Raw genomic sequence first — 56,175 nt, 5'->3', positions numbered from 1 at the left:
GACCGGGCCGCGTCCACCCGGTAGAAACGTTCGAACACCCGCTCCTGGTCCTCGGGTGACAGGCCTTCGCCCTGGTCCGTGACGGAGACGGAAACCAGCCCTTCCCTGGACCGCGCGCCGATGCCCACCCGGGTGTTCTCCGGCGAGTACCGGATCGCGTTGTCGATGAGGTTGCGCAGCGCGGTGACCAGCAGGTCCTGGTCACCGTAGACCTTCGCCTCCGCACGGCCGCCAATGACGATCTGGATGTTCTTGCTCTCTGCGGGCAGCTGCGACCGGTCCACGGCTTCGGAGATGACGTCGTTGATGTCCACAGGGTGCCCCTGCTGCGCCACGTTCGCGCCCTGCAGCCGTGACAGCTCAATGATGTCCTGCACCAGCGCGGCGAGGCGGGCCGACTCTTTGTGCATGCGTTTGGCGAAGCGGCGGACGGCGTCCTCATCGTCCGCCGACGATTCCAGCGCTTCGGCCAGCAGCGAGATGGCGCCGACCGGCGTCTTCAGTTCGTGGGACACGTTGGCCACGAAGTCGTTGCGGATCTCCTCCGTCCGGGTAATCTCAGTGCGGTCATCGGCCAGCAGGACAATGTATTCCTCACCCAGCATTGCTGCCCGGACCTGCACGATGATGGTTCCCTTGCCGAGCGGTCCCCGGGGCAGTTCAAGTTGCCTCTCCAGGATCACGCCGTCCCGCCGGACGTTCGCCGTCATGTCCAGCAGCTCGCGGTGCACCACCGTGTGGCCGCGCACCAGCCCGTAGGCGTAGGCCGCCGGGCTTGCCCGGACGACGCCGTCGATCGCGTCCACCACCACGAACGCCTGCCCGACGACGGCGAGGACTTCTGCGGACCCCTGGGGCAGCGCCGGTTCGTCGTACTCAATGTCCACGAGCTCGCGCTGCTTCTCGCTGGCACGGAAGGCAAGCACGCCAAAGACGCCGAACGACAGGCCCAGCAGGCCGGCGATGACACCTAAGAGCATTGGATCCACGCCTCCAGCTTATGCTTCCGGGAACCCCCGATATCCGATAAACGGCCCACGCGGTGCGGATTCAGCTAACGTTCATCTTGAGGTGTGTATCAGTTCACCGAACACTGGAAGAGTGTGCGGTTGGACTGCCGGAACGGTGACACGAAATTCTGACCGCCGCGGCGGGGCGGAGTTTCCAAGGAAAGGACGCCTACGTGCGCAAGGTTTTTCAGGAGGAGCTGGCCCATGTGGGCGAGGACCTCATCGAGATTTCAAAGCTGGTCAGTGAAGCGATCGGCAAGGCAACGACGTCGTTCGAGAGCGCCGACGTCGATCTGGCACAGGACGTCATCGCTGCGGACGCCAGGATCGACTTCCTGCAGAACAGCCTCGACGAGCGCGCCATCGACATCCTCGCCCTGCAGGGCCCCGTGGCCAGCGACCTGCGCATGATCGTCGGGTCGCTGCGGATGAGCGCATCCCTGGAGCGCATGGGTGACCTTGCCCGCCACATTGCCCAGCTGGCCCGGCTGCGCTTCCCCGCCATGGTGATCCCGGAGTCCCTGACCGGGACGTTCAAGAGCTTCGCCGAGCAGGACATCGAGATCGCGAACAAGCTCACCCAGCTGCTGGAGACCCGCGACCTCGAGGTTGCCCGCGACATCCTCAAGGCCAACTCCGCGGTGAACGACCTCCACCTCAGTGTCTTCAAGGCGATCGCACGCCCCGAGTGGCAGGAATCCCCGGCCACCACCGTGGACGTTGCACTGGCCAGCCGCTACTTCGAGCGGTTCGCGGATCACGGCGTGTCCGTGGCGCAGAAGGTCACCTACCTTGTGACCGGCGCCTGGCACCCGAACAGCATCGAGCACGGCTAACAATAAACTCCACTGGATTAAAACGGACGACGCCGGCTGGTCACCTGAGGTGACCGGCCGGCGTCGTCCGTTTGCTGGGAAACTTTACTTCTTGCCCTGGTTGGCAACGGCCAGGATGGCCTGCTCCGCTGCCTCGGGATCAAGGTAGGTTCCGCCGGGAGTGATCGGCTGGAAGTTCTCGTCCAGGTCGTAGACCAGCGGGATGCCCGTGGGAATGTTCAGGCTGGCGATGGCGTCGTCGCTGATGCCGTCCAGGTGCTTGACCAGGGCGCGCAGGGAGTTGCCGTGGGCGGTGACCAGGACGGTCTTGCCCGCCTTCAGGTCTTCCTTAATGTCCGATTCCCAGTACGGGAGCAGGCGGACGAGGACATCCTTGAGGCACTCTGTGCGGGGCATTTCGTCGCGGAGGTCCGCGTAGCGGGGATCGCGGGACTGGGAGAACTCGCTGCTGTCGTCCAGTACGGGCGGCGGGGTGTCGTAGGAGCGGCGCCACAGCATGAACTGGTCCTCGCCGAATTCGGCCAGGGTCTGGGCCTTGTCCTTGCCCTGCAGGGCACCGTAGTGGCGCTCGTTGAGGCGCCAGTCGCGCTTGACGGGGATCCAGCCACGGTCGGCCTTGTCCAGGGAGATGTTGGCCGTGTTGATGGCCCGCTTCAGGAGCGAGGTGTAGAGGATGTCCGGGAGAATGTTGTTCTCAACCAGCAGCTCCCCACCGCGTGCTGCTTCCTCGCGGCCCTGATCGTTCAGGTCTACGTCCACCCAGCCGGTGAACAGGTTCTTGGCGTTCCATTCGCTGTGGCCGTGGCGCAGCAGAATCAGCTTGTAAGTCATGATTTTCATCCTAGCCGAGCGCGGCCCGCCGCTGCCGAGAGTTACATCACGCGGCAGGACCGCCCGCATCCCGTAGGCAGGGCCCCCCGTTAAGCTGGTGCCGTGGTGCAGAAAGCAGAGCGGGTGGTGACCAACCGGAGCAGCCGGGGCAAGCCGGTGGGGAACGTGACCCGCGGCACCACCAACCCGAACCGCATGCGCCGGCTGGACAGGTGGCTGGCCGGGCCGCAGGCCTGGCGGCTCCGGAGGGCAGCCGACCCGCTCGTGGTGGACCTCGGCTACGGCGCTTCGCCGGCCACCGCCGTCGAACTCTTTGAACGGCTCCGGGCGGTACGGCCGGATGTGCGCGTCTGCGGGATCGAGATAGAACCGGAACGGGTGCGTGCAGCGAAGGCCCTGGAGCGCCCGGGCCTGAGTTTCCACAACGGCGGATTCGAACTTCCGGTGCCCGGGAACCCGGTGTTTGTGCGCGCGTTCAACGTGTTGCGTCAGTACGAGGAAGCGGACGTCCGCGGCATCTGGGAACTGGTGCAAGGCCGGCTGGCTCCGGATGGCCTGTTCATCGACGGGACGTGCGACGAGATAGGCCGCCGCTCCGTCTGGATCGCCCTTGCTGCTGAGCGGCCGCTCAGCCTCACCATGTCAGTGCGGTTCGGGAGTTTCGGGCTGCCGTCAGAGATCGCGGAACGCCTGCCCAAGGCCCTCATCCACCGCAATGTTCCCGGCGAACGCATCCACACGCTGCTGCAGGCGATGGACCGGGCATGGCTCGAGGCGGCGCCCTTGGCGCCCTTTGGAAACCGTCAACGGTGGACGGCGATGTGCCGGGCGCTGCTCGACGGCGGGTGGCCGGTACAGGATGGCCCCTCGCGCTGGCGGCTCGGGGAACTTACCGTCGGCTGGGAAGCTGTGGCGCCAGACTGACGCCTGGGCCCACGCCGGCAGGGTTCCCTGGGCGAGCTTCCGAGCTCAGGGTGCCGGCGGGGATCACCAACGCTTTGAGTGCGGTCACCAGGGGCCGTAGGGGCCCATGTTTCGGCTGCCGCCGCGGCCGGCGTCCTTCAAGGCCGGCCGGACGTCGGCCAGGTAGACGGAGGCCGCCACCACTGCCCCCAGGCCAAATAGGCCAAGCGGGCCGAGGAGGCCGCCCGATCCGCCGCCAAGCACGGAGAGCGCACCGACGGCCAGGCTGCCGCCGGTCAATGCCAGCCAGAACGTTTTGGTGCGCTTGCCAACAGCTTCAAAGGCGTTTGGCCGGTGCCGGACGCAGTCAAAGAAGGCCCACACCTCGAGGGCCAGTGCTATCAGCCCCAAAATGTAATAGACCGTGCTCTCAACGTAGAAAATCAGTAGTCGTCCGTCCACCAGCCCAGCCTATCGGTCCAGCGCGTCCAGCGCCTGCTTCAAATCGGCCCAGAGGTCCTCGACGTTTTCGATGCCGACGCTCAGGCGCACCAGGTTCTCGGGGACGCTGACCGGTTCCGCAGCGTGCCGGCGCCGCCGCTCGATGAGCGACTCAACGCCGCCCAGGGAGGTGGCCGGCAGCCACAGGTTCAGGGCACGCACCAGTTTGTCCGCAGTTTCGGAAGCGCTGAGACCGCCGGCAGCGGCTACCTGGACGCAGAGAATGGAACCAAAGCTTGTCATCTGGGACTTGGCCAAATCGTGGCCAGGATCCGACACCAGGCCCGGGTAGCGCACATTCTCCAGGGCCGGGTGTCCGCTGAGGCGCTCGGCCAGCACCGCTGCCGACGCCTGCGAACGCTCAATCCGCAGGGCCAGCGTGCGCAGGCCGCGCAAGGCCAGCCACGCTTCAAAGGGACCAGCGATGCCACCATGGATGATGCGGTGGTGAAGAAGGGCCTCGCGCAGTTCCGCGTCAGAGGTCACCAGGGCGCCCAGCACCACGTCGGAGTGGCCGGCCAGGTACTTGGTCACCGAGTGAAGCACGACGTCCGACCCCAGGCTGAGCGGCTGCTGCACCAGGGGGGTGGAGAAGGTGTTGTCCGTGACGACGACGGCGCCGGCGCCGTGGGCTGCCTGGGTGAGCGCCCGGAGGTCCGCGATGCCGAGCATCGGGTTGGTGGGGCTTTCCAGCCACAGCATGTCCGCCGCCTTGCCGTCCTGCGGCGCTATCTGGGCCCGGACCGCTTCGGTGTCCGCGATGTCCACGGTGCGGAGTTCGAGGAGCCCCTTTTCTGCCAGCTCGGCAGCCATGACCAGCGAACCGGAATAGCTGTGGGACGGCATCACCAGGACGCCCCCGTTGGGGATCAGGGAGAGCGCGGAGCTGACCGCGGCCAGTCCCGAGGAGTACAGCAGGCCCGGCAGTGAGGCGCCCTCGAGCTGGCCGAGGGCCTCTTCGAACGGGTCCCACGTGGGGTTCGAGTAGCGGCCGTAGCCCCGGTCGCCGTCGTCGAGCGCGCCGGTGCCGAAATAGGTGGAGGAGAGCACGATGGGCGGGTTGACGGGCGCATCGTGTTCACGGGGCGGACGGCCGGCGGCCACAACCACCGTTTCGGCAGACAGGGATGCGGCATGCTGATCGGAAAGACTCATGGTCAAAGGGTACGTTGGGTGCCTGCCCACTAGGAAAGCGGCTGCTTCTGGCTGGATGCGGAAGCGGGCGCGGGGCATTTTCGTCGGTGGAAATCGGTAGGCTGGATAAGTGAATACGCAGAGCTCCGGACTTTTCATCGCCTTCGAGGGCGGTGACGGTGCCGGCAAGTCAACCCAGGCGGCCCGGCTGGCCGGCTCGCTGGAATCGCGCGGCCTCACCGTGCTGCGCACCCGGGAACCCGGCGGGACGCCCGTCGGCGAGAAGCTCCGTTCCCTGGTGCTGGACCACGGCCACGGCCACATTGATGCCCACACCGAAGCCCTGATCTTCGCCGCCTCCCGGGCCGCGCACGCCAGCCAGATCATCAGGCCGGCCCTGGCCCGCGGTGAGGTGGTGCTCACGGACCGCTACATCGACTCCTCGGTGGCATACCAGGGCGCCGGCCGCGGCCTTGGCACGGACGCCGTGCGGAGTGTCAATGAGTGGGCCACGTCCGGTCTGCAGCCGGACCTGACGGTACTCCTGGATGTCCACCCGGCCGAGGGCCGCAGCCGCCGCACCGCCGGGGATGCTGCCGAGGACCGGCTGGAATCGGAAGCCGACGAGTTCCACGCCCGGATCCGCCAGGCGTTCCTGGACCTCGCCGAGGCGAGGCCGGACAACTACCTAGTGCTGGAGGCAGGACGGCCTGTCGAGGACATCGCGGGACTGATCCTGGCGCGCGTCGAGCAGCTCCTCGCACGAACCGGCACCGACCGGCCGGGACGGCCATGACCGTTTGGGATGACCTGCAGGGGCAACCGGCCGTCGTCGCCCAGCTGCGGCAGGCGGCCATGGGTGAGGGGCTCACGCACGCCTGGCTGTTCACCGGGCCCCCCGGTTCCGGCCGCTCCAATGCCGCCAAGGCATTCGCCGCGGCACTGAACTGCGACCAGGACGACGTCACCATGCGCGGCTGCGGCACCTGCCCGGCGTGCCTGACCATCCTGGGCGAAACCCACGCAGACGTCTCCTTTGTGCGCACCGAAAAGGTGACCATCACCATCGACGAGGCCCGTGAACTCGTGGCCACCGCGGGCAACCGGCCGTCCTCGGCCCGTTGGCGGATCATCGTGGTGGAGGACGCCGACCGCATGGCAGAGCGCACCACCAACGTGCTGCTCAAGGCCATCGAGGAGCCCACCCCACGCACCATCTGGATGCTGTGCGCCCCCTCCCCCGCGGACGTCCTGGTGACCATCCGCTCGAGGTGCCGGGCAGTGGCGCTGCGGCTTCCGCCCGCCGCGGACGTGGCGGCCCTGCTGGTGAAGCGCGACGGTGTGGACCCGGCCGTTGCTGAGCGGGCGGCGCGGGCCGCCCAAAGCCACGTGGGCATCGCCCGCCGTTTAGCCCGGGATGGCGAGGCCCGGGACAGGCGCCTGGAGACCGTCCGGTTCCCGCTGGGCCTGCGGGGCATTACGGCCGCCGTGATGATGGCTGATAAACTCGTGAAGATCGCCACCGAGGAGGCCACCAGCTCCAATGAGGAGCGCGACGCCGCCGAGAAGGCCGCCCTGCTGGCAACGCTGGGTGCCCCCGAGACCGGGACCCTGCCGCCGGCCATGCGCAGCCAGGTGAAGCAGCTTGAAGACGATCAAAAGCGGCGGGCAAAGCGTTCCGTCACCGATTCACTCGACCGGACGCTGACTGACCTTCTCTCGTTCTACCGGGACGTCCTGATCATCCAGCTGGGGAACGCCGTCGAACTCGTGAACGTTGAACTCAGGAGCGAACTGGAGGAGTTCGCCCAACGGTCAGGGCCCGAAGTGACACTCGCCCGGATGGACGCCATCAACAACGCCCGCAAGCGCATCACCACCACCAACGTCGCACCCCTGTTGGCCGTAGAGTCAATGGCCGCGAGCCTGATCTAAGCCACACACCGCCACCCATCTGACTGACCAAGCTGACGCCGCCTACAAGGAGAAAACCGCATGATGTCTGCACCGCCCCTGTCCTCGCGACCCCGGACCCTCGCGGGCGGGATGCGGGCGGCCGGCGCCATGGCGCTTGCCTTGCTGCTGGCATCGTGCAGTGCCCTTGGCCTCTCCAAGGACGAGTCCTCCCAGGGCGGTTCCACCGGGCAGGCCGACCCCTCGATAGCGGCGGCCGCGCCCGAAGGGCTGAAGGACTTCTACTCCCAGAAGATTGTCTGGGAGCCCTGCGAGGACAATCTGCAGTGTGCCAAGGTCAAGGTGCCGGTGGACTACGCGAAGCCGGACGGCGACACGATAGAACTCGCCGCCGTGAAGATCGCCAGCACCGGGGACAAGAAGCAGGGCAGCCTGCTGGTCAACCCCGGCGGACCTGGCGCATCCGGCTACGACTTCGTCAGGGATGCCGGCAACAGTAATTTCTCCGAGGCGGTGCGCGCCAACTACGACCTCGTCGGTTTCGATCCCCGCGGCGTCAAGCGCTCGGCACCCGTCACCTGCCTCACCGACAGGGAACGGGATGAGGCAAGGGCAAAGGTCTACACGCCGGAAACCGACGCCGGGCTGGCAGTGCTCCGCGCCGATAACAAGGCCATCGCCGCCAAGTGCGCTGAGCAAACGGGCGCGGTGCTTGGCCACATTGACACTGTAAGCGCGGCCAAGGACCTGGACGTCCTGCGCGCCGTGCTTAACGACTCCAAGCTCAACTACATGGGTTTTTCGTACGGCACTTTCCTGGGCTCCACCTACGCGTCGCTCTTCCCGAACAATGTGGGGCGCATGGTCCTCGATGGCGCCATCGATCCGTCCCTCAGTGCTGAGGAGCTAACGTTGGGCCAGGCCCGGGCCTTCGAGAAGGCGCTGCGTGCCTACGTGGAACATTGCCTCGGAGAGGAGGGGTGCCCCCTGAGCGGAACGGCCGACGACGGCCTCCAGCAGATCCGCGACCTCATTAACTCCGTGATCCAGACTCCGCGTACGGCCAAGGACGGCCGGCTAGTGGGCGGCAATGTCTTCGTCAGCGGCATCGTCGTTCCGCTCTACGCCAACGAAAGCTGGCCGGCTCTGACGCAGGCACTGGACGCGGCCATGAAGGGCGACGTCAGCCCCATGCTTCGCCTCGCCGACCTGGGCGCGAACCGGTCCCCCAACGGCAAATACACGTCCAACACGGCTCTTGCCTTCAGCGCCATCAACTGCCTGGACTACCCCACGAGCAGCGACCCCGCGGCCATGCGTGCCGAGGAGCAGCGGCTTCGTGAGGCCTCCCCCACGCTGGGCTACTTCTTCGCCTACGGCGGGGCGAACTGCGCGGACTGGCCGTACAAGAACATCCGGACCCCCTCCGCCGTCAAATACAGCGGCTCCGCGGCGATCGTCGTCGTTGGTACCACCGGCGACCCGGCAACGCCGGTGGAGTGGGCGAGCGAACTGCGGAAGCAGCTGGGCAACGCGTCTCTGCTCACCTTCAAGGGTGAGGGCCACACCGCCTACGGCCGGTCCAACACCTGCATCACCAGCGCCGTGGACAAGTACCTCGTGGACGGCAAGGAGCCGGCCGACAACACCGTCTGCTGACCGCACGGCCGTGGCGGCCGGTGCAGCAGTAGCGGCCGCACCCCGGCCGCCGTCCGGTGCGTCAGGTCGCTGAAGCCTCAGAGCCGGGAAGCGCGCCGCTCCAGGAGTGCCGGGAAGTCCTTAATGGAGGGCAGGACGTCGGTGGCACCGGCGCCGCGAAGCGCCGCCTCGGAGTGCGACCCCGTCAACACCCCGGCAGCCACGGAAGCCCCGGCGCGCAGGCCGGAATGGATGTCCGCGGCGGAGTCCCCCACCACGGCCACCTTCCGGACGTCGTCAATGTCGAGGGCCAGGACCGCTGTCAGCACCATGTCCGGGAACGGCCTGCCCCTGCCGGCGTCCGCGGGGCACAGGCTGAGGTCCGCCAGGCCCATCCAGCCCAGCGATTCCAGCACCATGTTCTGCGTGTGGCGCCCGAAGCCGGTAGCCAGGCAGACCTTGACGCCTGCGTCCCGGAGCCAGCCGATGGTGTCCTCGGCCCCCGGAACGGCCCGGACTCCGCCGTCGGCGAGGAGTTCATCGCAGTTCAACTCGAACCTCTTGTTGGCGCTTGTAGCCGCCTGGGGGTCGTCGAACAGTTCGGCGAAAACCGTCATCCGGGAGATGCCGGAGCGCTCCCGCGCGTAGCGCAGCATGCCTTCAAAACGGGCCGCGCCGGCCGGCACTCCCTGCTCCACCAGCGTGCGGGACATCGCGCGGTCCATGAGGCCGCCGTCGTATACGGTTGTTCCCACCATGGCCAGCACCGCCAGCCGGACGGGCTGGCCCTGCTCCGCCGCCTCCGCATCCGCCGAGAGGGCAGTGCGCACTGCGCTGCCGGTTGAGATTGCGCTGTTGGGTGTCATGCTCGAGCTCCTTTGCCGCTGATGCGCAGGCATGCTGCGCCACACTGTCGGATCCAGCATTCCCGCCGTTGCTGTGGGTGGCCTGAACCGGATCCAACGACGGAATGAACGTCCTGCCAACGTCAATCGCAGCCAGCGGGGCGCTCATTTTGACCCGGACACGGGGACTCTATTACAGTTGTCTCTTGCATGAACCGGCCGGTTTCACCGGCTGATTGGTGCGGTGCTTCCTTAGCTCAGTCGGTAGAGCGTTTCACTCGTAATGAAAAGGTCATCAGTTCGATTCTGATAGGAAGCTCGGGATAAACCCCCTAGAAACTACGGTTTTTAGGGGGTTTTTCGCTGGTTTCGCCCGAAGACGCCACTGGGCCTGGGGGCACATCTTTGGCGCCCTTCGGCGAGCAAACATTCGATTCACCCGCATCCACGCACGTTGTCGGAGACTTAAGCCAATCTGGCATCGCTCGCAGTGGGGCGGGTTTTTCTTGAGCCAGTCTTGATCGGCACCCGATGGGACCTTGAGTCAACGACGGCAGAGTGTTCGTTACCGGCACGGAAGACCGGCCGTACGAAGTCCGCAGGTCGGGCTCCTTCATGAAGGGGACGTTCGCCACAATGGACTGCAACCCGAACTCCGCCACCGGCAAGGCCGTCGCCTCGTTGGTGTTCACCGGCACCCAGCCCTCCCGCGCCAACCAATAACCCCCACACGTCCCCTCCGTCGTCTGGCCCCAGAACCGCGGCGGAGGGGACCCATCCGTAAGGCAGCAAGGCCATGACAGCAGCGGCAACGCCGGCGGGCAAGGTGCCGGGCACGACGGTCCCCGCCAAAGGCCAGCTGCTGCTGAAGGCCGGCCGCCTGCTGGTCTGCACGGCTGCTGCGGCGCGGGACATCGACCTTCACCTGCCGGAGCTGCCGGAAGCCCTCGCGGGCCGCCGGCGCCTCGACGTCTAGGCGGGGGCGCACGCCGCCGTCACAAAGTCATAAATCTGCCCACGCAGTGCTGTGCCGGCCGGGATCTTCAACTGCCCCTCGCGTTCTCCCACACCCACATGCAGGGGCAGCAGCGTGCCCACTTTGTCCTCGGCGATGGCATGCGGATCGCAGCGGGCAGGACGGATCCGCAAACGCAGTTCAGAGCGGGGGGCGCCCTGCACGATGCGGACGTTCCGCGGCCACGGCTCGTCCGCCGGCGCGGCAATCAGGGTGGTTCCGTCGATGCTCGCGATGGTCATCGAGCTTATGTCCGTGCCGGCGCCGTCCGCTTCCTTAGGGATGATGACCAGCCGGACGACGGCGGTGCGGGAGTCCGGCGCAACTTCAAGTCTGCGGTCCAGGACGATGTCCGCCACGGCGGCGGCCTCCGCCGCTAGGCACAGCTCCGTGTTGTTCCGCTCCAGGACACGGAAGGGGTCGACGGCGACCGGCGCCACCTCCCGCAGGCCGGCCCGCCCGAGCTCCGAATACCTCACGGTGGCGACTGGCTGCTGTGTGACTGACTGCTGCGCGGTCGCTTGCTGCGCGGTTGATTGGTCCCGGCCGCAGACCGGGGCCGGCAGCCGGGCTGGAAGGCTCTTAGGCTGGCCGGGAGGCAGTTCGAGGCTTCCGCCGGTTGGCTCCCACAGGATGTCCCCTTGAAACAGTGGCGACGCGAGTTGCGCCGCAGCCACCGTCAGGGGTCCGCCGGAAACGTTGGTAAGCAGGAGCTGGATGGCCTGTTTTCCGTACTGGTCGCGCGACTGGTTCACCTCCACCGTTATCGGCAGTGGTCCAGCAGACTCTTGTGACTCCGGCACGGTGCAGGCCGCGAGCGCAGGGATCGCCGTCGCCATGGCAACCGCCGCCAGAACAGTCAGCCAGCGGCGGGCGATCGTACAGGACCCGCCCACAGGTGACTTATGCGCAGTAGACCCCTGCGCATAAGGGCACGGGCCGTGGACCTGTTGTTCATGCAACAGGTCCACAGCCCGGGGTTTTTCTAGAACTGCCCGGTGGGGCCACTGTCCTCGACTTCGCCGCGCCAGCCACCGGTTTCCGTGCCGCGTGACTCGATGAAGTCCTTGAATTTCCGCATGTCGGCCTTGACCTGCATTTCGTCAATCTTCAGAGCCGCGCCTGCTTTCTCCGTGACGGTTTCCGGCGCCCATTCGAAGTGGACCTTCACCTTGGTGTGATTGGCATCCAGGGGCGTGAACCTGATGATGCCGGCATGGGACTTGCCGTCGGTGCTGCGCCAGGCGATCCGATCATCAGGCTCCTGGTCAACTATTTCGGTATCAAATTCCCGCTTCACACCGCCGACCTTCGTAACCCAGTGATTGGTGGTGTTGCTCAGCTGGGTTACGGATTCCACGCCGGACATGAACTGCGGAAATGATTCGAACTGCGTCCACTGGTTGTAGGCCGTATGGACCGGAACTGCGACATCAACGGTCTCTTCAACGGTTTCCATCTGTTTCCTCCTGTCATAACGGGTGGCCCGAAAGCGGGCCCTCGGCAGTCGCCGCTCCCTCCAACAGCAACCGCCACCTGAACGGTAGGTCCGGTGCCTTCTTGTGTCCAGACCCTGCACGTAACCGGGGTCAGGGACTGCCGGCTGTGCTGCCTGCCGTGACCAGGAGGTCCCCGACCTGGCACTCCAGGGCATCACAGATAGCGCAAGGTGGAGAACCTGATCGCCTTTGCCCGGTCGTTTTTCAGCACCGACAGGTTCACCAGGCTGACGCCGACCCAGGCCCTCGGTGTCCTTCTGCAGGCGGCGGCCAAACTCGAAAACCCCGGCGACGAGAAGCAGGGCGTGCTCAGCACCAGAGGACCGACGTTGAAGTCCAAAGAGAAGAGGTAGCGCTCCCCCGGCACGCGCCCGTTCGCTCCGATCAGGTCCGCCAGCCGGCTCCGCCCGATGGAATCGAGAATCTGCCCGACCGTCCCGGCCAGTGCGAGGACAAATCCGCCGGCACCAACGAGCCACGCAGAACCATGTGTGAAAAGAAATTCACTCCGGAGCCGGTAGGCCAGCAGGAAGATCACTAATGCCCTCCAGGCCGGCCTGCTGCCCTTCACAGGGCAAAAAGGAGCCCGCCGGGACGGCCGGGTGATCCGTCGGCGGCGGGCTCCCTACGGCCATGCCCCGTGCTCAGCCCGCCGGGGTGTCGAACCGCTGCCCTTCGGGCTTTGACGGCAGGATCGTCAGGACCAGCAGTGCTAGGGCTCCAAGGAACGGTACGAGAACCAGCAGCACAAGCCACCCGCTCAGGTTCACATCGTGCAGGCGCCGTGCGGTCAAGGCCAGCGAAGGCACGATGGTTCCCAATGCCCAAATGCCGAGCAGAACGTAGCCAACCACGGCGCCCGGACCTGGCACTGCAGTACCGTTGGCGGCTACGGTTGCTCCCGTCGCGCCCCCGACGGCCGTGATGATGTTGATGATGATGTCGATCACGAGCGCGGCGAGCGCCCACCACCAGTACTCACTCCGGCTGGCACGGCCCGAGAACGTGGCGTACTTCTTGAAGAACCGGCGGACTGCTACCGGAAAGGGTGCACCATAGTACGGTGCCCAAAGCGGCGGTTCGCCGGCTCCCGTCTGGTAGGCCTGCTGCTGCTGTGGATATTGCTGATAGCTCATGGATTTCCCCCCACGGGTTCTGAGTTATGAGACGAGCCCATCGTAGGGGCCAAACTGACGGATCGGCCTTTCGATGGAGAAAATTTACTGCGATTTTCACTGCGTGAATTGATAAGTGCGGAAGTTTTTGAAATTTCCGGATCCGCGTACGCCGCGAGCCTGGACGCCGGCAAATAAATGATCATCGACATGGTCCTCGCGCGGGCTTAACCCTTTCCTCGCTGGGATCCGACAACGAAATGGGAACCCAGGAAGATGCCGATTTGGTGCGGCGGGGCTACGAAGCGTTCGGTGCAGGTGACATGGACACTCTTCGAAGCCTGTTCGAGGAGGACGCCGTTTGGCATCTGGGAGGCAGCGGCGGGCTGTCCGGTGACAAGCAGGGCCGGGACGCCGTACTCGCCTACTTCGGCGAACTGTTCACACGATCCGACGGCACAATCAGAGTCGATTTGGACAATCTGATCGGCGGGGAAAAATCACACCGTTGGCTTCCAGACGTTTTGACAGCATTCTCAGTGGCCGTCCGCAGTGCGCGGGTCTTTTGCCGGCGGCAACATAGAGTGATGCCATGGCAGATGCGATGAAGTCCCTCACTGAAACCTTCAAGAATGTGGGCGTGTCCAGGGCCTACGGGGAGCCGATCCGGCTCGACGGGAAAGAACTCGTTCCCGTTGCGCTGGTTTCCTTCGGCTTTGGCGGCGGCACCGAAGGCGGCGATCCGGACGCAGCGGGCTCCGGCGGCGGAGGAGGCGGATTCGTCTTCCCCCTAGGGGTTTACACCCAGGACGACGGCGGCCGGCTGACTTTCCGGGCAAATCCCCTGTCGCTGACCGCTTGCCTGGTACCGCTCGTATGTGCCGTCGGGTTTGCCCTGCGCGGCGCACCCCCGGGCGCGGCGGTAGCCCCATTTTCGACCGAAAGTCATTCTCGGCTGGAAGTCGCTACGCGACGTCGTCGGCGATGTTCCGGTCCGACAGGTGGGCCAGCAGTGCCTTTTCCGGATTGCCCGGGTGCTCTTCGAGGTGGCGCAACAGGCTGACGCGCACGTCGGGGCCTGTGGCAACCGCCGAAAGAACATCGATAATGACGTCCATGACCTGACGGCGCATCGTCAAATCCTCCGAAGCGTACGTCATGTGCACCTCCCATCCGGCCGCGAGCCCATCCCCCGACTGTTCTTTCGATCGATCCTGCACGCTCGAGCGATATCGTCGCTTCCGGCGTCCCCGCTTGGCCGCGGGGACGCCGGAACCTGTGGGGCCGGCCCTCGCTTGGGCCCACCCCACTTGCAGATCTTGGTGCTATGAAATCAGGTCAGACCCGGCTTCTGCGTGTGACGGCGCCGTAGATCAGCAACACAACGACGGCCCCGAGGATGGACAACAGCCAGGTCCGGAGGTCGAAGAAGTCACCCAAGCCACCACCGAAGATCAGCGAACCGATCCAGCCGCCGAGGATAGCCCCGACAACGCCCAAGACGAGGGTGACTATCCAACCGCCGCCCTGCCTCCCGGGAAGAATGGCTTTTGCAATGGCCCCCGCAATCAGACCGAGCAGGAGAAATCCAAGAATTCCCATGACGCACTTTCCTTTCCACCAGACAGGTACCGCGGGTGTGGCACCAGCTATAGAGATGAGTTAATCAGCATGCTTAGTAGCTGGCAAGCACTCGTTGCCCGTGCCCCCAAAAAATTCTCTTGTCAGGGCTTTGGGGGCGGTGCTATAAAAATCGGTATCAGCCAGCATCGGAAACTGAGGTCAAGGAGGGGGTCCCCGGCAGCAGTCAACGCCTCATGGACCGGGACGGGATACCGGTACACGCAAAAGCTGCTTATTGGGCGGTGAGCTAACAGAGAACGCCACAGCGCAAAGTGTGCAGATGCAGCATCTTCAGCGTGCGGATCCTATTCCCGCTAGGTGGTCCCCGGCTGCAGGAGCAGCCGGGGACCACCTCACCCTAGCTGCAGAGGGGAACTCAGCATCCGGAGTTACTGAGCTGGTTGTGGTGGGATTTCAGTGGACCAGGCGACAATCGTCAGCTACGCCCTCGGCTATATCGCCGTTGCTATAGCCGTTTTTCTTATATTCCTGCCGGCGCTCGCTGTTTTCGGCCTGCTTCTGCTCGGGGTCGGTGCCGTGCAAGTGATCGTTCTATTCATCAATGTAATGGCCGTTGGCCTCTATAAAGCTGCCCTCAGGTTGTTTCACTACCTGCTGGACAGGTGGCAGAGGGGCCATCGCGGCAGACTGGCCGCCCACTAGAGCGGGACCGCGCCCGGCCGACATGCGTCCCGCCGGAACCCCCTGCGTGAGCGCATGCTGAAACCTACGCGCCGAAACATATGATGCTGTCATGGAGGAGGAACTGGAGCGCGCCGCGGGGGCCTTGTACGCGCTTCCCTTCGACGAGTTCGTCGCCGCCCGCGCTGCCGCCGCCAAGGAAGCCGCATCCAACAAGCCCCTTGCCCAGGCGATCCGGACCCTGCCGAAACCTTCCGTGGCCGCATGGACTGTCAACATGCTGGCGCATCACCGTCCCGACGCCGTTCAGCAACTCAGGACTCTGGGACAGACCATGCAGGAGGCCCAGGCTTCCCTCGATGCGGCAGCCCTGAGGGAACTCGCCAAGCAACGGCGGAAGCTCCTCGGCGCCGCTGTCGGTGAAGCACGGCTCGCCGCTGAGGAACAGGGCCGGAAGATCAGCGGACCTGTGGCCACCGAAGTGGAAGAGACACTGCGCGCCGCCACGGCGGATCTGGCGGCTGCCGCCGCCGTCGAAAGCGGGCTGTTGCTCCGCGGGCTGTCCGCTGACGGCGTGGACCAGGTTGATCTCAGTGACGCCGTGGCGGTTCCGTCGGCCCTTGGCAAGCTGCCGCCGCGGCCGCGCCCGCCGCAGCGGCCCGGCGCAGCGCAGCGCCCGGGGGGCGGGGGGCCGAAAGTTCGTCGGGAGGAATCCTCCGCCACAGCGGCTCCGGCCAGCCGGCGCACACGAACACAGCCGCCGAAGGCCGCGGACAAGGCTGACGCCGAAGAGCACGAAAAGCCGCGGCTCCGGGCCGTCCGCAGCGCTCCCCGCCCCGTTCCGCCGTCCCTGCTGGAGAAGGCGGAGGCAGCACTGGCGGAAGCGGAGGAGGCGGCTGCCGATGCCGCCAGCGAGGCCGCACGCCGGGCCCAGACCCAGGAGGACGCCGCGGCAGCCTTCGTCCAGCTCACAGCGGACGTCAACGAGGCACGGCAGCGGCTCCGGGCCCTGGAACTCTCACTGGACGCCGCGCGAAAGCAACGCGAGACCGCTGCCGCTGAGGCGAAGCAGTACGCCCGGGCGGCGGAGAAAAGCGAGCGATCAGCCGTTCTGGCCAAGGAACGTGTGCTCCGGCTCCGCAACACGCCGGACTGAACTGCCAAAAATGTCAGACCCCGGTTGCACCATGGAGCCATGGAAATTAATCAGGAGTTCCACGTAACTTACTTCGACGCCGACTGCGGCCGGATCCGCACCGAGGTCTTCGACACCGTGACGGCGGCAGAGCTTTTCGCCAGCCGCAGCATCACGGGCGAGGACGGCTGGGCCATCGTCGACGCCGTCGCGGTCCAGCAGGAACAGCTCGCCGCCTGAGCCGGTAAACCCTCGCCAGCAAGAACGCCGCCAGCCGAGTCCGATCAACACGGAGACGCCCCGCCCTGTCCGCGTAAGCGAACGTGGCGGGGCCTCACCGTGGGCAGCCTGGGAATTAGGCGAAGTCAGAGACAGCCGGGTCCGGGCCGATCCTGCCGCTTCCTTCCGCGGTGCGGTCCAGCCCGTTGATGGCTGCAACCTCCTCGGCGTCCAGCGTGACGTTCAGCGCGTCGAAGTTCTCACGGATCCTGGATTCGGTGACGGACTTGGGGATGACGACGTTTCCGATGGCGAGGTGCCATGCGATGACCACCTGCGCCGGGGTGGCGTTGTGCTTCTGTGCGATGCCCGCAATGACCGGGTCCTCCAGGAGTTCACCGCCCTGGCCCAGCGGCGACCAGGCCTGGGTCACGATGCCCTGGGAGGCATTGAATTCCCGCAGTTCCGACTGGCTGAAGTACGGGTGCAGTTCCACCTGGTTGATGGCCGGCACCACGCCGGTCTCGTCGATGATCCGCTGCAGACCTTCGACGGTGAAGTTGGAGACGCCGATGGACTTGACCTTGCCGCGCTTCTGAAGTTCGATCAGCGCCTTCCAGGTGTCCACATACTTATCCTGTTTGGGCTGGAGCCAGTGGATCAGGTACAGATCCAGTGTTTCAAGGCCCAGCCGCTCCAGGGACTCCTCGAACGCGGCCAGCGTTGATTCATAGCCCTGGTCAGCGTTCCAGAGCTTGGTGGTGATGAAGATTTCCTCCGGCGACAGCCCGAAGCTGGCGATCGCCCGGCCGACGCCGGATTCGTTGCCGTAGATCTTGGCGGTGTCGATGTGGCGGAACCCGGCCTGGAACGCCTGGAAGACAACCTTCTCGGCGACGTCGTCTTCAACCTGCCACACCCCGTAGCCCAGCTGGGGAATGGGGTTGCCGTCATTGAATGTCAGTGTGGGTGAAGAAGTCATTTGTCCATCCTGCCAACAATCCGCTCGGCAGCGCACGGGATAAGACGAAGCTATGCTAGCCGCGTAACACCGGCTGCCGGGGAATATTTCGGCGGCAGGCGAATACCGCCGTCAGGACTCCGACAGGAGCCGCTCGGCGTCGGCCACCTGCTCAATAACAGTCTCGGCCCGGCGCCAGACGGAGGCCGCGCCAACCGGCACGGGTCCCACGGCAAGCCGCAGCATCGCGGCCGCCTCGGCGGTGGCCGCCAGCGAGTTGCCTGCCTTGGACAGTGAGCGGTGAACACCGGACAGGGCATGCGGAATATCCAGGCCGTCGCTGGGCGACCGCCGTTGTGCCTCGACACAGATCTCCCGGACGCGGCCGGAGAGCCCTGCCAACTGGTTGGCGACCTCCACCAGCTCTCCGTAGAGCTGGTCGTCCTCCACGCCCTCGAGCACTTGGTGGTAGCGGTCCAGCCCCCGGTGGAACCGGTCGTGGGCGCGGCGCCACAAGCCTTTGCCAAGCTCTGCGTCATCTTTCCGCCCTTGCAGGGCGGCCGTGAAAAATCCCAAAGAGGCCTACAAGTACTGGCCGGGGCCGTGGTCGGGGTCTTCCTTCCGGCCCGGGTGCAGCGGGTCGCTGCCGGGCTGGGGCGCCTTGGAACGCTGCGGCTCGCCGTTTTCACCGATGACGACGCCGGGCGCAATGACGGTCCCCGGCGGAAGCTGCCGGAGCTGCATTTGGGCCATGGCGTGTTCCCGGGCCGCGTGCTGGGCGGCGATCGCCGTCTGGATCCCGTGGAAAAGCCCCTCCAGCCAGCCCACCAGCTGGGCCTGGGCGATCCGCAGTTCGGCGTCCGACGGCGTGGCGTTGTCCGGGAAGGGCAGGCTGATCCGTTCCAGCTCCTGCACCAGTTCCGGCGCCAGACCGTCCTCGAGTTCCTTGATGGAACGCTCGTGGATCTCGGCAAGGCGGCCGCGCGCGGCGTCGTCCAACGGCGCGGACTTCACCTCATCAAGCAGCTGCCGGATCATGGTACCGATCCGCATTACCTTGGCCGGCTCATCCACGAGGTCCTGCAGGTTGCTGGGCCTGGGCTTTTCCGCCTCGGCGGGGCGATCGGCGGCCCCCGCATCGAGTGTGGTCCCCTCCACCGGCTCCTCGTCCTCGGACGGCACAGTAGACGGCACAGTAGCCGCGGACTCAGGCTGGGCAGCGGGCCGAACGCCCGGCTGGCCGGGCTGGACGGCGGCCTGCGGACCCGCCGCCTGGGTGGGTTGAGTGTCTTCGGGATCGCTCATGCGTTCATACTCTCACGGGCCCGGAATGCGGAGTCCAGTCAACGAAGCTCCTTGACCAGGATTTCGCCTTCGTCCTTAGCGAAACCGCAGTTGCGGTAGAAACCGACGGCATACGTGTTGGCCGGAACCCACACTTCCGCCACCCCGTTGCCCCTCATCCAGGCCTCCATCTCCGCTATAAGCGCCCGGCCAATGCCCCGGCGGCGCCACTCGGCATGAGTTCCCATCTCCATCAGCAACAGCTCCGCCCAGGGGCCGGGCGTCCGGCGCCGCTGGATGCAGCAGTGCAGGAAACCAACAGTCTGTCCCCCGGCCTCCGCCAGCCAGAAGAGAACCGAGGGGTCCGCGAGGAAGTCCCGGGCGCCGTCGGGGGTTAGTTCCCCCGACGGTGCGGTCCCCGGATCCTCGTCAAAGAGGTTGTCCGTGGCGGCCAGCCCGATGAGCGCAGCGGCATCCGTCGGCCCGATCCTGCGGACGGCGAATCCGGCCGGCGGACCTGGCATGGTCAGCAGCACCTGCCCTGCGGATTGCTGTCCTGGCGGTCAGTCCGGTCCCGCCAGAACGCCCGCTCGTCCATGGGCGGCGTGCCGTGGCCGGCCGCCGCATGGTGCTCCAGGTACTTCCGGTACGCGTCGGCGCCCATGACACCCTGCACGTACCGCGCGAAGCCGCGGAAGGCCCCCGCTACCGGATGAAGCAGGCCGGCCGGTCCGGGCGCAGCACTCATCAGTGGTGCCCCGCCCGCTCGACACGCAGGTCCGCGGGCAGCTTGTTCCATTCCGCCATTAGCTCGCGTTCGGCGGGGGTGGGGATCAGCCCGGCGGGCGCGTAGACGCGTGAGGGATGTGGCCGGTCCTCGTTGTTGACGTTGGGGACGCCGGCCGCGGTGTTCCGGAAGGCCTTCACCGTGGCAAGCACCGCGGTAACGATCACGATGATGCTCAGCACCACGAAGATGATGGACAGCCAGCCCTGGATCATGGTGTTGCGGACCACCGCCTCCATGGCCGCCGTGGTCTTGGCCGTGCCGAAGGAGGTCTTCCCGTCCGCCAGCGCCTTGCTGAAGGCGGCGTTGTTGGCGAAGTACCCCACCGCCGGGACGGAGGAGAAGATCTTGTGGATGCTTGCCGTGATGGTGACGACGGCGGTGAAGGCCAATGGCACGGCAACGATCCACAGGTACTTGAAGGAGCCGCGCTTCGCCGCGATGGCCATGCACACCGCCAGGGCGATCGCGGCCAGCAACTGGTTGGCGATGCCGAACAGCGGGAACAGGGTGTTGATGCCGCCCAGCGGGTCGGTGACACCCATCAGCAGCACGGCGCCCCACGCGCCGACCATGATCGCCGTACAGAGCCAGGCGCCGGGCCGCCAGGACGCTTCCTTGAACTTCGGGGCAAAGTTCCCGATTGAATCCTGCAGCATGAACCGCGCAACGCGCGTTCCGGCGTCGACCGCGGTGAGGATGAACAGGGCTTCGAACATGATGGCGAAGTGGTACCAGAAGGCCATCATGCCGGTTCCGCCGATGAACTGCTGCATGATGTGGGCAAGGCCCACCGCCAGCGTGGGTGCGCCGCCGGAGCGCGAGACGATGCTTTCCTCGCCCACGTTCGAGGCGGTCTGGGCCAGGACGTCGGGAGTGATGTTGACCCCGGCCAGGCCAAGTCCGTTGACCCACTGGGCCGCCGTCTCCACCGTTCCTCCGGTCAGCGCCACGGGAGCGTTCATGGCGAAGTAAATCCCGCGGTCGATGGAAACGGCGGCAACCAGCGCCATGATGGCGACGAAGGATTCCATCAGCATGCCGCCGTAGCCAATGAAGCGGGTCTGGCGCTCCTTCTCGATGAGCTTCGGCGTGGTGCCGGAGGAAATCAGGGCGTGGAAGCCGGACAGCGCGCCGCACGCAATGGTGACGAAGAGGAACGGGAACAGGGCGCCGGAGAAGACCGGTCCGTTCTCGCGGCCCGCAAACTCGCTGAAGGCGGGGACGGTGATTTCGGGGCGCACGACGATGATGGCCACGGCCAGCATCGCGATCACGCCGATCTTCATGAACGTCGAGAGGTAATCGCGCGGTGCGAGCAGCAGCCACACCGGCAGGATGGCCGCGATGAAGCCGTAGACGATGAGGCCCCACGCGATGGTGACCTTGTCCAGATGGAAGAACGCCGCGCCCCATTCGGTGCCGGCCACGGCTCCGCCGCCGATGATGGCGGCCATGAGCAGCACGAAGCCGATAATGGAAACCTCCATGACCTTGCCCGGACGCAGGTACCTCAGGTACACGCCCATGAAGAGCGCGATGGGGATGGTCATGCCCACGGAGAAGACGCCCCAGGGACTCTCGCCCAGGGCATTGACGACGACGAGCGCCAGGATCGCGACGATGATCACCATGATGAGCAGGGTGGCCACGAGGGCGGCGGTGCCGCCGATGACTCCGAGCTCCTCACGCGCCATCTGGCCGAGGGAACGGCCGCCGCGGCGCATGGAGAAGAACATGACCAGGTAGTCCTGGACGGCGCCCGCGAGCACGACGCCGAGGATGATCCAGATGGTGCCGGGGAGGTACCCCATCTGGGCGGCGATGACCGGCCCCACGAGCGGGCCTGCCCCGGCGATCGCGGCGAAGTGGTGCCCGAAGAGGACATTGCGGTCCGTGCGGACAAAGTCCTTGCCGTCAGCCTTGTACTCGGCCGGCGTGGCGCGGCGGTCGTCCGGCTTGAGCAGATACCGCTCGATGACCTTCGAGTAGAAGCGGTACCCGATCAGGTAGGTGCACACCGAGGCGAACACGAACCAGATGGCGTTGACCGTCTCACCCCTGACCAGTGCCAGCATGAACCAGGCCACGCCGCCCAGGAGTGCGATGGCCACCCAGGTGGCGATCTTCGCGGGGGTCCATCTGCGCTCCTCAGCGTCGCGGACCGCGTCATCAACGGACGTCGGCGGCAGCGATTCGTCGGCGGCGGGATTGCGTTCCCCGTCCGCCGTTCGGGTCCCGTCCTCAGGCATGGTGCCCATGTCTCCTCCTTGAGATTCCCAGCTGGCACGGAATGTGCCACCGGCACCCTACCAACGGGTATGGCTGCAACCGCGGCCATTTTCGGAGCCCTGCCGGAGGAATCGCCGAGCGGTCGCGACGCCGCGATGAACGGACGGCCCCCGCCTGTACCGCCGTCGTCCGCTCCGGGGGTCCAGTGCGGCTGTCAGGAGCGGTTGTCAGGTGCCGGCGCTTCGCCGGGACACGGGCAGGCGGGCACGCGCGAAGACCCAGGCCAGTGCGCTGCCGGTTAGCGGCACGGCGACGAGCAGGGCCAGCAGCGGCAGCCAGGGAACCACGGACACCGCGAACATCCGGGTGGCCCCGATGAGCAGGACTGCGGGTACCACCCCGGCGCCCACTCCCAGAGAGGTGCCAAGGGACGCGGTCATGAGCGACTGCGCACCTGCCAGAGCTTTCCGCAGCCGCGGCGGCGCCCCGACTCCTGCGAGCGTTATGTGGTCTGCCCGGGCATCGGCGAGCGCCAGGCCCGTGGTGATGCCGGCGGCGCTGAGCGTGATGAGGGCACTGATGCCGACGATCAGCCACAGCAGTTCGGACCCGGTACGGTCCGCGCCCGGCTCAACGTAGAAACCCATGGCCTGGATCCGGTAGATCTGGGCCAGTGCCGCTGACGCCCTGTCCTGCTCGGCGGCTTCCGGGTAGGCGGACAGCTGGGCGAGCAGTACGGAGTTGTCGAAGTGGATGCCCAGCCTGGAAGCGGTGCCCGGGGGGATGACGCCGTAGAACGGGACCGGCACGTCCGGGGCGTCCACGACGGCGGGCAGCGCTGTGTTGCTCAGGGGCTTGTAAACCACGGCTGAACCGGGGCCGGGAAGGGATTGGCGCACGTCATAGGACTGAAGGGTGGTTACCCCGTCCTTTTCGAAGACCGGGTTGCTGACCACCATTCCGCCGCTGTTCAGTGCGGCCACAGCGGCTGGGCTTGGTTCCCGGCCCAGCAGGGACCGCAGCTCGCCGACGCCGCCAACCACCAGCTGCGGAAGCTGGCCTGAGACGCCGGCAGGGAACATCGATCCGTTGCACCGCCAGTCCTGCCCGTCCAGGACTCGGCCTTGCGGGGTGGCAGGGCATTCCTGGCCCGCCGGCACGGCGAGCTTGTATTGCCGGCAGTCCACACCCCCACCACTGGCAGGAAGGGATCCGTCGGCCGACACCCGCATGTCGCACTTGCTCGTCACCGGCCCCCTAAGGACCCGCGTCCACTGCACGGTGCTCAGCTCACGCCGCAGCGCCGCGGCCACCGCAGCCGGGTCGATGGCCTGGTCGGGGCCCGTTCCTGTGGCGTGGACCGGTGCGGTTTCCAGCGGCAGGGAGACCTGGTTTTCCTGCGCGGCCCACATGTGCGTGCGTCTTGCCTCCTCCATCTGGCTGGCGGAGAGGGACCATTGCGGCACTGGCCAGCGTTGCGGCGGCGAGAACCGCGGCCACGGCGGGCACCGTGCGGCTCCGGTTCCTGGCAGAGTCACGGGCAGCCATCCGCAGCGGGAGCGGCATCCAGGCCGTCCGTGCAGTCAGGACTTTCACGAATGTCCCGGTGAGCAAAACGAGGGCCGCCACCGCCAGGACGGCACCGCCGGTGAGCAAGGCTGCAACCAGCGGGATCCGTGCGGCGCGGGCATCCAGGTCCCCGCTGAGACCCAGCGTGTGCCCCGCCGCCAGGAACGTGATGGCCAAAACCAGCAGTCCACCGCCCACCCGCGCCGGCCACGGCCCCCGCACAGCCGGTGCGCGGCCGGACTTCAATGCGCCGAGAACCGCCTGCCTTGCAACCTGCCGGGCGGGAACCACCGCGGCCAGGAAACATGCCAGCAGGCCCATGGCCATGGCCGCCACAGTGGGCAGAATGTCCAGGTGGAAGCCTGGAAACCGGACTGAGCCCAGGTGCCTGGTTACGCCCACCACTGCGGCAGCCCCGCCGGCCCCCAGCACGGCACCGGCCATCACAGCGATAGTCCCAAGCCACAGCCCGGCGGCAGTCACCACCGCGCGGACGGTGGGTGCCTCCGCTCCGCTGGCGGCAAGCAGGGCGAGTTCGCGGACCTGGCGCTTGGCGCCCACCGCAAACGCTGCCCCGGCAAGGAGACCCACTTCGAGCAAGGCAAGTGCGGCGATCAGCACCCCGGCAACGTAGCCGGCGGCGGGCATGGTCCCGGGGCCCTCGGCGGCGCCCGATGCGACCGGCGGGTCAAGTGCCACGGCACGGGAAAGCACAGCGATGCCGGACCTGTTCAGGTCACGGATCTGGTCCCACCGAACGGGTTCTGAACCAACGAGGTAATACATCGTTTCCCCGAGCGGACTCCCCTGCGCGGCCGGGCTGTCCATTGCCGCCTGGCCAGGCTTGAGGAACAGGATGGGGTTGCCGTCCGAGTAGGTGGCATCCCGGAGGGTGCCGACGACGGCGAAGGTGCCGTCCGCCGTCGTCAGCCTGTCCCCGAGGCGGATCCCGAAGCGTTCCAGCGCTCCGGGCGAGACGAGGATTTCGTCACGGGCGGCGGCGGGCCGCCCCTCCAGAAGTGTGTATTTTCCGGTGAAGGCGGGGTTCAGGGCGTCGACGGCCTTGGCCATCACCGGGACATCGGACCCGCTGACGTCGGACGCGCCGGTCCTGATCGTGAGCGTCAGTTGCGATTCGGTCAGGACTTCGTAGCCGGCGGGGATGGCATCGCGCGGATCCCGCGGTTTGAAGTCCGGATCGTTGGTGAAGTTCCGCGTCATGGTTGCCGTCTCCAGCACGGGATCCTGCACCGTCTCGGCGTTGGAGGCGGGCATGCTGCGGAACCTCGCCTGCGTACTGCCCAGCTGGTACTGCACCCGTTCCGCCGGTGTTTCCTGCATGCTTTGCGCCAGGGCGGCGGCGCCGGTCATGCCGGCCACGGGCAGCAGGATCAGGAGGATGATCAGCAGGGAGCGGCCGCGGTGCCTGCTGATGTCCCGGCGTGCCATCCGGAGGGCAAGACGGAAACTGTGCCACCGGCCGTGGGGCACGGGCGCTACGTCCAGGGCCATCTCAGCCGGCCGGCGCCAGGAGAACTGCGGGATTGTGCATGGCCGTTGCCTCATCCACAATCCGGCCGTCCCGGATAAACACCACGCGGTCCGCCCACGCGGCGTGGCGTGCCTCGTGCGTGACCAGCATGACGGCGGCGCCGGCGTCAGCCCGGGAGCGGAGCACCTCCATCACGCCGTGGCCGGTGGTGGAGTCGAGAGCGCCGGTGGGTTCGTCGGCGAGGATCAGCCGGCGGCTCCCCACGATGGCGCGTGCGATGGCCACGCGCTGCTGCTGCCCGCCGGACATTTCATCCATGAACCGCTGCGCCTGCTCCGGGATCCCCACCTGCCGCAGGGCATCCACTGCCTGCCGGTGCGCTTTCCTGGCCGGCACGCCGTCGAGCTCGAGCGGCAGGGCAACATTTTCCGCGGCCGACAGCGTCGGAACCAGGTTGAAATCCTGGAAGACATAGCCCACCGCACGCCGGCGGAGGCGGGCCAGGGCGTTAAGTCCCAGCCCCGCCAAGGGCGTTGACTCCACAAAGACACTGCCCGACGTCGGCCGGTCCAGTCCGCCGGCCAGCGCCAGCAGTGATGATTTTCCGGAGCCGGACGGCCCCATCACCGCAACGAATTCCCCGGCATTGACGGTGAGGTCGACATCCCGCAGGGCGGCAACCGCCGTCGTGCCCTGCCCGAACGTCCTGCTGACTTTGGCGAGTTCAAGGACCTGCTGCGGCCCCTGAACGCTCACCGGCGGTTCTCCGCTGTGAGCGGGGCAGCCTCTTCAGCTGTGACCCCGTTGGACGGTTTACGTGGGTGGCTGCGCGTCCCGGAGGCCTGCGCTAGCTGCACCATCCGGGCCTCGCACAGATCCAGCCAGCGGATCTCGGCCTCGGTCTGGAAGATCAGCGAATCCAACACCAGCAGCCAGGCCGTGTCCGCCGCCCGCTGGTTGGCCGCGGTGTCCCGCCGCGACTTCGTATAGTCCTGCAGGGCACGCATGGAAGCGGTGCGCTGGGCCTGGATGATGGCGGCGACGTCCACCCCGGGCAGGGTGACGGCCAGCGCCAGCTTGATGGCGAGCTCGTTCCGCGGCGGGTTGCTGCGTTCCACCGGTGTCGCAAACCAGCCCTGGACCTCCGCCCTGCCCGCTTCGGTGATGCTGTACACGACGTGGCCTTCGCCGTCGCCGCCGTCGTTGCTGACCAGGCCGTCACGTTCCAGCCGGTCGAGGGTGGTGTAGACCTGCCCGATGTTCAGCGGCCAGGTGGCACCCGTGCGGTCTTCGAATTCGACCCTGAGCTGGTAGCCGTAACGCGGCTGGTCCTGTAAGAGGGCGAGGAGGCTGTGGCGGATGGACATCTGGCTCCTTGGGTGTAAGTCGGCAGTATGCACGCGCCCCCAAGACGCGTGCATACCGCGTATGCCTCGAGCCTAGCGTTAGTTTTTCTGCGTGGCAATACTGAGTATCTACCGCAGCGGGCGTGGCGCTACATCACCAGCAGGACCTTGCCCACGTGCTCGCCGGAGTCGAAGTATTTGTGGGCTGCCCTGGCCTGGTCCAGCGGGAAGGTCTTCGCCACCAGCGGATGGATCCGCCCGTCAGCGACGAGGGGCCACACGGAGTCCCTGACCGCCGTCATGATGATGCCTTTCTCGGCTGTCGGGCGGGAGCGGAGCGCGGTGGCTACGACGGCCGCACGCTTGCGCAGCAGCTGCCCGAGGTCCAGTTCCCCCTTGGCGCCTCCCTGCAGCCCGATGACGACGAGCCGGCCGTAATCGGCCAGGGCGTCAACGTTTTTTTGCAAGTACTTGGCGCCCACGACGTCCAGGATGACATCGGCACCTTTGCCCCCGTTTTGGGCACGCAGGCTCTCGGCGAAGTCTTCCTCCGCATAGTTGATGGCGATGTCGGCGCCGAGGAACGCCTTGGCTGTGCTGACTTTCTCGTCGGTGCCCGCGGTGGCTGCCACCGTGGCCCCCAACGCCTTGGCCAGCTGGATGGCCATGGTGCCGATGCCTCCCGTGGCGCCGTGGATCAGGACCGTCTCCCCCGGCTGCAGCTGCGCGGTCATGACCAGGTTTGAGTACACGGTTGCCGCCACCTCAGGCAGGGCGGCAGCGGTAACCAAATCCACGCCGTCGGGAATCCTCAGCACCTGTTCCGAGGGCACCGCGACCTGCTGCGCATAGCCGCCGCCGGACAGCAGCGCCACCACCTTGTCCCCGACGGAAAACGGCTTGGTGACGCCGGGGCCGAAACCCGCGATCCTTCCGGATACCTCCAGCCCGGGAATCTCCGAAGCACCCGGCGGGGGCGGGTAGTAGCCCCTCCGCTGCTGGACGTCGGCGCGGTTCAGGCCGGCGGCCACAACATCGATAAGGACCTCGCCGTGGCCCGGCTCGGGAGCCGGCACCTCGCGGATTTCCAGCACTTCCGGCCCGCCGGGCTCCGAGATAAAGACGGCTTTCATGGCGAACTCCCGATTTCTAACTAATTCCTGCCCCAAAAATACTGTGCAGCGGCGACAACTGCCACGCGGCGGTTTTTGTTGCAGCCAACTGCCTATGAAACACTACTAGTTAGGGAAGGTTGTCCGAGCGGCCGAAGGAGCTGGTCTTGAAAACCAGTGTGCGGTAACCCCGTACCAAGAGTTCGAATCTCTTACCTTCCGCGCAGGGGCCGGCGCGTTGCGAAAGCACCGCAATGACGGCCATTTTGAGGGCCGGCCGGGCCAATCGAAAGGTTGGCTTGGCCGGCCTTTTGCGTAGGCAAGTAGTGGCTCTTTCCACCAGCAGGTAGGGGTGCGGACGGGGTGCCCGAAAATCAGGTAATCCGAGTACCGGCCCGGCAGAATTCGAGTACGCGCCACTCATGCGCGCCCTTGCCGAAAGGCGTTCACTTGTATCAGCACCGCTCCATTCCGCGACCGCGGGAGGGAGATTCCGCATCCACCGTTGCATGTGGGGGGTCGAGGTCATGGGCAAGGCTGAAAAACAGAGCCTGCGCTACTCGGATTACTACTGGTGCATGTCACTGAAGGACTTCATCGAGTGGATTGAGGCCGACGACGACCAGGAGCCGGGCACCTCATACTCGGACCAGCGCTGAGCGCACACCCTGTCTCACCCCCATTGAAACTGTCACACCCCCGGCATAGTGTCGGTTCTGTCCGTAGCACCTCCATGACCTGCGGGAACGTCCCGCAACCACACCAGGAGCAGACCATGCCTACGCCCGAACCCACGCCCGGCGCCCCCTGCTGGGTCGACCTTATGACCACCGACGCCAACCAGGCGAAACAGTTCTATGGCGAACTGTTCGGCTGGGATTTCGAGACCGCGGACCAGGAAAAGTACGGCGGCTACATCACCGCCCAAAAGAACGGCAAGACCGTCGCCGGCATCATGCAGAAGCAAGAGGACCAGGAGGGTATGCCGGACATGTGGTCCACCTATCTGTGGTCCGATGACGCCGCCGCCACAGCCGCGGCGGTTGCCGCAAACGGTGGCCAGGTGTACATGGAACCCATGGACGTCCCGGAACAGGGCCACATGGCGTTCTTCGGTGATGCTTCCGGCGCCGCGATTGGTGTGTGGCAGCCGCGGGAGATGCGCGGTTACGAGCTTGTTGGCGAGCCGGGCGCCCCGGCCTGGCACGAGCTTCACACCAAGGACTACGCCGCCGCGGTGAAGTTCTATCAGGAAGTGTTTGACTGGGACACCGACGTGATGAGCGACACACCGGAGTTCCGCTACATAACCCTGGGCGCCGGCCGGGAGGCAAAAGCCGGGATTTATGACGCGTCGGCCGACCTTCCCGCCGAAGTCCCCTCCAACTGGGTCGTCTATTTCGCTGTAGAGGACGCTGACGCTTCCATCGACAAGGCGGTCAATATGGGTGCGACGGTCCTTGACGGACCGGATGACACACCCCACGGCCGGCTAGCCACGCTGACGGACCCCACCGGGGCGAGGTTCAAGCTCGTGGCCGACACTGGCCAGAGCAACGCGGGCGAGGCCGAAACCGGCGGACAGGGCGCCCTGTAGTCACGTTCGCCGATTGGATGCCGGCCGGCAGCTTCGCAGGAAGCTACCGGCCGGCATTCTTTGTGCTCGCCCGAGGGTCGCACTCCGCCGGGAGCTGAGGAAGCGTCCGGATTCAGGCGGCAGGAACTGAGGGAGCGTCCGGATTCAAGCGACAGGAGCTGAGGAAGCGTCCGCGCTCAAGCGGCAGGAGCTGAGGGAGCGTTTGGGGCCAGTCCGAGGATGGCGCGGGCGATCTCGTCGGCGTCGCGGAGCGTGCGCTGCCCGCTGGGGTACACCGGACCGGCCTGCTGGGCCGCTTCGGCGGCGATGGCCGTTCCCCACTGGGCGGCCGAGAGCTGGAGCCCCAGCACGTACATCCGGTCCGTGACCTCGCCGTTCGCCGCAACCGGCCTGTACGGGTGCGGGCGGACGTCGAGCCCGGAGGACTGCACCGGCGTGCCTTCCACGGTCATCATGGTCCGTGGCCGGACGAGCCCGTCGGCGAGGAGCTGCTCCAGCAATGGGGACTCGTTGAGGGCTACCCGGTTGGCGGGGGCCAGGGCCTCCACCAGCGTGTGTGCTTCGGCGGCGCCGCCCCTGACCCACGGCGAGGCGGCGGTGAAGGCGCGCTTCCCGCGGGCCACGCCGAACTTGGGGTCCGGGCCCACGAAGCTGACAATTCCGGCGCGTGCCAGAGCTGCCAGCTGCTCGGCGCGCAGCGCCGGAGGACCGCTGGCCAGGCCCTCCACCAGCGACTCAAACCAGCCCCGCAGGCCGGCGACCCATGACTCATCGGTGATCCCGCCGTCGGCCACCACCGATTTCAGCACGGCGCGGCCGTGGTGCAGCGCGCCGATGGCCATCTTGACGGGGTCGTCCTCCCCGAGCGCTGAGCGGCGGGCATCGTCATCGAGGTAATCGACGACGGCGGCATCCAGCTCGGCACGCGAAGCAAAGCGCCGCCCGGACAGCGGCGCGGCCAGGCCACGCAGGTCCAGCCTGCTGCCCGGATGGACATGGCGGCCGACGACGGCGTTGAAGTCCTCTTCCCACCGGCCGGTGCTGTGGGCATGCGGGTGCAGGGCCTCGTCCAGCTCCTTGAGGAACGCGGCGTGGTCCTGCACGGCGTCCGGCTGCGAGCGCACGAGGGTCGTGTAGTAGGCCCAGAGCGCGTCCCGGTGCAGCAGCGGCCAAAGGTCGTGGTCGAATGCCGGAACAATCCCGGCAGCCGCGAACCTCTGCAGCGCCTTCCCGGTGAAGTAGCGGAGCGTGACCGACGCCGGGTAGTAGCCCGCGAGGGTGGCCTTGGACCGGTACGGCGTTCCGCGCCGGGACGCGGCGAAGATGATCGGCTCCTGGCCCGAGGGCAGGTACTCGAGGGCGTCCCCGGCCTCCACGAACTTCCCGCCCCGGCCCTCCGTGAGCTGCCCCATCACATCGAAGAAGTTCAGGCCCATCCCGCGGACCAGCACCGGCTTCTGGGCCGGAATCGCGCCCCAGTCGACGTCGGCCGGGACGGCGGGCGGGAAGTAGCGCAGGCCAAATTGGGCGGCGGCAGCCTGCAATTCGCGCTGTTCTGGGCTGAGGCGGGACGCGAGGTGGCCCAACGCGAGCACCACCGAATCGACGGTGAAGGTCCCGCCGCCGTCGAGTTCGACCTCGTCCAGTTCGCCCCTGTCCAGTTCGACCTCGTCCAGTTCGACCTCGAACCTTCCGTCCGGCTGCCGGCGCGCAGCGGTAGCCACCGCCTGGTGCATCTTGATGGTGACGCCGTCGGGCAGCGCGGCGAGCAACTCCTCGACTGTGGACCGCAGGTAGCGGCCGTAGATTGCGCGGCTGGGGAAGTCGCCGGATCCCAGTACGGCAAGCTCCGCCCGCTCGTCGTCGGTGAGCTCTGGCAGGGGGCTGCGCTGCTGGGCTGTCCGCCAGCGGTCGAAGGTGGTGCCGGCCACCGGCGCGGCCAGCCCCGTGTCCTCGGGCACCAGCGTGGGGTAGAACGACTGCGTGTTCATCAGGTAGAGGCGGGACTGGCCGGGCTGCCAGACGTGCCCCGGACCGGCCGGAAACGGATCGATGACGTCGATGTGCAGGCGGGCTCCGGCAGGGCGGGCGGCGGACCAGTTGGCGAGCAGCCGCTCCAGCACGCTGGTACCTCTCGGACCGGCGCCAATCAGCGCCGCCCGGATGCTCTGCGAAATAACCACGCCTTCCAGAGTATCGGCATGTGACTTGCTAGCTGAGCGGGGATGTTGTTTGGATGGGCGCATGACCACCACTGCAGCTGATTCTGCCCCCGCGTCCGGCGCCGCTCCCACCGAGACCGCGCCCGCACCCACCGACGAGAACATCTGGCTGGAGGACATCTACGGCGAGGAACAGCTGGCCTGGGTGCGGGAGCAGAATGCCCGCACGGAGGACCTGCTCGAGGACGCCGACTACGCCCGGCTCGAGGGCGAGATCCTCGAGGTGCTGGATTCGACGGACAAGATCGCCATGGTGAGCAAGCACGGCGAGTGGTACTACAACTTCTGGAAGGACCGGCAGAACCCCAAGGGCCTGTGGCGCCGGACCAGCTGGGACAGCTACTGCAGCGACGCCCCGGATTGGGACGTCCTGCTCGACGTGGATGCCCTGGCGGCCGCCGACGGCGTGGAGTGGGTCTTCCATGGCGCAAACCTGCTCCGGCCGGAAGCCGGGCAGCCGTACCGGCGCGCTTTGGTGGCGCTCTCCCCCGACGGCGGCGACGCCAACCGCTACCGCGAGTTCGACGTCGAGACCCGCGCCTTCGTTGATCCCGCCGCCGGCGGTTTTGATCTCCCGACGGCGAAGGGAAACGTCTCGTGGCTCGATGCGGACACACTGCTGGTCGCCAGCACCGCAGAGGATCTCCCCCGCACGGCGTCTTCGTACGCGCGCACCGCCGTGCGGTTGCGCCGCGGCCAGGCCCTGAGCGATGCGCCGCGCATCTTCGAGATCCCCGAGGACCACATGATGGCGATCGTGGCCCACGACTCCACGCCCGGCTTTGAGCGGACGTTCGCGCTGGACTGGATCGACTTCTTCAACCGCCGCACCTCCGTGCTGCAGGACGGTGACTGGGTGCCGGTGGACGTGCCCACCGACGTGAACACGGGCGTGCATCGGGAATGGCTGCTGTTCAGGCCGCAGCGCGACTGGACGGTGAACGGCACCACCTATGCCGCCGGCTCCCTGCTCGCCGCTGATTTCCGCGCGTTTGTAGCCGGGGAGCGCGAGCTGACGGTCCTCTTCGCCCCGGACGCGCACACGTCCCTGCAGTCCTGGAGCTGGACCCGGAACTTCCTGCTGCTGAACCTGCTGAAGGACGTGTCCTCGGAGATCCGCGTGCTGGATCCTGCCGACTCGTGGGGGTCCTCGCTGCTGGACGCCTGCCCGCCCATGCACGACGTCAATGCCTTCGCCGTGGATGACGAGGACGAGGCGGAAGACGGGGCCGGGGACGACTTCTGGCTCGTGGCCACCGGCTTCACGACCCCGAGCACCCTGACCCGCGGGGCACTCACCCGGGCGACCGCCGACGGCGGGGCTTCCGGCGGAACCGCCATGGCAGGCGTGGTGAGCAGCCATGTGGAGGTGAAGGCGTCGCCGTCGTTCTTCAATGAGGCGGACTACGAGGTGCAGCAGCACTTCGCCGTCTCGGCGGACGGCACGAAGGTGCCTTACTTCCAGGTGGCCACCCGCGGCCTGGTGCTCGACGGGCAGAACCCCACCCAGCTCTCCGGCTACGGCGGCTTCGAAGTCTCGCGCACGCCGGCGTACAGCGGCACCATCGGCCGGGCCTGGCTGGAGCGGCGGACTGCCGCAGTTCCCGGCGACGGCCTTGCGGAGGGGCACAGCCGGGGTGGCGTGTACGTTGTGGCCAACATCCGCGGCGGCGGGGAATACGGCCCGTCCTGGCACCGGGCAGCACTGCAGGAAAACCGGCACCGCGCCTACGAGGACTTTGCGGCGGTGGCCAGGGACCTGATCTCCCGGGGCGTCACCAGCCGCGAGCGTCTCGGCTGCGTCGGCGGCTCCAACGGCGGCCTGCTCGTGGGCAACATGCTGACGCGGTATCCCGAACTGTTCGGCGCGGTGTCCTGCGGGGTGCCGCTGCTGGACATGCGCCGGTACACGAAGCTGTCGGCGGGGCATTCGTGGATTGCCGAGTACGGCGACCCCGACCTGCCCGAGCACTGGGAATTCATCAGGACCTTCTCCCCGTACCACCAGCTGAAGGACGGCGTGGAGTATCCGGAAACCTTCATCTGGACCGCAACGTCCGACGACAGGGTCGGTCCCGTGCAGGCCAGGAAGATGGCCGCGCGCATGCTGGCCATGGGCATCCCCAACATCTGGTTCCACGAAGCGCTGGAGGGCGGGCATGCGGGCGCCTCGGACAACCGGCAGGCCGCCGCGCTCCAGGGCCGCAGCCAGCACTTCCTGTGGAAGGCGCTGGCAGAAGGCACGGCCTGATCGCGGGACTTCGGAGCAACCCTCCTGGAGTTTTTCGCGTCGCCTCCCGGAGTTTTTCGCGTCGCCTCCCGGCCGGGGCTGGCGCGTTTCGGGCGGGCCACCCCGGCCGTTTTGCACTGGATGGCCGGTTCTGCGTATCCTTGGTGGGCTAGGAATAGCAATTGGAGACGTGCCAGAGCGGCCGAATGGGCTTCACTGCTAATGAAGTGTGGGGCACAACTCCACCGGGGGTTCAAATCCCCCCGTCTCCGCGTTTGGCCCCGGTCCTTGGACCGGGGCCGTTTGCGTTCCCGGGCCCCTTCCCTGCCGCTTGGCGCCGCCAGTCCGGCCGTAGCGGCCGTCCGAGTGCCGGACCACCAAGGCAATAAACCGCTTTCCGGTGTCAGGATGATTGCATGAGCAAGCTTTCCCCCAACGCAGCCTGGAGCCCCAGGCTTGCCCTGCTTGTGGCGGCCACGTTCTTCATGGAGTTCCTGGACGGGACCGTGCTGACCACCGCCATCCCGAGCATCGCCGGGGACTTTGGGGTGCCGTCGGCCAGCGTAAACATCACCATGACCGCCTACCTGATGACAGTGGCCATGGGTATCCCACTGAGCGGCTGGCTGGCCGAGCGCCTCGGGGCCCGGCGGATTTTTTGCCTGGCCATCGCGGTCTTTACTTTGGCGTCGCTGCTGTGCGCAGCCAGCCAGGACCTCACGGTGCTGACCATCAGCCGCGTCCTGCAGGGCCTGGGCGGGGCGATGATGGTGCCGGTCGGTACACTGCTGGTGCTTCGCGGGACGCCAAAGTCGGATCTGCTGCGCGCCACCGCCTATCTCGTCTGGCCGGGGCTGCTGGCTCCGGTCCTCGCACCACTGGTGGGCGGCGCTCTGACCACCTACCTGTCCTGGCACTGGATCTTCCTGATCAACCTGCCGCTCGGCGCCGCAGCCTTCCTCGCCGCCCTGCGCCTGGTTCCTGCGGTTCCCGGCGACCGGGCCCGCCGGCTGGACTGGCTTGGGCTTGCCCTGACAACGGCCGGCGTGGGCGCGCTGGTGGCGGGCCTTGAACTGGCCAGCGGCCACCCCGGCGGCTTTTGGACCTGGCCCAGCATTCTGGCCGGGGTTCTCGCGCTGGCAGCGGCGGTCTTCTGGATGCGACGCGCGGCACACCCGTTGTTTGACCTGACGGTGTTCGGCACCCGCACCTTCCGGGCCACCAATTCGGGCGGCTTCATCTACCGGCTGACCATCAGTGCCGTGCCGTTCCTGTTGCCGCTGATGTTCCAGAACGGCTTCGGGTGGAGCCCCCTGCACGCAGGCATCATGGTTGCCGCCGTGTTCATCGGAAACATCGGCATCAAACCCGCCACGACGCCGCTCATCAGGCGTTTCGGGTTCAAGCCGGTGCTGGTGTTCGCGTCCCTGGCGTCGGCTACGACTTTCGCCCTCTGCGCGATGCTGACCCCGGCAACACCGGAACCGCTGGTGTTCGCGCTGCTCGTGTGCAGCGGGGCGTTCCGTTCCATCGGCTTCTCCGCGTACGCATCTGTCCAGTACGCAGATATCGTGCCGGAGCAGCTGACGTCAGCCAACGCTGTCTCGGCGACGCTTGTGCAGCTGGCCACGGGGGCCGGCATCGCAGTGGGCGCCCTGCTGCTGCGCGTCTTCGAGTCGGATTCCCTGATCTCGTCCGGGTTTGGCGCCATTTTGTCAGCCGGACCGGACGGCAGCGGCGTGGCCGCCTACCGTGGGGCGTTCCTGTCGATTGCGGTGCTGATGCTCCTCAGCACCGCCGACAGCTTTATGCTGCACCGGCACGCGGGGGCCGAGGTCAGCCGGCCTGGGCCAGTGCCAGCGGAAGCACCGCGCCCGCACCGGCCCGCCTGAGCGCGCGTCCCGCGACGGTGACGGTCCACCGGCTGTCCACGAGGTCGTCGATGAGCATCACGCTGCCGCCGCCCAGGCCAGCGAGCTCTGCCGACAGTGACTCCCCCACCACGAGACGGTCCCACACACCGGCCAGCCGGTAAGCGCTGTTGCCGCCGCGTCCGCCGGTGGGCCCGCCGTGCTCGAGCTGCAGCTGGCCGATGTACGGGATGCGGCCGATTTGGGAGATGCCCCGGGCCAGGGAGTCCACGAGTTCGGGCCTGCTGCGCGAGGGCATGCTGACGATCGCCGCCGGCCTGCCTGCGCCGCTCCAGCCCGGAATCCGGGAATCACCGGTGCCCCATTCGCGGAGCACCTGGACACAGGCCTGCAGCATGCCGGGATCGACAGCTCGGTCCGGAGCCCCGGCTGCGAAGAGTTCGCGCAGCGCCCCGCCCCAGCCCAGATCCGTCAGTCTGGCGAGGACCCGGCCGTCCGCCGTGTTTTCGTCAGGTTTGATCTTGCCTTTCACCGGCACCCCGAGGCGGTCCATTCCGCTGGGCCACTGGAGCCTGGACTCCAGCACGATGCCCGCACGGCTGAGGGTCTGCCCGGCAGCCTCCGTGGCTGTGGAGGCGACCTCCGAGGGGAACCATCTCCCTGCGCAGTTGTCGCAGCGGCCGCACGCGGCGGCGGTTTCATCGTCCAGGACCGAGGTGATGTACTCCATCCGGCACCCGGCGGTGTCCTGGTAGATGACCATGGAGTCCTGCTCGTCCACCCGGGCCTCCGCGATGCGGCGGTACCGTTCGGCGTCGTACGTCCAGGGCATTCCGGTGGAGCGCCAGCCGCCGCCTACCCGTTCCACTGCGCCGTCCACGGCGAGCACCTTCAGCAGGAGTTCCAGGGGCGTCCGGCGCAGGTCCACCCGGGCTTCCAAAGCAACGGTGGACACGGCCGAACCTGCTTCCGCCAGCGCGGTCAGCACAGCGGTGGCCTTCTCCTCGGAGGGCATGGAGGCCGTGGCGAAGTACTGCCAGATTTCGCGGTCCTCGGACCCCGGCAGGAGCAAGACGTCTGCATTGGCGGCACCACGGCCCGCCCTTCCCACCTGCTGGTAGTAGGCAACCGGGGATGACGGTGCGCCGAGGTGCACCACGAAACCGAGGTCCGGCTTATCGAAGCCCATCCCCAGCGCGGAGGTGGCCACCAATGCCTTGACCTGGTTGTCCTTAAGGAGCTGCTCCGCCCTCTCCCGGTCTGCCGGGTCTGTGCGGCCGGTATATGCCAGTACCTTGTGGCCTGCCTCCGCGAGCAGCCTGGCGGTGTCCTCGGCGGCGGAGACCGTCAGGGTGTAGATGATCCCGCTGCCCTGCAGATCCGCAAGGTGCGTGAGCAGCCAGCCGAGACGCTCGCGCGAGTCGGGCAGCGCCAGGACCCCGAGCCGCAGCGACTCCCTGCCCAATGCGCCGCGGATGGTCAGCACGCCGTCGCCCAGCTGTTCCTCGATGTCGTGGACCACCCTCGAGTTGGCAGTGGCTGTGGTGGCCAGTACAGGCACGGTGTCCGGCAGCTCCGCGATGAGGTCGGCGATGCGACGGTAGTCGGGCCGGAAGTCGTGGCCCCAGTCTGAGATGCAGTGGGCCTCGTCGATAACCAGCAGCCCCGTGCGCCGGATGAGTTCTGGCAGCTGGTTTTCGCGGAACGAAGGGTTGGTGAGCCGTTCGGGGGACACCAGCAGGACATCCACCTGGTCGGCAGCAAGCTGCTCCCGCACCGTATCCCACTCCAGCTGGTTGGCAGAGTTGATGGCCACGGCCCGGACGCCTGCCCGGGCGGCAGCCGCCACCTGGTCGCGCATCAGGGCGAGCAGCGGCGAAACGATCAGCGTGGGTCCCGCCCCGCGCCGCCGGAGCAGCAGGGACGCCACGAAGTAAACGGCGGATTTTCCCCAGCCCGTCCGCTGCACCACTAGGGTCCGGCGGCCGCCGTCGACCAGCGCCTCGATGGCCTCGAACTGGCCGTCGTGGAAGTCGGCATCCGGCCGGCCTACCAGCTCGCGCAGCACCGACAGGGCCTGGCCGCGGGTCCCAGTGACCGCTTCCTGTTCCCTTCCGGCGCCGGTACCGGAGGGGCCGGGGGCAGAAGCAAGGACAGGAGCGTGCTGGTTATTTGCCATTGATTCAGTATCCCAGCCGGCCCTGACACACCAAACCCCGGGCACCGGCCATGTGGACAAACGGCCGGCGCGAACTTCTGTGACTTCCCCTCCACAGGCTGCTTCGGGCTTGCCCGTAAGATAAGTGCCGTGACTAGCGACCAGACCAGTACTTTTGACCTTTCGGCCTCGTTCAAGGCGTATGACGTCCGCGGCATCGTGGGCGAATCCATCACCGCCGAAATCGTCGAAGCCGTAGGCGCAGCGTTCGTTGACGTACTTGGCCTGGAGGGCCAGACCGTCCTGGTCGGCGGCGACATGCGCCCCTCCTCCCCTGAATTCAGCAAGGCGTTCGCCAACGGCGCCGCCACCCGCGGGGCCAACGTCCAGCTGCTGGACCTGATCTCCACGGACGAGCTGTACTACGCGTGCGGGGCCCTGAACGCCGCAGGTGCCACGTTCACCGCAAGCCACAACCCCGCCGCATACAACGGCATCAAGATGGCCAAGGCCGGCGCCGTCCCCATCTCCTCCGAGACGGGCCTCAAGGAGATCCAGGCACTCGCTGAGCAGTACCTGAACACCGGCTCCATCCCGGCTGCCGAAACGCAGGGCCAGATCGGCGTCCGTGACGTGCTGAAGGACTACGCCGAATACCTCCGCACGCTCGTGGACCTTTCCGGTTCGCGCCCCCTCAAGGTCGTAGTGGACGCAGGCAACGGCATGGCTGGACTGACCACCCCGGCCGTCCTGGGCGACACGCTGCTGCCGAAACTGCCCTTCGACATCGTTCCGCTCTACTTCGAACTGGACGGCTCCTTCCCGAACCACCCGGCCAACCCCCTGGAACCGGAAAATCTGCGCGACCTGCAGGCCGCCGTCGTCGAACACGGTGCGGACATCGGCCTGGCGTTCGACGGCGACGCCGACCGCTGCTTCGTCATCGATGAAAAGGGCGAGGCGGTCTCGCCGTCGGCCATCACGGGCATGGTGGCCCGCCGCGAAATCGCCCGCGCAAAGGCGCAGGGCGAAGCAAATCCCACCATCATCCACAACCTCCTGACCTCCCGCGCTGTGCCGGAACTCGTCGCCGAAGACGGCGGACGTGCGGTGCGTACCCGGGTGGGCCATTCCTTCATCAAGGCCGTCATGGCGGAGGAGGGCGCCATCTTTGGCGGGGAGCACTCCGCCCACTTCTACTTCCGTGACTTCTGGAACGCGGACACCGGCATGCTTGCGGCCATGCACGTGCTGGCCGCCCTGGGTGAACAGGACGGCCCGCTTTCTGAGCTCGGCCGGGAGTACGAACCGTACGTTTCCTCCGGCGAAATCAACTCCGAAATCGATGACAAGGCCGGCGCAGTGGAGCGCGTCCGCGCCGATTTCGAAACCGAGAACGTGGCGGTGGACCACCTTGACGGCAGCACCTTCACCGCGGCCGACGGCAGCTTCTGGTTCAACCTGCGCCCCTCCAACACCGAACCGTACCTCCGGCTGAACGCCGAAGCCACGGACCGGGCCACGATGGAGCGGGTGCGCGACCGCGTGCTGGCTCTGGTCCGCAGCTAGGACAGCCCCGTGGCATCACCCGACTCGACCCCGGCCCAGTCATCGTGGCGCGCATCCGTGCCCGACTCGACCGCCACGGATCTGGAAAACCTCCTGGGCACCGGAATGGCGGCGGCCCAGGAGCAGCTTGAGCGCAGCGGCGGGTTTCTGCCGTTCGCCCTTGTGGTGGAGGACGGCGGTGACGTCCGCCTCGTCGCTGTTTCGCCGGCAGATCCGGATGCCGACGGGGACAGCGAGTTCGACGCCGACGCGATGATCCGCGACATCACGGAACTTTTGCGCCAGCACCGGGACGAGTTCCGCGCTGCCGCCATCGTCTGCGACATCACCCTGGTCGAGGAGGACTCGGACGCCATCCATGTGGCCACCGAGCACCGGGACGGCGCGGTGTTCGCAGCCGTCCTGCCGTACTCCCCCACCACCGAGGGCAGTGAGTGGGAGTTCGGCGACCTCGCCGCCGACTCCAACGAGCCTGTCATTTGGGCGGACTAGACCGGGCGGAAGGGCGGGTCGCGGCACGCACGCGACGGGCATGGCCATGCGATTTCCACCGGACGGAACTGCGATTTGCACAGGTCATTAGGCTAGAAGCATGAAAATCAACGCCTTCGCGGATGTCAGCCTGCGCGCCCTTATGGTGCTCGCAGCCGCACCCGAGGGCGGCCTGCTTACCACCCAGAACGTCGCGGACGCCGTGGGAACCCCCTACAACCACGTCAGCAAGGCCGTGGCGAAGCTGCGGATGCTGGGGCTGATTGACGTTGAGCGTGGCCGCAACGGAGGCTCGCGGCTCAGCGCGGCCGGCCACCGCGTGACCGTGGGGCAGGTCCTGCGGCAACTGGATACCAGGGAGGACGCCGCCGAGTGCATAGGCCCGGCGGGCAGCTGCCCCCTCATCAATGAATGCCGGCTCCGCGGTGCCATGGCGCGGGCGCGCGAGGCTTTTTACCGCGAGCTCGACGACGTCGTGGTGGCCGACCTGCCGACCTCCCGCCAGATGACACCCGTTTTTGAGGCCATCGGGCTGCGCCCCGGCGCCTGAGCCGCCTCACCCGCCTGACCCGGCCGCCCCTGCGCGCCGCTGCGCGCCCCTGCCCCCTACCTCACTGGGGCCCTTCTCCATTTGGAAAATCATTTCTACAAGGTGTAGAAATAGACCATGCAGAAACTCGTATTTCGAATGCGAGTATCGGCAGTACCGGTCCGGCCAAAGACCCCGGACCACTAGCTCAGGAGTGTCAATGCTCTCGGACAAAGCCCGTCCTATCATCGAAGCCACCCTTCCCCTGGTCGGTTCACGAATCGGCGAGATCACCCCCAAGTTCTATGACAGGCTCTTCGCCGCGCACCCGGAACTCCTGGACGGGCTGTTCAGCCGCTCCAACCAGCGCAACGGCAACCAGCAGCAGGCCCTGGCCGGAAGCATCGCCGCCTTCGCGACCCACCTGGTCAACAACCCGGACACCGTCCCGGAAACCGTGCTGTCCCGCATCGCGCACCGGCACGCTTCCCTCGGCATCGCCGAGCCGCAGTACCAGGTGGTCTATGAGCACCTCTTTGCCGCTATCGCCGAGGACCTGGCCGAGGTCATCACCCCGGAAATTGCAGAAGCCTGGACCGAGGTGTACTGGCTCATGGCGGACGCCCTGATCAAGCTGGAAAAAGGCCTTTACGCGGCCCAGGCGAACACTCGAATGTGGATGCCCTGGACCGTAGTTGAAAAGACCCCCGCCGGAACAGGTGCCGTGACGTTCACCCTCGCCCCTGCGGATGACACCCCGGTCACCGCCGCGCTTCCAGGCCAGTACATCAGCGTCAAAATTACCCTGCCCGACGGCCTCCGCCAGGTCCGGCAGTACTCGCTCTCCGGCGATGCCGGCACCAGCCGCAGCTTCACCACCAAGATCGACGACGGCGGGGAGGTCTCTCCCGTGCTCCACAACAGCGTGGAGGTCGGAGACATCATCGAAAGCTCCAACCCTTACGGCGAAATCACCCTGAAGGACGGTGACGGTCCTGTGGTTCTCGCCTCCGCGGGTATTGGCTGCACGCCCACCGCCTCGATCCTGCGTTCCCTCGCCGAAACCGGCTCCGACCGCCAAGTGCTGGTCCTTCACGCCGAAAGCACCATGGACAGCTGGGCGTTGCGCTCCCAGATGACGGACGACGTCGAGCGCCTCGACGGCGCCGACCTCCAGCTCTGGCTGGAGGAACCGCAGGCGGGCACGAAGTCCGGCTTCATGTCCCTGCGCGAGGTGGACCTGCCCGCCAACGCCTCCCTGTACCTGTGCGGCCCGCTGCCGTTCATGAAGAACATCCGCAACGAGGCCATCGAGGCAGGCATCCCCGCAACACGGATCCACTACGAGGTCTTCGGCCCGGACATCTGGCTGGCCGCCTAGCCCCTAAGGCTGGGGAGTTTTTGTACACTTGTCGCGACTTTAGGGGCGTTTAGCGCCCATTATCTGTACAAAAACTCCGGAACGGACGACGGCGGCCCCGCACCTTTGAAGAAAAAGGTGCGGGGCCGCCGTGTACTTTGTTGACCGGCCTAAAAAGGGCGTGGTCTAGGCCAGACGGCCCTTCAGGCCGTCGAGCTCCTGCTGGAGCGCTGCGGGCAGCGAATCGCCGAAGTTCGCGAACCACTCCTCGATCGAGGCGAGCTCGGTCTTCCACTCGTCGGCGTCGACGCGGACGGCGTCCTCCACCTGCGCGGGCGTCATGTCGAGTCCGGTGAGGTCGATGGAGTCGCCGGTCGGGACGAAGCCGATGGGGGTCTCCACGGCGTCGGCCTTTCCTTCGAGCCGTTCGATGGCCCACTTCAGGACGCGGGCGTTGTCCCCGAAGCCCGGCCAGGCGAAGCCGCCCGCTGCCGTGCGGCGGAACCAGTTGACCAGGAAGATCTTGGGGAGGCGCTCCGGGTTAGCCTTGGCGGACAGGTTGACCCAGTGGTTCAGGTAGTCGCCGGCGTCGTAACCGATGAACGGAAGCATGGCCATGGGGTCGCGGCGGACCACGCCGACGGCACCGGCCGCAGCAGCGGTGGTCTCGGACGACAGGGTGGAGCCCATGAAGATGCCGTTGGTCCAGTCGCGGGCCTCGGTGACCAGCGGGATAGTGGTCTTGCGGCGGCCGCCAAACAGGATGGCGGACAGTTCCACACCGTTCGGGCTGTGGTACTCCTCGGCCAGCATGTCGATCTGGTCGATCGGGGTGCAGAAGCGCGAGTTCGGGTGGGCTGCCGGCTGGCCGGATTCGGGCGTCCAGGAGTTGCCCCGCCAGTCAGTGAGGTGCGTCGGGGTTTCCTCGGTCATGCCCTCCCACCAGACGCCGCCGTCGTCGGTCAGCGCAACGTTGGTGAAGATGCTGTTGCCCTTGGCAATGGCGCGCATGGCGTTGGGGTTGGTGCCCCAGCCGGTGCCGGGGGCCACGCCGAACAGGCCGGCCTCGGGGTTGACGGCGCGGAGCTCGCCTTCCTTGCCGAACCGCATCCAGGTGATGTCGTCACCCAGGGTCTCCACCTTCCAGCCATCGATGGTGGGATCGAGGAGGGCGAGGTTGGTCTTGCCGCAGGCGGACGGGAAGGCAGCCGAGACGTAGTAGGTCTTCTGCTCCGGCGAAGTGAGCTTGAGGATGAGCATGTGCTCCGCAAGCCAGCCCTCGTCGTGGGCCATGACCGAGGCGATGCGCAGGGCGTAGCACTTCTTTCCCAACAGCGCGTTTCCGCCGTAGCCGGAGCCGAACGACCAGATCGAACGCTCTTCGGGGAAGTGGACGATCCATTTGTCCGGGTTGCACGGCCACGGTACGTCTGCCTGGCCGGCCTCCAGCGGAGCACCCAGGGAGTGCAGGGCCGGAACGAAGAAGGCGTTGGTTTCGGTGATCCGGTTCAGGACGTCCGTGCCGATGCGGGCCATGATGCGCATGGAGGCAACAACATAGGCGGAGTCGGTGATCTCGACGCCGAACTTGGGGTCCTCGGCGTCGAGGTGGCCCATGACGAACGGGATGACGTACATGGTGCGGCCGCGCATGGAGCCGGAGAACAGCCCGCGCAGCTTCTCCTTCATCTCCGCCGGGGCCATCCAGTTGTTGGTGAAGCCTGCGTCGTGCTCCTTTTCAGAGCAGATGAAGGTCTGCTCTTCGACGCGGGCGACGTCAGCGGGGTCCGAGAAGGCTGCGAAGGAGTTGGGGAACAGGTCCTGGTTCAACCGCTTCAGGGTGCCGGCCGCGACGAGTTCGTCGGTGAGGCGGGTGTTTTCTTCCTCGGAGCCGTCGACCCAATGAATCCGGTCCGGCTGGGTAAGCCCAGCGACCTCTTCGACCCACGCCAGCAGTCCGGCATGGGTGGTGGGTGCTTTCTCAAGCAGCGGCAGTCGCGCCAGGTGGGCCATTGCAGTTCCCTTCTTCGGGTTCAGTGGTGTGTCCTAAATGCTATTTCTGATGATCTGGACCAATTCACGGTCAGACATCGGATGTCCTGCCCACCTGTAGTCAACTTCCGCGGGATTTCGCGGAATTTTGATTTAGAAAAGTCGAAATTAGTGACGAAGGTCACATAGACCGGTCTAGTTGTGTAAATTACATGGTCCTCAATTTGGAACTGCGGCCCTCCTCGCGTAAAGTTATTCGAGGTTCGGGGCGAGCGAAAAGCTCACTGAGAACCGGAAGATGCGCCCATAGCTCAGCTGGATAGAGCGTCTGTCTACGGAACAGAAGGTCAGGGGTTCGAATCCCTTTGGGCGCACAGAGAGAAGGCCCGCACCGGGAAACCGGTGCGGGCCTTCTGCGTTAAGCATGGGTTAGGGACGAGGCCTGCATGCAGGGGGCAGTGGCAACAAACCCGCTATCCCCCGCTATCCAGAACCGACGTGATCCAGAACCAAACTGGTCCGGAACCGGACTACCTATTCGCCGACCGCCTCGCGTATCCGCTGGCGGAACCCCTCGAAGTGGTGCGTCAGCTCGCGGGCTGCCCGGGCCTTGTCCCCGGCAGCCACGGCCGAATAGATGTTCCGGTGCACTGCAGCGAGTGCCGGCAGATCCTCCACGCCGGGTCCAACCTCGGTATAGATCTTGCGGTAAACCTTCCAGAAGACGCCCAGCAGGTTTAGCAGGAGTTCATTGTTAAGGGATTCAAAAAGCCTGCGGTGGAACTCCGCATCGGCTTCCACAAAGGCCTCACCCGCCTCCGCGCTCTCCTCCATGCGGATCACGGACTCCTCGATGCCGGCTAGTTGTTCGGCCGTCATCTCACCCATTGCGCTGCCGATCAGCCCCGCCTCCAGCGCCTGGCGGACGTCCACGAGCTGCCGCGCTTCCAGGCCGTGGTGCCGCAGCGAGAGCCGCCCGCGGAAAATCAGGCCGTCGGCGAGGGATTCGAAATTGCTGGGCGCAACGAACATGCCGAAGCCGTGGCGGATCTCAATGACCCCTAGCGCCTGCAGGACCTTCAGCGACTCCCGGAGCGTGTTCCGGCCCACGCCGAGGGCGAGGCACAGCTCGTTTTCGGTGGGAAGGGCGTCGCCGGGCTCCAGTTCACGGTCCAGGATCAGCTCCATGATGTCCGACTGCAGGGCGCGCAGGCGGGCCTGGGCGCCGAAGCGGGCCGGCGGAACCACGTTGGAGGGCTGCATGGAGGGCTCCTTTGCACTGTCCGTACTTTTCCTCACCGTAGCGGATGTCCCATATCCCCAGAACGGCGGGGTCCATTGTTACGGCAGCGCCTCCCAAAATTCGCGGCAGGAGCGGGCGTAGGCTGTTGCCATGCCACGTCTTGTTGAACGGGAATTCGATGTCATTGTGATCGGCGCCGGCGCGGCAGGGGAAAATGCCGCGGACCGGGTGGTGCAGGGCGGCTTGACGGCAGTCCTGGTGGAAGCCGAGCTGGTGGGCGGCGAGTGCTCCTACTGGGCGTGCATGCCATCCAAGGCGCTGCTGCGACCGGGCACCGCACTGCACGGCGCCCAGACAGTTCCCGGCGCCAGCGAAGCCGTGACAGGAACGCTCGACGCCGCCGCGGTCCTCAAGCAGCGCGACTCCTTCACGTCCCACTGGCAGGATGCCAGCCAGGTGGAATGGGTGGAGGGCGCAGGCATCGAGCTGATCCGCGGCCGGGCACGCATCACCGGTGAGCGGACAGTGGGAGTAGCCGGGCTGGACGGCGACGATTACGCGCTCACGGCGCGTCACGCCGTCGTGCTTGCCAACGGCTCCACGCCCAACAGGCCGCCCGTCGAGGGGCTGTCCGAGGTTGAATACTGGGGCACGCGGGAGGCGACCTCGGCAAAGGAGGTCCCCGACCGGCTGGGCGTGTTGGGCGGCGGCGTCGCCGGCACGGAGCTTGCCCAGGCTTTTGCCCGTCTCGGGTCCACGGTCACGCTGGTGGGGCGCAGCGGACTGCTGCGCAATTTTCCCACTGAGGCCGCGGAACTTGTCGCCGCCGGCCTGCGGGCCGACGGCGTGGAGCTCCGGCTCAACACCAAGACCCGCAGCGTCCAGAGGAATTCCGACGGTTCCCTGACGCTCGCGTTCGACGGCGGCGACACCGTCACGGTGGACCAGTTGCTGGTGTCGACCGGCCGGCAGCCCGCGCTGGAAGGGCTCGGACTGGAGAGTGTGGGCCTGTCCGCCAGCAACGGCAAGCCCCTGGCCATCCACACTGACTCAACCGGCCTGGTGGCCGAAGCGTCGGGCAACGACGACGGTCCCTGGCTGTACGCGGTGGGCGACGCGGCGGGCAAAGTACTGCTGACTCATCAGGGCAAGTACGAGGCCCGGGCCACCGGCGCAGCCTTTGCCGCCCGGGCCAAGGGCGAGCTTCGCGGGGAGCCTGAGCCGTGGAGCCGGTACGCGCAGACAGCCGACGAACACGCCATTCCCAACGTGGTGTTCACAGACCCCGAGCTGGCCAACATTGGCCGGTCGCTGGAACGGGCCCGCAAGGACGGCTACAACGCATCATCGGTGGAGCTGCCCATCGAGGTGGCCGGGTCCTCCCTGCACGGCCAGAACTACAAGGGCTGGGCGCAGCTGGTGGTGGACGAGGACCGCAAGGTGCTCCTCGGTGCAACCTTCGCCGGGCCGGACGTCGCCGAGCTCCTCCATGCCGCGACGATCGCCGTCGTCGGGGAGGTTCCCCTGGACCGGCTTTGGCACGCAGTGCCTTCTTATCCGACCATCAGCGAGGTCTGGCTGCGGCTGCTGGAAAAGTACGGGCTCTAGTGTCTATTTGAACTGACTAGTCAGTTCGGTTAGCCTTGAAGCAGACAACTTCTGCGAAAGGCTCCCTTGCTCTGCGCACGACAGCTCAGCGTGAAAGGCCGGCGGCTTGACCTCCTGCCGCCGACTTCCCTGCAGGTGGCCAGCGGCGAACTGCTGCTGGTGACCGGCGACCGCCAGGACCAGAGGACCGCCCTCGCGCTTGTCCTAAGTGGCCGGATGAGGCCCGACGGCGGCACGGCCGGCTGGGACGGCTCGGTCGGGATCAGACCGCTGCGGCGCGCCAGCGCCCTGGTGGACTCCCCCGGCGTCAACGAACCCGAACAGCACCTAAGCGTGGCGGACCTCGTGACCGAGGATCTGGCCCTGATTCCCCGGCGCTACCGCGGCGCCCTCCTCAGCAAGCCGTGGCTGAAGGTCAACCGCTTCGAGGACGTCGCCGGCATGTGGACGGAGCAGCTCCCTTCGGCGCGCCGCATCGAGCTCCTTACAGCGCTAGCCCTCGCCAACCCCGGCACGGACCTCCTTGTGGTGGACTCCCCCGACCGGCACGGCGCCGATTCTGCCAACTGGCTGCCGCGGCTCAGGGAACTGGCGCACGACGGCGGCCGGCCCCTCGCCGTCGTCGCAACCGTTACTGCCCTCCCGGACGGCTGGACCGGACCGTCCGCGGCAATCGGCAACGCGGCCCGCCGTCCCTCCCCGGGGAGTTTTTGTACAGATAATGGCCCCACAACGCCCCCGAAGTCCGAATATGTGGACAAAAACTCCAGCCTGACGGGTGAGGTGGGCAAGTGACTGTCTTGCGGCTGGCGCGGTCCGAACTCAAGCGCATGACCGGCGGGCTGCTGCCCAAGCTGACCATCCTGGCCCTGACCCTGGTGCCTCTGCTCTACGGCGCGGTGTACCTCTACGCCAACTGGAATCCGTACGGCAACCTCGACCGGATCGACGCCGCGCTCGTGGTGGAGGACACCGGGGCGGCCGCCGGCAATGGAACGCGGCTGGAGGCCGGACAGAAGGTGGCGGACAGCCTCCTTGACGGGCACGTGTTCAACTGGCAGACGGTCCCGACTGCTGCGGAGGCGGACCAGGGCGTCAGCGACGGAAAGTATGCCTTCGCCCTCAGGATCCCCAAGGACTTCTCTGCCAACCTCGCCTCGCCGGGCAGCTTCGATTCGGCGACCCAGGCCATGCTTAACGTCACCACCAACGACGCCAACAACTACCTGCTGAGCACCATCGTGGACAAGCTGACCGCTGCCGTCCATGCGTCGGTGGCCAAGGAGGTCGGCGCGGAGACAGCCAACCAACTTCTCACCGGGTTCGGCACCATCCACACGCAGATGGTGAAAGCGGCCGACGGCGCTACCCAACTGGCGGACGGCATCACCCGGCTGCACGACGGTACGGTCACCCTGCATGAGGGAACAGGGAAGCTGGAAACCGGGGCCGCCGACCTTTACAACGGCCAGGTCAGACTCCGTGACGGGGCCAACGAGCTCTCGGAGGGTGCCGGGCAGCTGAGCGGAGGGCTGGCGGAACTGCGGGACAGGACGGCCGGGCTTCCGGCGGACTCGCAGCGCCTCGCTGACGGTGCCGCGCAGGTTGCGGCAGGAAACGCGGCGCTGAACAGCAAGGTGCAGGACGCCGTCGGGCAGCTCGAGGCAGCAGAAAATGGCCTCCGCGGCCGGCTGCAGGAGTCCAACAGCAAGCTGGTGGCCGCCGGCGTCCTGACCCAGGAACAGGCGGACAAGGTGCTCGCGGAAGTCGATTCCGCAGCTGCCTCCGGCCCGGGCAGTGACGCCAAGGCGAAGATGCAGGCAGACGCCGCGCAGATCCAGCAGCTTTCCGACGGATCAGCTGCGGTCAGTGCGGGCGCAGCCCGGCTGGCCGCCGCCGCCCCCGCGCTGACCGGCGGCATCTCGACGGCGTCTGCCGGGGCAGACCGGCTGGCGGCCGGAGCCGCAACTCTGGCTTCCAGTGAGCAGACGGCGGTGGACGGTTCCGCCGCCCTCTCGGCGGGTGCCCAAAAGCTCGACGACGGTGCGGCGCAGCTGGAGAGCGGAGCGGGCACCGCCGCGGCCGGTGCCGGGAAACTGGCTGACGGGCTGTCCCAGGGAGCCGGCAAGGTCCCCCACCCGGATGACTCGCAGAAGAGCAGCCTCTCCGCCGTGATGTCCGACCCCGTGGCCGTCAGCAACGTCTCGCAGGCAAAGGCCGGCTCCTACGGTGCAGGGCTTGCCCCCTTTTTCATGACCCTGGCCCTGTGGATCGGCATCTTCATGCTGGTCCAGGCAATGCGGCCCATTACCCAGCGCGCCCTGGCCTCCAACGCGCCGGCCTGGAAGATCGCCGTCGGGGGCTGGCTTCCGTTCCTGGCGGTGTCTGCCGTGCAGGCCAGCCTGCTCACCGTCGTCGTGAACGTCGGCCTTGGACTGCATCCTGCCCATCCATGGCTGATGTGGCTGTTCCTGCTGGCAGCCGCCATGGCGTTCAGCGCCATCATCCAGGGCGTGGTGGCGCTCCTCGGTTCGCCGGGAAAGCTGGTGGTGCTCATCCTGCTCGTGCTGCAGCTCGTCTCCTCGGGCGGCACCTTCCCGTGGCAGACCACGCCCGAACCGCTGCACGCCGTCCACCGGGTCCTGCCCATGGGTTACGTGGTGGATGGCATGCGGCACCTGGTCTACGGGGCGGACCTGTCCCTGATACCGGCCACCGTGGCGGGGCTGTTTGGCTACACTTTGCTGGGGATGGCACTTTCGACGCTGGCCGTCCGCAAGAACAAGTTCTGGACCCTTAAGACCCTGAAACCGGAGATCGCCGTATGAGCACGCTGGAGGCGGACCAGGAACCCGTTGCACCGAGGAAGCTCCGCCCCGGCCGGACCAATGCCACGAAGCAGAAGCTGTTCGAGGCATCCATGGACCTGATCGGGGAACGCGGCGCGTCTGGTGTGACGGTGGACGAGATCGCCGCTGCGGCCGGCGTGTCCAAGGGGACCGTCTACTACAACTTCGGCAGCAAGTCCGACCTAATCGCCCAGCTCCTGCGGCATGGCGTCGACATCCTCGAAGCCAGGCTGCTCAGCGTGAAGGGCGGGACGGCGGACCCGCTGGCCGGCATGGAGGCGATGATCGGCCAGGCCATGGATTTCATGGCCGAGTATCCGTCCTTCGCCAGGCTGTGGGTGGGCGAACAGTGGCGTACCCCGAGCGAATGGCAGGACACTTTCGCCGAGCTCCGGACCCGGCTGCTGCAGGTCATCGGCACGGCCATCGAAAGCGTTGCTGCACAGTACCCGGTGGACGCCACCATTTCGCGGGGAAGCCTGGAGGCAGCCGTGTTTGGCGCCTGCTTTGTGGTGGGGCTGGACCGCCAGACGTACAACCCCGAACGGAGCCGTGACCAAAGCGTTGCAGCCATCATGACAATCATGCGCGGCTACGTGCTGAAGGGGCCCGATCCTCAGGGATGATTAGTCCCATGCGCCACATGGGTAACAGCGGAAAGACAGCGATCGGTGCGTTTGCCGCAGCGGCAGGCCTGCTGGTGCTGACGTCCATTTCGCTGGAAGAAGCGGCACTGGTTGCATTCCTCGGCGCCGTGGCCGTGGGGTACGTGGCGTCCGTGGCGGAAGCCTTTGCCCGCCACCGTTACCTTGCCCTGCTGGCGGGCGGGGTGGGAACCAGCCTGTTCATCGGGTGCAGCATCGCCTTCCTGCGCATGTGGGGACTCGCCTTCAACCAGGAAGCCGCTTCTCTGGGCCAGGCCGTGACTACCCGGGATTCGGACATCTACTTCTACCTTGCGTCGGCTTCGGGATGCCTGACGCTGCTGGTGCTGTTCTGCGCGGCGGTCTGGCCGCCCCGGAGGCGGCTGCAGCGGAATGCACTCACCCGACCCACTGCCATGTCCAGGCCCCGGGATGCCGGTCCAGCCCGCACGGCCGGCGCTGCTGGATCACCGGCCCGTCCTGCGACGAGGCTTCCCGCGGGCGCCCGGCAGCCAGCGCAGCGCCCTGCTCAGCAGAAACCTGGTCAGCAGAAACCTGTTCAGCAGGCAGCCCCGCGGAAAACTTCCCAGCGAAGAGGCTAGTGTGCGCGGGGAACCTTGAAGTGCGTGAGCTTGGCATCCTGGCCATCCAGCTCCGCCCAGGGCTTCTCTGTCTCCAGCACGGTCAGCCCGCTCGTGGGAAATCGCGTTGCGGCATCCATGTAGGCGTCGTGATTGGAATCCCGCGAGGCCAGGTGCATGGCCAGGTCCTGCACGCCGGGCATGTGGGATATCACCATCAGCGTGGTCACGGTGTCCGGCACATGGTTGATGACCGCGAGCATGCGCAGCGCGGAGGCGCCGTAGAGCCCGTCCTCAAGTTTCGGCGTCGGAGCCTTCTCACCGAGTTCACTGCACACCCAAGTGCACGTCTGCCGAGTTCGCAGAGCACTGGAGCACAGGATGAAATCGGGGACGATGCTGTGCTTGAGCAGCCATTTGCCCGCAAGGGGCGCCTCGCGGTGGCCACGCTCCTCCAGGGGACGCTCGTGGTCCGCTACCCCGCCCGGCCAGTCGGCTTTGGCGTGGCGCATAAGGACCAGTCGCTTCTTATGGTGCGCACTCATGGCCCAAGCCTATCTCCAGCCGCGGAGGCAAGTGCTTGGGATTTGGTCAGCTGAACGCCAAAAGGCGGCACATTCCGAAAGCGCCGTTGTTTGGGCCCACGCCGTCAGGGTTCCCTGGCCGAGCTTGCGAGGCGAGGGCGACGGTGGGCAGGAACGAGCACAGGCGCAGAGGGATCGTGCCGCTTTTAGGGCGGTGCCAAGGATGGACTAGATCGAGTACTCCGGAGCGGCCCAGACAACAACTTCCGGGTGCTCGTAGAAGCGGTAGCCCTGGCCACGAACGGTACGCACGGTGTTGGCGAGGCGGCCGAGCTTGGAGCGCAGGCGGCGGATGTGGACGTCGATGGTGCGCTCGTTCGGCACCTCTTCGGCGTTCCGCCACAGGCCCTCGAGCAGTTCGTCGCGCCCCACGGTGCGGGTGCCGTTCTCCACGAGGTAGTTGAGCAGTTCGAATTCCTTGAACGTCAGATTCAGGGACTCGCCGTCGAGGTGCACCTCGCGGCGGGCGAGGTCGATCAGGACACCCGACGGGCGGGGATCCTGGGCCGGCTGCACGCGGGCGGTCTCGGTGCGCTGCCGGGCATTGACGGTGGGGTCACCAAAGGTGGAACGGACGACGTCGAGCGCAGAACCGGGGGCGCTGGCCGGCGCCACAGCGACGGCGGCGTAGCTCTCGGCACCGGTTACAAGCGACTGGGCGTAGGCCCGGATCTCCTGGGCAAGCTTGGCGATCGAGGTGCCGGCGGCAGCCGCGGTTTCCTCGTCAATGCCCATGTACAGGACGAATCCGCGGGCAACGTTTTCATTGGGTACGGCGCGGACCGGTGCGGCGGCAGCCGGGGCCACAAGAGGCGTGGGCGCTGTGAGCGGGGCGGCTTCGTCAGCCTGGACGGCGCGCAGCTGGCCGTACGAGTTCGGGTTGTACCCCTGGGGCGCGTAACCCGGAGCGGCGGGAACGCTGTTTGCCTGGCCGCCCGGAGCGAAGGCGGGGCGGGCGCCGAATCCCTGCCGCAGGCCCGATGCCTGGCCTGCTTTGTTGGCGTTACGGACTGAGATGTGGACGTATCCGGATGCAACTGACATGAATGCTTACCTCAATGTGAATGGCCGTCATCGCGGCTCGAATGCTTGGGTCCCGCAATGATTTTGGGGAGGGGCGCCCTACGCTGGGCTGGGGGCGAATGCCTAAAAACTTCGTGGGGTGGTGAAAGTTAGGCGTGCATTCGACAACAGCGCATGTCGGCAGCAGCTGGTGTGCTGGGCCAATGTTCTGCGGCTGCAGGTGCTGTTGAGTTCTTGTTCACATTTGAAAGTGTGCAACGTAACAATGAGAACTTGCAAGTAACAATGGACGGAACCGTCCGCATACTGAGACAAACGGCGCGTTTGTGTGATAAATCACAGTTTTGCCGTTCGTGGATATTTTGATTTATTTTCCTGAACGGGCGGTCGGAAACCTGCTCCTGCGGAATTCTGTTCGGATTTTTGATGAATATACGCCGAATATTCAATGACATCCCGATTGCCGAAACCTACAGCCGCGATTTTCGGATTGTCCAGCTATGACGCAGTCCGGACGGGGGATTTTTTGCTCGGTAGGGCGTGCGGCTCCGGTCAAATCCAGCGGAGCGACGGCAGCAGCGCCCCGGGTGGCCTGGGCGCTGCCCCTCCCGCAGTAGTCAGCTGGCCTGGCTCGAACCTGTGCTTCCGCCCGACTGCGTGGTGGTACCGCTCACCTGCACGCTCTCCGCCGCAAACGCCGAGCCATCCTTGCCTGCCACAATCCGAACGGTGGCTCCCGCCACGATGTCAGCCGCTGTCAGGTCGCCGGTTACCGACTGCTGGCGCCGCTGCAGCATGTTGCTCACCGCTGTGTCGTCGCTGAGCGCGTAGGTGCGCGTGAAGCCGTTGGCACTCTTCACCGTGACCGAACCGGAGAAAACGGTGGACACAGTGCCGAGCTGCGCCACCTTGGTGACGTAGGCGCCGTTCTCCTCGACCACGTACTCCGAATGGACCGCTGCAGAAACGCCGCTGCCCATGCCGCCGAGGCCGTTGGGCGCGAAGTCGCCTCCCTGGTCTGGCACCGTTCCGCTTCCCGGCGCCTGCATGCCCGGACCGCCCATCGACCCGCCATCCTGCGGCAAGCCGCCCTGGCTCAAACCGCCCTGCGTTCCACCCTGCGCCAACCCGCCCTGGGCACCTGCGGCCGTTCCGCCGGCAGCGGCAGCGTTGCTGCCCAAACCGTAAACGGTGGCTCCGGCGCCAGCGGCCAGAACCGTGGCAGCACCGGCCACGACCAGCCCCCGCTTCATGGTCCAGGGCTTGCCGCCGGCCGCCGGACCTCCCGCTGTTCCGGCCGACGGCGGCCCTCCCCAGCCGGCGCCGCCGCCGGAAGGCTGCGCCCCGCCGGCACCCCAGCCCGCGTACGGGGCCTGGTAGTTCGTGGTTTGGGAGTTGGGGTCGCCGCCCGGGGCGACAGGGTTCGACACGACGGCGTGCGGTGCGGCATTTGAGGCGGCGCTGCCCGAAGAGAACGTGCCCAGGGAGGTCACAGGTTCAGTTTCGGGTTCGGCAGGCCGGGCGGGCCCGGCCCCGGAACCGGTATCCCGGCCGGCCCCCGGCCCTGGCTGGCATGAGTACCTCTCCGGCTGCGGCGCCGGAGGCAGGGGTGTGGTTTCTGGAACAGGTGGGTGCTGCTGTCCGCTCATTGCGGTCTCCTTAGGGGTGCGGAAGTGTCCGTTCCAGACTGGAAAGCCTTCCTGTGATTGGCCTGTGCGGCGCAAGAGCCATGGCTGTGACCCAAAAACACGTACTCGACGCCTTTCAGCTCGCTAGGCTGGGATTCACAGCCGGCGCACAGGGTTGCCAAAGCGGCGGCTAATCACCAGAACGGAGAGTTGTCACATGGCCACTTCGCACTCCATGACCAACAACCTTCCGCAGCTGACCCACCCGGACGGATCCCCCATCCGCGCCCTTGTGGTCGACGACGAGCCGAGCCTCTCAGAACTCATGAGCATGGGCCTGCGCATGGCTGGCTGGTCGGTCGCCGTCGCTGCCGACGGTCCGGAGGCCGTGAAGCTCGCCAAGGAGTTCCGCCCGGACGTGCTGGTGCTTGATGTGATGCTTCCCGGGTTCGACGGCGTCGAGCTCCTGGGCAGGATCCGCGCCTTCGCACCGGAGGTCCCGGCCCTGTTCCTTACCGCCAAGGACGCGGTACAGGACCGCATCGTGGGCCTCGCCGCGGGCGGCGACGACTACGTCACCAAGCCGTTCAGTATGGAGGAAGTCCTGCTGCGCCTGCACCGGCTGGTCCAGCGTTCCGGCGTCGCGGCCATGGATTCCGCTGAGCTTGTGGTGGGCGACCTCGTCCTGAACCTCGACACACGCGAAGTCACCCGCGCCGGCGACGAGCTGCAGCTGACAGCCACCCAGTTCGAGCTGCTGCGCTACCTCATGGAGAACCCCAAGCGCGTGGTCAGCAAGGCCCAGATCCTGGACCGGGTGTGGAACTACGACTTTGGCGGCCAGGCCAACATCGTCGAACTGTACATCTCATACCTGCGCAAAAAGGTGGATGCCGTGCACCCGCCGATGATTCACACGGTCCGCGGCGCGGGCTACGTCATCAAGCCGGCAGAGTAGGCCGTGGCAAACCTTTCCGGTGCAATCCGTACCCAGCGCCGAAGCTGGCTGAAGCCGGACACCTGGCACCTCCGCACGCGCCTGGTCCTCGTTGCCATGGCGCTTTTGGTGGCCATTTGCGGCGCGATCGGCCTTTTCAGCTACGCCTCGATGGACTCCTATTTGACCCAGCAGCTGGACAAGCAGCTCTCGGATGCGGCGCACCGCTCCAGCGAGTTCGGCCGGCCACCGCAGGGCAATCCTGGCACCAAGCCCGATCCGCTGGGCGCCCGCGGCCAGCGGATCGGCACCGTGACGGCCCGGATCGAGGACGGCACCGTCATCAGTGCAGGTTTCATTGCCACGGACGCCACCGTCGCCTCGCTGTCGGCAGCGGACGACCAAGTCCTCCTGGCGCTCCGCCGCGACGGCGTGCCCGTCGAACGCACCCTGTCCTCTGGCACCTACCGCCTGGTCGCCGCCCAGGCGCCTTACGGCGACGTGATCGTCACCGGGCTCCCGCTCGCGGAAAAGCAGAACACCCTGACATCGCTCGTGTGGACCATCACCATCGTCTCGCTGGGCGGCCTTGTGCTGATCGGCCTTGCCGGGACGGTGCTCATCCGCCGCACCATGAAACCCCTGGAGCAGCTCTCCGAGGTGGCCACCCAGGTGTCTCGCCTGCCGCTGGACGCCGGTGAGGTGGCACTCGCCGTCCGCGTCCCGCCGTCGAACGCCCATCCCGGAACCGAAGTGGGCAGCGTGGGTCACGCCCTGAACCAGATGCTGGACAACGTCTCCAACGCGCTGGAGGCGCGGCAGGAAAGCGAAATGAAGGTGCGGCAGTTCGTGGCGGACGCCTCCCATGAGCTCCGCACTCCGCTCACGGCCATCCGCGGCTACACCGAACTGATGCGCATGACCGAAAAGTTCACTCCGGACGGGCAGCGGTCCCTGGCACGCGTGCAGAGCCAGTCGGAACGGATGACCGCCCTGGTGGAGGACCTCCTGCTGCTGGCCCGGCTCGACGAGGGCCAACCGCTCAAGCTCAGCGACGTTGACCTCACGCAGCTCGTGATTGAGACCGTCAGCGACGAAAAAGTCATGGCACCGGACCGGGCGTGGCACCTCGACCTTCCCGAGGAACCCGTGTCGGTCCGGGGCGATGCCTCACAGCTGCACCAGGTCCTCGTCAACCTTCTCTCCAATGCCCGCAAGCACACCCCGCCCGGCACCACGGTGACCACCGGCGTGATGCGGTCGGCGGACGGCAGCGCTGTGATTACGGTCACGGACGACGGCACCGGCATCCCGCCCGAATTTGTGGACAAGGTCTTCGCGCGATTCGCCCGCGCGGACGCGTCACGCGCGACCCCGGCGCAGGCGCCCCTGGCGCCTGCATCCGCGACAGCGAA

Annotated in this window: 53 protein-coding genes, 4 tRNA genes and 1 pseudogene (2 of these 58 only partly in view); 30 read left to right on the top strand and 28 right to left on the bottom strand. The window is 66.7% G+C overall.

Going from position 1 to position 56,175, the window contains the following annotated elements:
- On the bottom strand, positions 1-980 hold the 5' portion of the coding sequence (locus J7I85_RS19055) for a cell wall metabolism sensor histidine kinase WalK (RefSeq protein WP_214855448.1). 292 nt of this gene lie to the left of the window's left edge; 980 of the gene's 1,272 nt are visible here — the first part of the coding sequence; the start codon lies at positions 978-980; its stop codon lies beyond the left edge, outside the window.
- A 203-nt stretch (positions 981-1,183) separates the two neighbouring features.
- Between J7I85_RS19055 and phoU the strand changes: the two genes are divergently transcribed.
- A complete protein-coding gene (gene phoU / locus J7I85_RS19050; RefSeq protein WP_214855328.1) occupies positions 1,184-1,846 on the top strand; it encodes a phosphate signaling complex protein PhoU in 663 nt (220 codons plus the stop codon).
- 84 nt (positions 1,847-1,930) lie between these two features.
- Here phoU and J7I85_RS19045 read toward each other — a convergent pair whose 3' ends face one another.
- Positions 1,931-2,677: a phosphoglyceromutase gene (locus J7I85_RS19045; RefSeq protein WP_214855313.1), complete on the bottom strand. Its 747-nt coding sequence runs from the start codon at positions 2,675-2,677 to the stop codon at positions 1,931-1,933.
- 102 nt (positions 2,678-2,779) lie between these two features.
- Here J7I85_RS19045 and J7I85_RS19040 point away from each other — a divergent pair, with 102 nt between their 5' ends.
- Positions 2,780-3,601, top strand: a complete 822-nt coding sequence (locus J7I85_RS19040; RefSeq protein ID WP_214855310.1) for a class I SAM-dependent methyltransferase — start codon at positions 2,780-2,782, stop codon at positions 3,599-3,601.
- 84 nt (positions 3,602-3,685) lie between these two features.
- On the opposite strand, the gene J7I85_RS19035 is transcribed toward J7I85_RS19040, so the two are convergent.
- The gene (locus J7I85_RS19035) at positions 3,686-4,042 is read right to left on the bottom strand and encodes a DUF2516 family protein (protein WP_214855306.1); all 357 of its coding nucleotides are present in this window, start codon (positions 4,040-4,042) and stop codon (positions 3,686-3,688) included.
- A 9-nt stretch (positions 4,043-4,051) separates the two neighbouring features.
- Positions 4,052-5,236, bottom strand: a complete 1,185-nt coding sequence (locus tag J7I85_RS19030) for a PLP-dependent aspartate aminotransferase family protein (RefSeq protein WP_214855303.1) — start codon at positions 5,234-5,236, stop codon at positions 4,052-4,054.
- Positions 5,237-5,345: 109 nt separating this feature from the next.
- Here J7I85_RS19030 and tmk point away from each other — a divergent pair, with 109 nt between their 5' ends.
- The 3 genes from tmk to J7I85_RS19015 all read left to right on the top strand — a co-directional run bounded on the left by tmk (position 5,346) and on the right by J7I85_RS19015 (position 8,788).
- Positions 5,346-6,011, top strand: coding sequence for a dTMP kinase (tmk, locus tag J7I85_RS19025; protein WP_214855300.1), 666 nt, complete (start codon positions 5,346-5,348; stop codon positions 6,009-6,011).
- The gene (locus J7I85_RS19020) at positions 6,008-7,150 is read left to right on the top strand and encodes a DNA polymerase III subunit delta' (RefSeq protein WP_214855285.1); all 1,143 of its coding nucleotides are present in this window, start codon (positions 6,008-6,010) and stop codon (positions 7,148-7,150) included. Before tmk ends, J7I85_RS19020 begins: the two co-directional genes overlap by 4 nt.
- Positions 7,151-7,213: 63 nt before the next feature.
- A complete protein-coding gene (locus J7I85_RS19015) occupies positions 7,214-8,788 on the top strand; it encodes an alpha/beta hydrolase (RefSeq protein ID WP_214855445.1) in 1,575 nt (524 codons plus the stop codon).
- Positions 8,789-8,865: 77 nt separating this feature from the next.
- Here the strand turns inward: J7I85_RS19015 and J7I85_RS19010 are convergent, their stop codons facing one another.
- Positions 8,866-9,633 carry an HAD family hydrolase gene (locus J7I85_RS19010; RefSeq protein ID WP_214855282.1) on the bottom strand — a complete coding sequence of 256 codons (768 nt, stop codon included), beginning with the start codon at positions 9,631-9,633 and terminating at the stop codon, positions 8,866-8,868.
- 225 nt (positions 9,634-9,858) lie between these two features.
- On the opposite strand from J7I85_RS19010, the gene J7I85_RS19005 reads away from it, so the two are divergent.
- The 3 genes from J7I85_RS19005 (at position 9,859) to J7I85_RS18995 (ending at position 10,588) form a co-directional block, all read left to right on the top strand.
- Positions 9,859-9,931: transfer RNA gene (locus J7I85_RS19005), tRNA-Thr, on the top strand.
- Between the two features lie 239 nt (positions 9,932-10,170).
- Positions 10,171-10,335: a hypothetical protein gene (locus tag J7I85_RS19000; RefSeq protein ID WP_214855279.1), complete on the top strand. Its 165-nt coding sequence runs from the start codon at positions 10,171-10,173 to the stop codon at positions 10,333-10,335.
- Positions 10,336-10,408: 73 nt separating this feature from the next.
- The gene (locus J7I85_RS18995) at positions 10,409-10,588 is read left to right on the top strand and encodes a hypothetical protein (protein WP_214855276.1); all 180 of its coding nucleotides are present in this window, start codon (positions 10,409-10,411) and stop codon (positions 10,586-10,588) included.
- On the opposite strand, the gene J7I85_RS18990 is transcribed toward J7I85_RS18995, so the two are convergent.
- From J7I85_RS18990 to J7I85_RS18975, 4 genes and pseudogenes are all read right to left on the bottom strand, one after another.
- Positions 10,585-11,466, bottom strand: coding sequence for a hypothetical protein (locus J7I85_RS18990; protein ID WP_251024549.1), 882 nt, complete (start codon positions 11,464-11,466; stop codon positions 10,585-10,587). The two genes, J7I85_RS18995 and J7I85_RS18990, sit on opposite strands and share 4 nt — an antisense overlap.
- A 146-nt stretch (positions 11,467-11,612) precedes the next feature.
- A complete protein-coding gene (locus J7I85_RS18985) occupies positions 11,613-12,086 on the bottom strand; it encodes an SRPBCC family protein (RefSeq protein WP_214855273.1) in 474 nt (157 codons plus the stop codon).
- 130 nt (positions 12,087-12,216) lie between these two features.
- Positions 12,217-12,364 (bottom strand): annotated as a pseudogene (locus J7I85_RS18980) (helix-turn-helix domain-containing protein); the annotation flags it as partial.
- A gap of 406 nt (positions 12,365-12,770) precedes the next feature.
- On the bottom strand, positions 12,771-13,262 hold the full coding sequence (locus tag J7I85_RS18975) for a DUF805 domain-containing protein (protein ID WP_214855270.1): 492 nt from the start codon (positions 13,260-13,262) through the stop codon (positions 12,771-12,773).
- A gap of 239 nt (positions 13,263-13,501) precedes the next feature.
- Here J7I85_RS18975 and J7I85_RS25205 point away from each other — a divergent pair, with 239 nt between their 5' ends.
- The gene (locus J7I85_RS25205) at positions 13,502-13,849 is read left to right on the top strand and encodes a nuclear transport factor 2 family protein (protein WP_251024548.1); all 348 of its coding nucleotides are present in this window, start codon (positions 13,502-13,504) and stop codon (positions 13,847-13,849) included.
- A 357-nt stretch (positions 13,850-14,206) separates the two neighbouring features.
- Here the strand turns inward: J7I85_RS25205 and J7I85_RS18965 are convergent, their stop codons facing one another.
- Together J7I85_RS18965 and J7I85_RS18960 are read right to left on the bottom strand one after the other, a co-directional pair.
- Positions 14,207-14,401, bottom strand: a complete 195-nt coding sequence (locus J7I85_RS18965; protein ID WP_214855266.1) for a hypothetical protein — start codon at positions 14,399-14,401, stop codon at positions 14,207-14,209.
- A 178-nt stretch (positions 14,402-14,579) separates the two neighbouring features.
- Positions 14,580-14,843, bottom strand: coding sequence for a GlsB/YeaQ/YmgE family stress response membrane protein (locus J7I85_RS18960; protein ID WP_214855263.1), 264 nt, complete (start codon positions 14,841-14,843; stop codon positions 14,580-14,582).
- A 438-nt stretch (positions 14,844-15,281) separates the two neighbouring features.
- On the opposite strand from J7I85_RS18960, the gene J7I85_RS18955 reads away from it, so the two are divergent.
- From J7I85_RS18955 to J7I85_RS18945, 3 genes are all read left to right on the top strand, one after another.
- On the top strand, positions 15,282-15,527 hold the full coding sequence (locus tag J7I85_RS18955; RefSeq protein ID WP_214855260.1) for a hypothetical protein: 246 nt from the start codon (positions 15,282-15,284) through the stop codon (positions 15,525-15,527).
- Between the two features lie 91 nt (positions 15,528-15,618).
- The gene (locus J7I85_RS18950) at positions 15,619-16,662 is read left to right on the top strand and encodes a hypothetical protein (protein ID WP_214855257.1); all 1,044 of its coding nucleotides are present in this window, start codon (positions 15,619-15,621) and stop codon (positions 16,660-16,662) included.
- Positions 16,663-16,701: 39 nt separating this feature from the next.
- A complete protein-coding gene (locus J7I85_RS18945) occupies positions 16,702-16,881 on the top strand; it encodes a hypothetical protein (protein ID WP_214855254.1) in 180 nt (59 codons plus the stop codon).
- Positions 16,882-16,996: 115 nt separating this feature from the next.
- On the opposite strand, the gene J7I85_RS18940 is transcribed toward J7I85_RS18945, so the two are convergent.
- The 10 genes from J7I85_RS18940 to J7I85_RS18895 form a co-directional block, all read right to left on the bottom strand.
- Positions 16,997-17,842: an aldo/keto reductase gene (locus J7I85_RS18940; RefSeq protein WP_214855251.1), complete on the bottom strand. Its 846-nt coding sequence runs from the start codon at positions 17,840-17,842 to the stop codon at positions 16,997-16,999.
- A gap of 111 nt (positions 17,843-17,953) precedes the next feature.
- Positions 17,954-18,397, bottom strand: a complete 444-nt coding sequence (locus J7I85_RS18935; RefSeq protein ID WP_214855236.1) for a hypothetical protein — start codon at positions 18,395-18,397, stop codon at positions 17,954-17,956.
- Between the two features lie 6 nt (positions 18,398-18,403).
- Entirely contained in the window at positions 18,404-19,126 is a 723-nt protein-coding gene (locus J7I85_RS18930) for a bacterial proteasome activator family protein (RefSeq protein ID WP_251024547.1), read from the bottom strand.
- 38 nt (positions 19,127-19,164) lie between these two features.
- On the bottom strand, positions 19,165-19,629 hold the full coding sequence (locus J7I85_RS18925) for a GNAT family N-acetyltransferase (protein WP_214855233.1): 465 nt from the start codon (positions 19,627-19,629) through the stop codon (positions 19,165-19,167).
- A 2-nt stretch (positions 19,630-19,631) separates the two neighbouring features.
- Positions 19,632-19,853, bottom strand: coding sequence for a YbdD/YjiX family protein (locus tag J7I85_RS18920; RefSeq protein WP_214855230.1), 222 nt, complete (start codon positions 19,851-19,853; stop codon positions 19,632-19,634).
- On the bottom strand, positions 19,853-22,153 hold the full coding sequence (locus J7I85_RS18915; protein WP_214855227.1) for a carbon starvation CstA family protein: 2,301 nt from the start codon (positions 22,151-22,153) through the stop codon (positions 19,853-19,855). The genes J7I85_RS18920 and J7I85_RS18915 overlap by 1 nt, the downstream gene beginning before the upstream one ends.
- A gap of 1,261 nt (positions 22,154-23,414) precedes the next feature.
- Positions 23,415-25,205, bottom strand: a complete 1,791-nt coding sequence (locus tag J7I85_RS25195) for an FtsX-like permease family protein (RefSeq protein ID WP_251024546.1) — start codon at positions 25,203-25,205, stop codon at positions 23,415-23,417.
- A 1-nt stretch (position 25,206) separates the two neighbouring features.
- The gene (locus J7I85_RS18905; protein WP_214855212.1) at positions 25,207-25,941 is read right to left on the bottom strand and encodes an ABC transporter ATP-binding protein; all 735 of its coding nucleotides are present in this window, start codon (positions 25,939-25,941) and stop codon (positions 25,207-25,209) included.
- Positions 25,938-26,552, bottom strand: coding sequence for a PadR family transcriptional regulator (locus J7I85_RS18900; protein ID WP_214855209.1), 615 nt, complete (start codon positions 26,550-26,552; stop codon positions 25,938-25,940). The genes J7I85_RS18905 and J7I85_RS18900 overlap by 4 nt, the downstream gene beginning before the upstream one ends.
- A gap of 128 nt (positions 26,553-26,680) precedes the next feature.
- Positions 26,681-27,664, bottom strand: coding sequence for an NAD(P)H-quinone oxidoreductase (locus tag J7I85_RS18895; RefSeq protein WP_214855205.1), 984 nt, complete (start codon positions 27,662-27,664; stop codon positions 26,681-26,683).
- 113 nt (positions 27,665-27,777) lie between these two features.
- Here J7I85_RS18895 and J7I85_RS18890 point away from each other — a divergent pair.
- The 3 genes from J7I85_RS18890 to J7I85_RS18880 all read left to right on the top strand — a co-directional run bounded on the left by J7I85_RS18890 (position 27,778) and on the right by J7I85_RS18880 (position 29,240).
- Positions 27,778-27,865: transfer RNA gene (locus tag J7I85_RS18890), tRNA-Ser, on the top strand.
- 287 nt (positions 27,866-28,152) lie between these two features.
- On the top strand, positions 28,153-28,302 hold the full coding sequence (locus J7I85_RS18885) for a hypothetical protein (RefSeq protein WP_214855468.1): 150 nt from the start codon (positions 28,153-28,155) through the stop codon (positions 28,300-28,302).
- Positions 28,303-28,418: 116 nt separating this feature from the next.
- Complete coding sequence (locus J7I85_RS18880) at positions 28,419-29,240, top strand: VOC family protein (RefSeq protein ID WP_214855192.1); 822 nt, start codon at positions 28,419-28,421, stop codon at positions 29,238-29,240.
- A 176-nt stretch (positions 29,241-29,416) separates the two neighbouring features.
- Here J7I85_RS18880 and J7I85_RS18875 read toward each other — a convergent pair whose 3' ends face one another.
- Positions 29,417-31,423, bottom strand: a complete 2,007-nt coding sequence (locus tag J7I85_RS18875) for an FAD/NAD(P)-binding domain-containing protein (protein ID WP_214855189.1) — start codon at positions 31,421-31,423, stop codon at positions 29,417-29,419.
- Positions 31,424-31,484: 61 nt separating this feature from the next.
- Here J7I85_RS18875 and J7I85_RS18870 point away from each other — a divergent pair, with 61 nt between their 5' ends.
- From J7I85_RS18870 to J7I85_RS18860, 3 genes are all read left to right on the top strand, one after another.
- Entirely contained in the window at positions 31,485-33,713 is a 2,229-nt protein-coding gene (locus J7I85_RS18870; RefSeq protein ID WP_214855185.1) for a prolyl oligopeptidase family protein, read from the top strand.
- 163 nt (positions 33,714-33,876) lie between these two features.
- Positions 33,877-33,964, top strand: a tRNA-Ser gene (locus J7I85_RS18865).
- 144 nt (positions 33,965-34,108) lie between these two features.
- Positions 34,109-35,584: an MFS transporter gene (locus J7I85_RS18860; RefSeq protein WP_214855171.1), complete on the top strand. Its 1,476-nt coding sequence runs from the start codon at positions 34,109-34,111 to the stop codon at positions 35,582-35,584.
- Here J7I85_RS18860 and J7I85_RS18855 read toward each other — a convergent pair.
- Positions 35,529-37,742 carry an ATP-dependent DNA helicase RecQ gene (locus J7I85_RS18855; protein ID WP_214855168.1) on the bottom strand — a complete coding sequence of 738 codons (2,214 nt, stop codon included), beginning with the start codon at positions 37,740-37,742 and terminating at the stop codon, positions 35,529-35,531. The genes J7I85_RS18860 and J7I85_RS18855 overlap by 56 nt on opposite strands.
- A gap of 129 nt (positions 37,743-37,871) precedes the next feature.
- On the opposite strand from J7I85_RS18855, the gene J7I85_RS18850 reads away from it, so the two are divergent.
- The 4 genes from J7I85_RS18850 to J7I85_RS18835 all read left to right on the top strand — a co-directional run bounded on the left by J7I85_RS18850 (position 37,872) and on the right by J7I85_RS18835 (position 41,692).
- Positions 37,872-39,290, top strand: coding sequence for a phosphomannomutase/phosphoglucomutase (locus J7I85_RS18850; RefSeq protein WP_214855165.1), 1,419 nt, complete (start codon positions 37,872-37,874; stop codon positions 39,288-39,290).
- Positions 39,291-39,299: 9 nt separating this feature from the next.
- On the top strand, positions 39,300-39,782 hold the full coding sequence (locus J7I85_RS18845) for a hypothetical protein (RefSeq protein ID WP_214855153.1): 483 nt from the start codon (positions 39,300-39,302) through the stop codon (positions 39,780-39,782).
- Positions 39,783-39,882: 100 nt separating this feature from the next.
- Complete coding sequence (locus J7I85_RS18840) at positions 39,883-40,332, top strand: Rrf2 family transcriptional regulator (RefSeq protein ID WP_214855151.1); 450 nt, start codon at positions 39,883-39,885, stop codon at positions 40,330-40,332.
- A gap of 199 nt (positions 40,333-40,531) precedes the next feature.
- Positions 40,532-41,692, top strand: coding sequence for a globin domain-containing protein (locus J7I85_RS18835; RefSeq protein WP_214855135.1), 1,161 nt, complete (start codon positions 40,532-40,534; stop codon positions 41,690-41,692).
- A 165-nt stretch (positions 41,693-41,857) separates the two neighbouring features.
- On the opposite strand, the gene J7I85_RS18830 is transcribed toward J7I85_RS18835, so the two are convergent.
- Positions 41,858-43,684 carry a phosphoenolpyruvate carboxykinase (GTP) gene (locus tag J7I85_RS18830; protein WP_214855132.1) on the bottom strand — a complete coding sequence of 609 codons (1,827 nt, stop codon included), beginning with the start codon at positions 43,682-43,684 and terminating at the stop codon, positions 41,858-41,860.
- 279 nt (positions 43,685-43,963) lie between these two features.
- Here J7I85_RS18830 and J7I85_RS18825 point away from each other — a divergent pair.
- Positions 43,964-44,037: transfer RNA gene (locus tag J7I85_RS18825), tRNA-Arg, on the top strand.
- A gap of 160 nt (positions 44,038-44,197) precedes the next feature.
- Here J7I85_RS18825 and J7I85_RS18820 read toward each other — a convergent pair.
- The gene (locus tag J7I85_RS18820) at positions 44,198-44,926 is read right to left on the bottom strand and encodes a FadR/GntR family transcriptional regulator (protein ID WP_214855116.1); all 729 of its coding nucleotides are present in this window, start codon (positions 44,924-44,926) and stop codon (positions 44,198-44,200) included.
- A gap of 130 nt (positions 44,927-45,056) precedes the next feature.
- Between J7I85_RS18820 and J7I85_RS18815 the strand changes: the two genes are divergently transcribed.
- From J7I85_RS18815 to J7I85_RS18795, 5 genes are all read left to right on the top strand, one after another.
- Positions 45,057-46,514, top strand: a complete 1,458-nt coding sequence (locus J7I85_RS18815) for an NAD(P)/FAD-dependent oxidoreductase (protein WP_214855102.1) — start codon at positions 45,057-45,059, stop codon at positions 46,512-46,514.
- Positions 46,515-46,580: 66 nt separating this feature from the next.
- Positions 46,581-47,309 (top strand): ABC transporter ATP-binding protein, encoded by a 729-nt coding sequence (locus J7I85_RS18810; RefSeq protein WP_214855099.1) that lies wholly within the window; start codon positions 46,581-46,583, stop codon positions 47,307-47,309.
- Positions 47,306-49,342 carry a YhgE/Pip family protein gene (locus tag J7I85_RS18805; RefSeq protein WP_214855096.1) on the top strand — a complete coding sequence of 679 codons (2,037 nt, stop codon included), beginning with the start codon at positions 47,306-47,308 and terminating at the stop codon, positions 49,340-49,342. Before J7I85_RS18810 ends, J7I85_RS18805 begins: the two co-directional genes overlap by 4 nt.
- Positions 49,339-49,989 carry a TetR/AcrR family transcriptional regulator gene (locus J7I85_RS18800; RefSeq protein WP_214855081.1) on the top strand — a complete coding sequence of 217 codons (651 nt, stop codon included), beginning with the start codon at positions 49,339-49,341 and terminating at the stop codon, positions 49,987-49,989. The genes J7I85_RS18805 and J7I85_RS18800 overlap by 4 nt, the downstream gene beginning before the upstream one ends.
- Before the next feature lie 17 nt (positions 49,990-50,006).
- The gene (locus J7I85_RS18795; RefSeq protein ID WP_214855067.1) at positions 50,007-50,609 is read left to right on the top strand and encodes a hypothetical protein; all 603 of its coding nucleotides are present in this window, start codon (positions 50,007-50,009) and stop codon (positions 50,607-50,609) included.
- Here J7I85_RS18795 and J7I85_RS18790 read toward each other — a convergent pair.
- The 3 genes from J7I85_RS18790 to J7I85_RS18780 all read right to left on the bottom strand — a co-directional run bounded on the left by J7I85_RS18790 (position 50,606) and on the right by J7I85_RS18780 (position 53,844).
- The gene (locus J7I85_RS18790) at positions 50,606-51,133 is read right to left on the bottom strand and encodes a histidine phosphatase family protein (RefSeq protein WP_214855064.1); all 528 of its coding nucleotides are present in this window, start codon (positions 51,131-51,133) and stop codon (positions 50,606-50,608) included. The genes J7I85_RS18795 and J7I85_RS18790 overlap by 4 nt on opposite strands.
- A gap of 207 nt (positions 51,134-51,340) precedes the next feature.
- Complete coding sequence (locus tag J7I85_RS18785) at positions 51,341-52,216, bottom strand: winged helix-turn-helix domain-containing protein (protein WP_214855061.1); 876 nt, start codon at positions 52,214-52,216, stop codon at positions 51,341-51,343.
- A gap of 596 nt (positions 52,217-52,812) precedes the next feature.
- Entirely contained in the window at positions 52,813-53,844 is a 1,032-nt protein-coding gene (locus tag J7I85_RS18780) for a hypothetical protein (protein ID WP_214855047.1), read from the bottom strand.
- A gap of 196 nt (positions 53,845-54,040) precedes the next feature.
- Here J7I85_RS18780 and J7I85_RS18775 point away from each other — a divergent pair, with 196 nt between their 5' ends.
- Both J7I85_RS18775 and J7I85_RS18770 read left to right on the top strand, forming a co-directional pair.
- On the top strand, positions 54,041-54,781 hold the full coding sequence (locus J7I85_RS18775; RefSeq protein ID WP_003801275.1) for a response regulator transcription factor: 741 nt from the start codon (positions 54,041-54,043) through the stop codon (positions 54,779-54,781).
- 3 nt (positions 54,782-54,784) lie between these two features.
- Positions 54,785-56,175: the 5' portion of a HAMP domain-containing sensor histidine kinase gene (locus J7I85_RS18770; protein ID WP_214855044.1), read on the top strand. Its footprint extends 223 nt past the window's final position; 1,391 of the gene's 1,614 nt are visible here — the first part of the coding sequence; the start codon lies at positions 54,785-54,787; the stop codon falls past the right edge of the window.

Origin of the sequence: Arthrobacter sp. ISL-65 (assembly GCF_018613795.1) — a bacterium.
Taxonomy (GTDB): domain Bacteria; phylum Actinomycetota; class Actinomycetes; order Actinomycetales; family Micrococcaceae; genus Arthrobacter.
This window is presented reverse-complemented; position numbering and strand designations above follow the sequence as displayed.

Coding starts and splice junctions, on each gene's coding strand:
- J7I85_RS19045 (WP_214855313.1), bottom strand. CDS start 2,677: ATGACTTACAAGCTGATTCTGCTGCGCCACGGCCACAGCGAATGGAAC.
- J7I85_RS19030 (WP_214855303.1), bottom strand. CDS start 5,236: ATGAGTCTTTCCGATCAGCATGCCGCATCCCTGTCTGCCGAAACGGTG.
- J7I85_RS19020 (WP_214855285.1), top strand. CDS start 6,008: ATGACCGTTTGGGATGACCTGCAGGGGCAACCGGCCGTCGTCGCCCAG.
- J7I85_RS19015 (WP_214855445.1), top strand. CDS start 7,214: ATGTCTGCACCGCCCCTGTCCTCGCGACCCCGGACCCTCGCGGGCGGG.
- J7I85_RS19010 (WP_214855282.1), bottom strand. CDS start 9,633: ATGACACCCAACAGCGCAATCTCAACCGGCAGCGCAGTGCGCACTGCC.
- J7I85_RS18995 (WP_214855276.1), top strand. CDS start 10,409: ATGACAGCAGCGGCAACGCCGGCGGGCAAGGTGCCGGGCACGACGGTC.
- J7I85_RS18990 (WP_251024549.1), bottom strand. CDS start 11,466: ATGGCGACGGCGATCCCTGCGCTCGCGGCCTGCACCGTGCCGGAGTCA.
- J7I85_RS18985 (WP_214855273.1), bottom strand. CDS start 12,086: ATGGAAACCGTTGAAGAGACCGTTGATGTCGCAGTTCCGGTCCATACG.
- J7I85_RS18975 (WP_214855270.1), bottom strand. CDS start 13,262: ATGAGCTATCAGCAATATCCACAGCAGCAGCAGGCCTACCAGACGGGA.
- J7I85_RS25205 (WP_251024548.1), top strand. CDS start 13,502: ATGGGAACCCAGGAAGATGCCGATTTGGTGCGGCGGGGCTACGAAGCG.
- J7I85_RS18965 (WP_214855266.1), bottom strand. CDS start 14,401: ATGACGTACGCTTCGGAGGATTTGACGATGCGCCGTCAGGTCATGGAC.
- J7I85_RS18960 (WP_214855263.1), bottom strand. CDS start 14,843: ATGGGAATTCTTGGATTTCTCCTGCTCGGTCTGATTGCGGGGGCCATT.
- J7I85_RS18950 (WP_214855257.1), top strand. CDS start 15,619: ATGGAGGAGGAACTGGAGCGCGCCGCGGGGGCCTTGTACGCGCTTCCC.
- J7I85_RS18945 (WP_214855254.1), top strand. CDS start 16,702: ATGGAAATTAATCAGGAGTTCCACGTAACTTACTTCGACGCCGACTGC.
- J7I85_RS18940 (WP_214855251.1), bottom strand. CDS start 17,842: ATGACTTCTTCACCCACACTGACATTCAATGACGGCAACCCCATTCCC.
- J7I85_RS18930 (WP_251024547.1), bottom strand. CDS start 19,126: ATGAGCGATCCCGAAGACACTCAACCCACCCAGGCGGCGGGTCCGCAG.
- J7I85_RS18925 (WP_214855233.1), bottom strand. CDS start 19,629: ATGCCAGGTCCGCCGGCCGGATTCGCCGTCCGCAGGATCGGGCCGACG.
- J7I85_RS18920 (WP_214855230.1), bottom strand. CDS start 19,853: ATGAGTGCTGCGCCCGGACCGGCCGGCCTGCTTCATCCGGTAGCGGGG.
- J7I85_RS18915 (WP_214855227.1), bottom strand. CDS start 22,153: ATGGGCACCATGCCTGAGGACGGGACCCGAACGGCGGACGGGGAACGC.
- J7I85_RS25195 (WP_251024546.1), bottom strand. CDS start 25,205: ATGGCCCTGGACGTAGCGCCCGTGCCCCACGGCCGGTGGCACAGTTTC.
- J7I85_RS18900 (WP_214855209.1), bottom strand. CDS start 26,552: ATGTCCATCCGCCACAGCCTCCTCGCCCTCTTACAGGACCAGCCGCGT.
- J7I85_RS18895 (WP_214855205.1), bottom strand. CDS start 27,664: ATGAAAGCCGTCTTTATCTCGGAGCCCGGCGGGCCGGAAGTGCTGGAA.
- J7I85_RS18885 (WP_214855468.1), top strand. CDS start 28,153: ATGTGGGGGGTCGAGGTCATGGGCAAGGCTGAAAAACAGAGCCTGCGC.
- J7I85_RS18880 (WP_214855192.1), top strand. CDS start 28,419: ATGCCTACGCCCGAACCCACGCCCGGCGCCCCCTGCTGGGTCGACCTT.
- J7I85_RS18870 (WP_214855185.1), top strand. CDS start 31,485: ATGACCACCACTGCAGCTGATTCTGCCCCCGCGTCCGGCGCCGCTCCC.
- J7I85_RS18860 (WP_214855171.1), top strand. CDS start 34,109: ATGAGCAAGCTTTCCCCCAACGCAGCCTGGAGCCCCAGGCTTGCCCTG.
- J7I85_RS18855 (WP_214855168.1), bottom strand. CDS start 37,742: ATGGCAAATAACCAGCACGCTCCTGTCCTTGCTTCTGCCCCCGGCCCC.
- J7I85_RS18840 (WP_214855151.1), top strand. CDS start 39,883: ATGAAAATCAACGCCTTCGCGGATGTCAGCCTGCGCGCCCTTATGGTG.
- J7I85_RS18835 (WP_214855135.1), top strand. CDS start 40,532: ATGCTCTCGGACAAAGCCCGTCCTATCATCGAAGCCACCCTTCCCCTG.
- J7I85_RS18830 (WP_214855132.1), bottom strand. CDS start 43,684: ATGGCCCACCTGGCGCGACTGCCGCTGCTTGAGAAAGCACCCACCACC.
- J7I85_RS18820 (WP_214855116.1), bottom strand. CDS start 44,926: ATGCAGCCCTCCAACGTGGTTCCGCCGGCCCGCTTCGGCGCCCAGGCC.
- J7I85_RS18815 (WP_214855102.1), top strand. CDS start 45,057: ATGCCACGTCTTGTTGAACGGGAATTCGATGTCATTGTGATCGGCGCC.
- J7I85_RS18800 (WP_214855081.1), top strand. CDS start 49,339: ATGAGCACGCTGGAGGCGGACCAGGAACCCGTTGCACCGAGGAAGCTC.
- J7I85_RS18795 (WP_214855067.1), top strand. CDS start 50,007: ATGGGTAACAGCGGAAAGACAGCGATCGGTGCGTTTGCCGCAGCGGCA.
- J7I85_RS18790 (WP_214855064.1), bottom strand. CDS start 51,133: ATGAGTGCGCACCATAAGAAGCGACTGGTCCTTATGCGCCACGCCAAA.
- J7I85_RS18785 (WP_214855061.1), bottom strand. CDS start 52,216: ATGTCAGTTGCATCCGGATACGTCCACATCTCAGTCCGTAACGCCAAC.
- J7I85_RS18780 (WP_214855047.1), bottom strand. CDS start 53,844: ATGAGCGGACAGCAGCACCCACCTGTTCCAGAAACCACACCCCTGCCT.
- J7I85_RS18775 (WP_003801275.1), top strand. CDS start 54,041: ATGGCCACTTCGCACTCCATGACCAACAACCTTCCGCAGCTGACCCAC.